Source organism: Streptomyces hygroscopicus subsp. hygroscopicus (assembly GCF_001553455.1).
Classification (GTDB): Bacteria; Actinomycetota; Actinomycetes; order Streptomycetales; family Streptomycetaceae; genus Streptomyces; species Streptomyces hygroscopicus.
In genome coordinates, this window is the sequence record NZ_BBOX01000030.1 from 1 (window position 1) to 57,671 (window position 57,671).

Sequence of the window (57,671 nt, forward strand, 5' to 3'; positions counted from 1 at the left end):
CCGCGCCGGCCCCGGCAGCCCCCGTGCCCGCCCCGGCACCAGCCGCGGTCGCCGCGCGCAGCGTTCGCTCGTCGAAGGGCCGCACCGTGGTGGCGTACAGGACGGTCACATCCAGCCCCTCGACGGCCGCCAGAACGTTGTCGAGCATCGGCCCGACCGCGATCACCACACCGTCGCGCCCCTCCCGTACGGTCAGGAAACGGCCGGGGGCGATGTCGCGCGGAGCGGAGTTGGCGTGCGCCGACAGCCGTACGTACACCGAGTCGTCACCGGCCGCGGCCGCGTCCCGCAGGAGGGTCTCGGCCTCGTCGGGATGGCCGGGCACATGGACGGTCCAGCCATCGAGCGTGTCCAGCAGGGCAACATCGCCGGGAGCCATATGGGTGTAGCCGCCGGCCGGCCAGTCGTACGATCCGGCCGCGCTCACCAGTACCCCGCCCATGCCCTGATGTCCGAAGTCCAGCTTGACCTGCTCAAAGGGCCGCTCGATCAGAAAACTGGCGAAGGTGTGCAGAATCGGCCGCATCCCGGTCAGCGCCAGTCCACCGCCGACGCCGACCAGCAACTGCTCGCGGATGCCGACGTTGATCACCCGGTCGGGATGCGCCCGGGCGGCGTCCGCGAAGCCGTCCTTACCGATCTCCGCCAGCACGACGGCCAGCCGGGGATCCTCGTCGAGGAGACGGGAGACGATGGCGGCGAAGCGCTCACGCATGGTGTCCATGAAGACAGTTCCTCTCACCCTGAAACGAATCAGACCTTGGCCTCGACCTGGGCCACAACGGCATGCGGCCGCCCCGGGTGGGGCGTCGTGCAGCCCTCGTACAGCGCCTGATGATCACGCCCGTCCACGGTCGCCGTGGACCACCCGGCGGCCTCGAAGCGCGCGGCGATACCGCCGGGTCGGCCGTGGGTGGCGGAGGCGTTGTCGACGACGACCGTATGCAGCCGCTCCAGCCCGATGGCTCCGGCGTAGGCGATCGCCTCGTGGTTGCTCCCCTCGTCCAGCTCGGCGTCGCCGATGAGGACCCACACCGCCACCTCGGAGAGCCCCTGCGCCCGCAGCCCGAGCGCACTCCCCACGGCCAGCGGCAGCCCATGCCCGAGCGAGCCGCTGCTGATCTCGGCACCCGGCACGAGCACCCGGTCCGGATGGTGCCCCAGCGGCGAGTCGTACGCCCCGAACCCCGGCAGCAGCGACTCGGGGAAGAACCCCTTGGCGGCCAGCACGGCGTAGTACGCCATCGGCCCGTGCCCCTTGGACAGCAGGAACCGATCCCGCTCCGGGGCGTCCACGACCTCTGGCGAGACCCGCAGCACCCGGTCGTAGAGCACCCAGAGCACGTCGAGCGTCGAGGTCGCGGCCGGCCCGTGCTTCTCGTCCCCGGTCATCAGGCTCATCAGCCGCGGAAGATCGCCGTACCCGTATGCGGTGTGAACGTCGGTGAAGGTCATACGGCCGAGCGTGCAACTTAAACCCAAGTTCAGATCAAGCCCCCCCGAACCATCTCACCGCGTTGCACCCGCCCCACCCCACCACACCTCAACCGAAGTAACGTTCAGTATCAGTGCGACCGCGAAACGTAAATCCCGCAGCTCACTCCGCCGGAGTCTCGATCTTCCCCCAGGGGCGGCAGCGACCACCCCCTGAAGTGCGGTATTGTTCTTCATGCGCGGTCGGCGAGGGAAAGCCCGAGTCGAACGAGCACCGGGACGTGGCGCAGCTTGGTAGCGCACTTGACTGGGGGTCAAGGGGTCGCAGGTTCAAATCCTGTCGTCCCGACCAGCATCATCGCAGGTCGGAGGCCGTTTCCGCGGGTAGCGGAGGCGGCCTTAACCATTTCCGGGCTGGGAGCAGGTGGGAGCCCTCTGGGAGCCCTCGTGCTCCCAACTCGCCCACGTGTCAACGGTGCCCGATTCGTCCGTCACTCGATCCGGTAGACCTCCGGCGCCGTACCGCGCCCCTGTGTGTCGTCGTCAACCGTAGGCCCCTGGGGCCACCCCATCGATTCGGATGCTCTCTACATCGAGAGGCATAAGGAGCCCTTGTCGGCTCTTGAGCACCTTTCGTGGTGGGAGCACGGTGTCGTGCTCCCCATGCGACAGGGGGCGGGCGGACCGGCGAGGATCTCTCCGGCCAGTTTTCGCAGACAGCTCGCGCGCGGGTGTCCTGGCCGCAGTGGAGGGCTTGTGTCAAGACGCGGCAAAGCCTGTCCCTGCCGAATACTTCATCCGCGCAGGTCATGCTGCATGTTGGTATTCGTGGAGGATGCCGCCGAGGTGGTCGTGGCGGTGTATGTCCAGGCGGCTCAACTTGTCCGGATCGTTGATCGGTGTGGGCAGTGGGTGCAGCGGTCGGGCGTTGGCGATGCCCTGGTGGGGGCGGTGGGCGTTGTAGAACTGCCCGTACTTGTGCAGGGCGTGCAGGAGGTGGCGCTGGTTCCAGATCAAGGTCCGGTCCAGGAGCTCACGTCTGCAGGTCTGTACCCACCGTTCGATGAGCGAGTTCATTCTCGGCATCTGGATGCCGCTGAGAACGACTGTGATCCCCGTGTCCGCGAGGACGCCATCGAACAGGGCGGGGAACTTCCGGTCCCTATCTCGGATCATGAATCGTGCCCGGAAGTCGACGTCTTCGAGGTCCATGACCAGGTTCTTCGCCGCTTGTGTTACCCAGGCGGTGGTCGGGTGTGCGGTGGCGCCCAGGATCCGGATGCGGCGACTACTGTGTTCGATCACCACGAGTATGTACATTCGCGCGCCGGACAAGGTGACCGTCGCAAAGAAGTCGCAGGCCAGGAGGGCGTCGGCTTGCGAGCGCAGGAAGTCGGCCCACGTGCTGGAGCTCCGGTCGGGCGCCGGATCGATGCCGGCATCCTTCAGGATCTTCCAGACGGTCGACGCGGCCACCTTCACACCCAGCACGAGCAGCTCACCGTGCAGACGCCTGTACCCCCACTGCGGATTCTCCCTCGCCAGACGCAGCACCAGAATCCGGATAGAGCGCACCGCACGAGGTCGACCAGGTCGCTTGGGCCGCGATAACGCGGCATGGTGGCGTGCGACAAGGTCGCGATGCCAGCGCAGCACCGTGTCAGGACGCACGAGCAGTCGCACACGCCGCAGGGTGGGTAGCGGAAGCCGGTGCAGCAGCGCCGCCAGGAACGCCCGGTCGCTTGTGCTGAACCGGACCTTTCTCTTGCCGAGTTGGCGTTCCAGGACCGCGATCTGATGGCGCAGGGCGAGAATGTCTGCATCTTTGTCCTGGTCGCTCATCGGCAGCAGACGCAGCACCGCGAACGCATTCGTCACACCAAGGTAGGCCAGTCGTAGCAGCACGATCGATCATCATGACGCATGGACAACGGCTACGCGAGAGCGCTGGTTCGAGCGACCGCAGCCGACGACTGTGAGGTCCGGTGCAGGCCTCCGACCAGGGAGGATGAATTCTCGGCAAGCACAGTGCCGGGCGTGATGGGGAGGACCTTTGCCCAGCGGCGGCGGGGGATTAGCGAGGACAGAGAGGCGAACCACAGGCGGTCCGCGGGTCCGTACCGTACTCGCCCTTGTAGTTGGCGTCGTAGCACGGCGTTTTCATGGCGCAGGACGACAGCAGCGCCTGAGCGGCACCAGCAACCTGGTGGGTCCGCAGCAGCTCTGCGCGAGGTCGATCTAGATGAGGAGGACGTGACGGCCCGGACGGTGTACGAGCTGTTTCGCAGCGCGAAGAAGGGCACGAAGGGCGAGCCCGGGATCAAGGCGGGCCGGGGAGCGCACTGCTCGGGCCCACCGCTCGGCGAACCACGCCTGCTGGCGAGGGGCCGACGCCCTGGCCCGCTTCACGTTTTCGACGGCGTGTGTTGGCCCCACTGGAACGGTTTCGCCTGGCCCCACTTTTGGGCCGTGTGGGTGATGGGTCGGGGCGGTGCTGGAGAGGAACGGTATGAAGTGGCGCCGCCCCCTCGATCGGGTGACGTTTCGCGGGTGTCCTGGGGTGGAGGCGATCAAGTACGGACGGTGGCCTGCGGAGGCCGGTAGCGTGTGATGCACGGAGCTCGCCCGGCTGCTTCCCCTGACAGGAATGCGGACGGGCGGGCGCCTTGCTGGCGTCCGCCCGCTGAGGGTATAGGGCCAGGCGGCTTCCTGTCGGTGCCGGAAAGTATGTCACCCAGGTGCGACTGGCCTGCCCCTGGACACCCCCACATCACCCCAACGAGCCGAAATCAGTAACGCCGCCTCAGATGGTCGGGGTGTCGTCAACAATCGGCCTGTGAATTTCAATGACCGGCTTCCACCCCGCGGAGAACTCGATGAAGTCTGCACGGGTGGGGTAGGTGTCGAACGCGCGACGGTCACGTTTGGGGTTGTCGGTCCCCTTTCGCCCCCGGGGAATCTGCTCCTCGAAGATGTCGACCTTCACGTCGGGAACCTCCTTGAGGCCCTGGCGCCAGATTTGTACGGTGTCGGCGCCGAAGGCCTGCCGGGCCGCGGCGTAAAGGGCCGTGAGGGCGCCCTTGTCCCCACCAGGGACGAAAAGTGCCAGGTCCAGCACGACACCGGCGGACTGGAGGACCTCGATGGTCACCGAGCCGTTCTCGTCAGCCAAGTAGACTCCGGCGTCATTCTCGTCGTCGGGAAGGCAGGAGACCTCTTCCTGGAATACGGTTCTCGCCGTGATCGAGCCGCCCTCGAAATCCTCACCGGACTTGGTCAGAAAAGCAGGAACATAGCAGTCGGGAAGCTTGAGTTGTGCCGTGTCGGCGGAAATGAACAGCCTGTCCTTCACGCTGAGCTTCGTCACCTCTTCCAGCGAGAGGCGGCGAGCGGTTATCTTCTCCGTATTCACGAATTCCCTTCCAGGTTGCACTGTCCCTCCGATCAAGGACGCTATCACGAAACCCTGAGGTCAACTGCCCAGTAATGCATGGGTAGATGGCTTCCGATGACCTGTGCGGGAGGATACCGAAGCGAGTGCCACTCGGTCCGCCAGGTAGTGTCCCTCGTCATGCTGTTGGGGATCAACTGGACGTTGCATTTCGGTACGTTGGGTAGCGTAGAGGGACCAAAAGAGAGTTTGCGACAGATATCACCCATATCACCTTCGGGCAGGTGCTGGCGAGGTAAGGCGATCCATTCGTCGTGCATCTCGAAGAGCGCAGCGGAAACCAACCGGATGGTCCCACAGCGCAACAACGGAGACCCCACCGGCAACAACATCGGGATGGAGTGCGCAAACCGGAAGTCGCATACCGCCGCGCCCTCTTCGGTCAGAACTTCAGCGTAGTCGGCTGACGCCCGGTTGCTGACGTCTCGTCTTGTTGGGTGGGGTTCGGTACATGGCAGGCCCGGATGTCCGCGATTACGGAGTTCTCTACGCTCTGTAACCTTGGATTGCCTGGGAATGCCGACGCATCATCTGCGACCTCCCCTGCCTCTGCACAGCTCAGACCGCATCCGGAAGTGTCCGGGAGCGATCTTCCGGATCTGCTGGAACGTTCCGCACAGGTCCCGGACCCGCGGGATCCGCGGTAGTACGGCACCCTCTCGTGACGCTCATGGCACTGACGGCCTGCGTCTACGCCGCAGGGGCCTGCCACCCGCACCGCAGCGCGCCTCCGAGCCAAGCTGGCGCCGCTTCCTCCGGTCACGGGCCCACACGCTGCTCGTTTGCGCGGAGAGTTGCCGCGACGCTGGGGGTCAAGGGGTCGCAGGTTCAAATCCTGTCGTCCCGACGGTGTGACCAGCGGGTTTGCCAGTGATGGCAGGCCCGCTGCTTGCGTTCGTGTGACACGTGATGGTGGCGACGTGATGACACCCGGTGAATGCTGGGGCGGTGCCGTGACGGCGCCCCTGGCCAGGGGCGCCGAGACGGGGAGAGACCCGCGGTGAGCGCAGAGCTTTCTGAGCCTTCAGGCTGCGCGCTTTTCTGATTGCCCGCCAGGATTGGCGGTGGCGTGCTTGCGGTCGGCGCGTTCCAGGGCGGTGCCGATGGCGGCGGCGTGGGGGAGCAGGTGGCCGTAGAGGTTGACGGTGGTGGCCAGTGTCGAGTGGCGCAGCGTCTTGGAGACCACGGCCAGCGGTACCCGCGAGCTGATCATGATGGTGGCGGCGGTGTGCCGCAGGTCGTGCACGCCGATCCGCGGCAGGCCGAGCTCGGCTGCGCGCCGCCGCAGCTCGACCAGTACGCCCTGCGGGCGCAGCGGCGAGCCGTCGAGGCGGCAGAAGACCAGCCCCGCCGAGATCATCGAGTCCATGCCCGGCATGGGCCCCATCCTGGGCGCCGAGTTCGTCGCCATCGTCGGCGACCTGTCCGGCTACCGCGACGCCGGCCGCCTTGCCTCGCACGCCGGCCTGGCCCCGGTGCCCCGCGACTCCGGCCGACGCACCGGCAACCACCACCGGCCCAAACGCTACAACCGGCGCCTGCGCTGGCTGTTCTACATGTCCGCGCAGTCCGCGATGATGCGGCCGGGCCCGTCGCGGGACTACTACCTCAAGAAACGTGCCGAGGGGCTGATCCACACGCAGGCGCTCCTCGCACTTGCCCGCCGCCGGGTCGACGTGCTCTGGGCGATGCTGCGTGACAGGAGGCTGTTCACCTCCCTCCCGCCGGTCACACAAGCGGCTTGACACGATCATTGAGATTCTCCCTGGCAGGCGCAGGGCCAGGGAGCGTATCGATCGGATGGTGCGTGGGCGTCCGCGTCGCCTGGGTACGCAGGATGCGGCATGGCGCCGCTTGAGCAGGTCGCGATGCCGGCGCAACACCGTGTCGGGGCGGACCAGCGGCAGAAGGTGCCGCAGTCCTCCTTTGGGGAGGTGGTGGAGCAGGCCGGCGAGGCTGGCACGGTCGCTGTCGGTGAGGGTCGGCTTGCCGACCTGACGATGTAGGACCAGCAGTTGGTGCCGGAGTACGAGGATCTCGATGTCCTTGTCTCTGTCGCTCATCGGCAGGAGGCGTAGGAACGCCAGGGCGTTGGTCGCGGCGAGGTGGGCCAGGCGCAGCAGCACGACAGACCATGATGCCGCGCCGGGTCCCTGCGCAGGTGACGACACTTGGGCGAATGCCGAGGAGAACCGAAGATCCGTGATCAGGCTCCCAACCTGCGTGGATGATTCATCGGCACCCGCAGTGTCGTGGCCCTCTGAGCTCCGAATTACGCGGAACGCAGGCAGGCCGCACCCTTGCTTTCCGGTTTCGGGAAGGGTTCTGACGGTCGTGCCACCGAAGTCGCCGAAGCCTCCCGTGACTCCCGGCTCACGGCAGATTCCCTGATCGCCGCCCACTCCTGTAATCAACTCCGTTTGTTTCATTGACATTTCACTCAGAAGTCGTACCTTGGGAGCGCTCCCATGGTGCCTTTTAACTGGAAGGAGTTCCCCCCACATGCGCAAACAGAGCCCATTAACCGGGCGTTCCCGGTCGGCCCTCCGCCGGCCTCTCCAGGCGCTCGCCATGCTGTTCGCCGTGGTTGTCGGCGCACTGACCTGGTCGGCCCCCGCCCAGGCTCACGGCTCCGTCGTCGGCCCCGCCTCCCGCGCGTACCACTGCTGGGAAAGGTGGGGTAACGACCACATGAACCCGGCCATGCAGACCGAAGACCCCATGTGTTGGCAGGCCTTCCAGGCCAACCCCGACACCATGTGGAACTGGATGAGCGCGCTCCGCGACGGCCTCGGTGGCCAGTTCCAGTCGCAGACCCCCAACGGGACGCTCTGCAGCAACAACCTCTCGAGGAACGCCAGTCTGAACAAGCCCGGGCAGTGGAAGACGACCACCGTCGGCAACAACTTCTCGGTCCACGTGCACGACCAGGCGTCCCACGGTGCCGACTACTTCACGGCCTACGTGAGCAAGCAGGGCTTCGACCCCACGACCCAGACCCTGGGCTGGGGCAACCTCGACTTCATCACGAAGACCGGCCGCTTCGGCCCGGCGACGGACTACACGTTCAACGTCAGCACCTCCGGCTACACCGGACACCACATCCTGTTCGTGATCTGGCAGGCCTCGCACACCGACCAGGCCTACATGTGGTGCAGCGACGTGAACTTCGGCTGAGCAGGGAAGCACCGCACCGGGCACCGGTCTCTGCCGGGCGCCGGTAACCCGCCGCCCGGCCGGCCGAGCTCCGTCGGGGCAGGGGACCCGTTTGGTCACCCTGCCCCGGCGGGGCTCCCTTCGCTCCTCGCGGCATGGCGCCGCTTGGGCAGGTCGCGATGCCGGCGCAACACCGTGTCGGGGCGGACCAGCGGCAGAAGGTGCCGCAGTCCCCCTTTGGGGAGGTGGTGGAGCAGGCCGGCGAGGATGGCACGGTCGCTGTCGGTGAGGGTCGGCTTGCCGACCTGACGATGTAGGACCAGCAGTTGGTGCCGGAGTACGAGGATCTCGATGTCCGTCGAGGAGAACCGAAGACTCGTGATCAGGCTCCCGACTTGCGTGGATGATTCATCGGTACCCGCACGACGACCGCCAGTCCGGGTGCATCCCTCTGACCAGGGCGGATGACGTTCTCGGCAAGCGCAGCGCTGATGGCAGCTGCGCGAGAGCGCCAGCTCCAGCGACCGCGGCCAGATTTCGGGAAACCCGATGCACCCGCCCCCACCAGGACGGATGAGATTTCCGGCAAGGGCAATGCTGCCACCAGGAACTGATCGCCGAACTGGGCCTGCGCCTGGGCGAGCCGTGGAACCTCACCGGCCTCGCCCAGGGCTGCCGGCACACCGGACGCTGGGACAGCCTGGTCACCGTCAAACCCCTCGACCTGACCGGCGGAAGTGGGCTCTCCGGCCAACGCGACGGCGCTGCGCTGACACCGCGGGCCCGCCCGCCGCCGGCCGGCCCGGGGCGTCAACGAGGCTGCGGCCAGGTCACCTGCGCAGGCACTCGATCTGGTAGTCGCCGGTCTCCTCGTCGATCGTGACGCCGTGTGTCTCGCTGCGGAAGCCGGGGAAGTGACGGTCGAAGCTCTCCAGGGCCGTGAGGTACCGCAGGAGGGGGCCGACGGTGTCACCGGTGGATTCCCCGGGCATGAGGACCGGGATGCCGGGTGAGGTGACGGTGACCATGGCGGCCGCCACCCGGTTCGCGGCGTCGGCGATCCGGATCCGCTCCGTGCCGCCACGCACCAGACGCTGATAGCAGTGCTGCGGAGGCCGGACCGGCTCCGGGAGCTGCTGGAAGGCTGTGTCCAGCAGCTCCACCAGACGGGCCGAACGCAGTCGGCCGTACATCTGCCGGCACAGCTCGCGCAGGGTCAGCCCCGCGTAGCGGCGCGGATGCGCGGCTACGGCGGCGGGCAGCACCCGGTCGAGAGGGGCGTCGGCGTCGTACAGGGCCTTGAAGTCCATCAGGGCGTCCAGCAGCGTGCCCCACTTGCCCTTGGTGATGCCCATGGAGAACAGGATCAGCGTGGTGTAGCTGTCGGTTTTCTCGACGACGATGTTCCGCGTGGCCAGGTACGTCGTCAGAACGCGGGCCGGGATGCCCTCCTCGGCCATGTCGCCGGCGGCGGTGATGCCGGGGCAGGTCAGGGTGACCTTGACGGGGTCCAGCATGCAGTGCCCCTCGGTGAGCCCGGGGAAGCCGTGCCAGGCGGCACCGGGCTCCAGCAGCCAGCAGGAGTGCGTGGTGCGCGCAGCAGTTCCGGCGGGGCCTCGTCGAAGGGCGGCGCGCGCCGGTGGCCGGGTCGGTGACGGAGTCCGGCTGCCAGACGCCGAAGAACCAGCCCGGCCGGTCCCCGGCGCTCTCCACCCGCTTGCGCAGGCGGACCATTTCCTGACGGAAGCGGATCGCCTCCGTCACCGCCTCGTCGATGAGCCATTCGCCCTGGGGGCCGTCCATCATCGCGGTGGCCACGTCCAGCGAGGCGATCATCGGGTACAGGGGCGAGGTGGTGCCGTGCATCATCAGGGCCTCGTTGAAGCGGTCGTGCTCCACCGGTGCCCGCGGTGCGGGTCGCACGTGCACCATCGCGGACTGCGACAGCGCCGCGATCAGCTTGTGCGTCGACTGGGTCGCGAACACCGTGGGCCGCTCCGGCCCGGGGAAGGTCCGCTCGTCCACCGCCATGCCGTACCGGCCGGTGTACAGCGGGTGGAATCGGGCGTAGGCGAACCAGGCTTCGTCGAAGTGCACTCGCGGTGTACTGCCCGCGAGCGCTCGCGCGGTCGCGACGGCGTCGTAACTGAGCCCGTCATAGGTGGAGTTGGTGAACACCGCGTACTGAGGCAGCGGCGACACCGCGGCCTCGGCCAGCGGATGCACCGCGAGCCGGGCCGCGATCGCCTCCGGCGCCAGCTCGGCCGGTGGCAGCGGGCCGGCCAGGCCGTAGCCGTTGCGGGTGGGAACCAGGTAGACGGGGCGGGCCCCGGAGACGACCAGCCCCTGCAGCACCGACTTGTGGAGTTGCGGTCCACCAGCGCCAGCTCGTCGCGGGTGACGCTGAAGTGGCCGATCAGGCGGTTGCAGGTGGAGTCGCCGTGCAGTACGAAGTAGGTGGAGTCGGTCCGAAGACGCGGGCGGCGTTGCGCTCGGCCTCGCCGATCGGTCCAGTGTGCTCGAACAGCGAACCCGGTTCCTCGACCGAGATCGACAGGTCGCTGCGCAGTAGCCGCTCGCCGAAGTAGTCGTGGAAGGCCCGCCCCGCCGCTGACTTCGGGAAGGCGACACCGCCGGAGTGCGCCGGGGTGTGCCAGGAGTACTCGTGGGCGTCGTCGAAGCGGCGCAACGCCCGGAAGAACGGCGGCAGCACGTCCTCCCGGTAGGCCCGGGCGGCACTGGTGATGCGGCCGCGATGAATCCCGGAGTGTCCTCCAGCGGCCACACGTATCCGACGACCGTCTCCGACACCCACAGCGGCAGATCGCGGACCCCTCCTCAGTCATGATCAGGAAGACCGGCAGGTCCCGGAAACGCCGGCCGATCCGGCGGAGGACGACGGGCCCGCCGTCCTCCACGCCGCCGCCGGGCAGATCCCAGGCGACCAGTGCCGCCGCCAGCCCCGCCTCGGTACGCAGCACCGCGTCCGCGTCCTGCGCGTCGACGGCCCAGCGCACCTCGAAGCCGCCGGCCTCGACGGCATCCCGGATCTTCCGCAGCTGCTCCGCCCTGGCGCCCTCGGCGCGCGGGTGCTCCGGTACCGCCATCAGAACCCTGCTGTCGGCCATGGCTGTCCTCCCCTCCCCGGGTGGCCGCCCGGCCACGAGGTCCGCGCAGCCGATTTCGAGTGGGCGGTCAAGCACAGCAAGGGCGGCTTCCCCTGGGCCCTGACTCAGGCGAAGAATACGGGGAAGAAGACGCTCGTCCCGGACGAGACCACGGCGACATGACCACGGCGACATCCATCACCTATGCGAACCCCGACGGCACGCTCACCTCCGAGCTCACCGCCGGTCCGGCCCGCATCCAGCAGGACGGCCGGTGGGTGGACGTGCATGCCAGGCTGACGACAGCAGCGGACGGCAGAGTGAAGGCGAAAGCGCACCCGAATGGCCTGGAGCTCAGTGGCGGGGGCGGCACACCCGCGAAGTCGTTGAAGGCCGCAGATGAGGCCACGGCCCGCGACCTGGTCACTCTGGGGAAGGGCACCGAGCAGGTCACCCTGCAGTGGAAGGGCGGCCTGCCCAAACCCGACCTGGATGGCACCCGCGCCACCTACAGGGATGCGCTTCCCGGCGCCGATATCGTCGTCGAGGCCACCCGCACCGGCTTCGAGCAGTACGTGAAGCTGGACCATCGCCCCACCGACGCCTACAGCTACACGATGCCGCTGAAAGCCAAGGGCTTGAAAGCCGCCGCGCGGACGGACGGCTCCGTTCTCTTCACCGACGCGAAGACGGGCGCCGAGCGGGCCGTGATGCCCGCTCCGGTGATGTGGGACGCGTCCGTGGACAAGGCATCGGGCAAGCATGAGAACCGGCACCCGGTGAACATCAAGGTGGTCGACAGGGGCAACGGCGAAGTCGACCTTGTTGTCACCCCCGACAGGGCGTGGCTGGCCGACCCGGCGACCCAGTACCCGGTCACCGTCGACCCGTCGACGGCAAACCTGACAAACGTCTTCGATACCTACGTTCAGCAGGGTGAGACCGGGGATCTATCCACCGACGTCGAGCTGGACTTCGGGAACCCCGGCACCACCAACAGCGATGGCACGCCGCGTACCGCCAGGTCGTTCATCACCTGGAACACCGCGGCGTTCAAGGACGCACTGGTCACGAACGCGGACGTCAGCCTGTGGAACTTCCACTCCGGCAACGACGACTGCAAGGCGTACGAGTGGACCATCTGGGACACCACCGCCTCGCGGTGGACGAAACAGCCGACATGGCAACAGCAGTACCACTCGTCCACCCAGACCAAGGGCAATCCTGCCTGCACCACCGCCCCGGACGGCTGGATCAGCGCGGACGTCACCACTCTGGTGCAGAGTTGGTCCTCTGCTCTGGACGGCAAGGGCCACATGGGGCTGCGCGCGGCCACGGACGACGTCAAGGCATGGAAGCGCGTCAACTCCGCTAACGCCACGTCCAACCCGCCGAAGCTGAACGTCACCTGGAACTACCGTCCTGGGGACGGCATCGCGCAGCAGGCCGGCCCGCCCTTCAAGTCCTACGCTGGGTTGTGGGCCGTGAACACCACCACCCCCACTCTGCGGGACAAGTTCTCGGATGCGGACGGCGACACCGTCAATGGCACCTTCCAGGTCTACGACGCGGCGACGAACAAGCCCATCACCACTCCGGCCGGAGAGGGCTTGATCGTCTCCGAGTTTGTCAAGCCCGGTGAGTGGGCGAGCGTGAAGGTGCCGGCCGGGCAACTGGTCAACGGCAAGACGTACAAATTCCGCACGAACGCCTACGACGGCACTCACTACAACCTGAACTTCTCTCCGTGGCGGGAGTTCGTCGTGGACACTACAGCCCCCGGTGTGCCGAAGAGCGTCGTGTCGGAAACGTACCCGGAGAACCTGCCGGGCGGTGCCGTGGGGGAGCAGGGTCGGTTCGACGTCGATACCGGCGTCGATGACGCCCGCGAGGTGGAGTACCGGATCGGGCCGGCCGACACCGACGACGGTGGTAACAGCGGTAACACCAGCACTGATGGATGGCAGCGCACCCCGACGACCAACAACGGATTCGCCGCCAAGGCCTCGTTCTACGCTGCCCCTGCCGACGACGGCAACGGGCACGCCCACCTGGTGGACATCCGGTAGGCGTGCCCCTCTTTCCCCTCGCCTACGTCAATGGAGGACACGATGAGCGACATTCTGCCCGCCTGGACCGCCATCACCGACTGGCTGGCGGTGCACGCGCCCGCCTCGCACGCCACCTTACGGCCGGGCGCTGCCGTGGCCGAGGTTCGTTCCACCGAGGACGAGCTGGGGCTGAGCCTGCCCCCCGACCTGGCCACGCTGCTGATGGTGTGCGACGGAACGGTCGATGCTTCAGCCCATGACCGCGACCCTGACGAGTACGACCCGGGCCTGTTCCTCGCCCAGCATCATCTGCTACCGCTTGAGGAGATCGCGCATGTCCGGGGCCGGGGAGGGAACACCGACCCGTTCTGGGGCGCATGGATTCCGTTCGCCGTCACCGACTACTCCCTGCCCCCGTGGGGCGGCCTGGCAATCGACGTCGAAGGCCGCCTCGCCACCTTCAACCAGGACGGCGGTGAGCCGCCGTCAACGCCGCTCACCTCCCCTGGGTACGGATCCCTCAGCGAGTTCCTGGACACTGTTGCTGAAGCCCTCACTCAAGGCACCGGCCCGTTGATGGCCGAGGCCACACCCGGGTTTCACCGGGGCGCACTGGTATGGGGGCCGTTGCCGGGCGAGGGCGCTCCATGGACCTCGGCGCACCCGAAGGACGGCTCCACAGCCTGAGGGCAGCGCGATACGGCCATGAGACAGACCGGGGAGCAAATAGCGAGCGGTTGTCAGTCATCCCTGTCCAGCGATGACGCGCAGCACGTGCAGCGGGCCCCTGGCACAGATCATTCATGGTAGGACCGATGTGCCGTTGGTACACACGCAATTGATTGGGAGACGGCATCGAAGCTGTCGGCGAAGTAGCCGCCGCGGTCGCGGCTGATGACCTGACCGACTTGGTATGCTTGCCGAAGTCTATGAGGTAGTTGTGTGCCTGCGGCGTGTGCGGTGGAGAGGTTGGTCCTGTGCTGGGTGTGGCTCCGGGCGTGTACTGCACATATGCGACGCCCGGTCATGATGCCAGATCCCAGGCACCTTGGGACGCAGAGGCCGAGAAGGGTGGACTCCTTTACTCGTCTGATTGCGCGTCAGCGTGACCTGGGAGAACGGACCGGAGCATGCCGCTCAGCCTCGACGCGACTGGGGGGCAAGGGAGCGCAGCTTCAAATCCTGTCGTCCCGACCAGCGTTTTCGTAGGTCGGAGGCCCTTTTCCAGAGATGGGGAAGCGGCCTTCTTCGTGTTGTGCGGCGTGGTGGTCGCATGCACGCCCTGGGGTGTGGAGGCGCCGGGTGAACTGGCGGCCGGGGCGGTGAAGTAGGGCAGCGTGAGGTGTGCACGTACGCCTTCGTCTCCAGCCAAGTCGTGAGGTAGTCGGCGACGGTCTGGTTGGGGTCGGCGTTGAACCCGCTCGCCCTCGAGGATCCGCCGCAGCGCGGCCTGGGCGGCGTTTTGGGTGGGGAGGCCGCCGCGGCCGATGGTGGTGCGGTGGTGGTCGGGGGCGGGGAGGTCGACGGCGAAGGTCCAGCTGCCGTGCTCACTGTCGTTGGTCAGTCGTGGGCAGTGGGTTCCGATCTGGTGGCGGTGTGTGTCGCGGCATCCGCAGCGCCGGTAGATTCGGCCACAGTGGGTGACGGAGCGCATGGAGATCGCCTCCTGGGTTTGGTGCGATGTGTCGACGATCCCAGTCTCCGTCGACGGGCTCACCATGCGATCACCTCAGGCTCCATAGCCCTCTGAGCTGGGTGTTCTCCTTGTTGTGGCCACACGTGCCGAGAGCTGCTGCTCAGGGCGCGAAGGCGAAAATAGTGTGCCAAGCACCCGGAAATTGCGTCCCCCGAGGTGACCTGCGGTTTCGGGCCCGTAGGGCAGAGGCCCGGGCCGAAGCCGCGCTCGAAGCGGTCGACCGGCAGCACACCGCCCTGCCAGAGGAGAGGATGATTACCCAGGGCTGATCATCAACCTGGCGAGAAGGTGATGGGCCTCAACGAGCAGCTCGCCGAGATCGGCAGGCTCATTGCGGTCCGGTTTCGCGAGCACGACCTCGCCGACGTGACGCGGCGACGAACGACTCTTATGGCTGAGGTGCAACATGCGCGCCGGAAACTCTGCGCTACCAATCTGGACGTATCCTCCGCTCCCCCCAAGCCCAACGTCTTTGAGGGCGTCTGCGGCACTGCCTGTCTCTTCGAGCCTCCGCGGATCGCGGACCGCGCGCACGCGAGTGCCCACGCGCCGTTGGACCCGGCGAGCATGTGGCTGACTGTGACCCGTGGTGCAGCGTGGCGCAGGGCTGATGCGGGTGCTGGGCGAGGGGCGCACGGAGGTCCCGTGCGGGGGCTGTTCATGGGCGGGCGATCCTGCCGCCATCTCTACGTCCTTTGGAGACAGCGGATGGCGCTTGCCGCCGGCCGAAGGAAGGTCGACGGCAAAAGCCCAGGTACCGTGCCTCGACCCGTCCTGGAGCCGGGGCGGCTGGCACCCTACTGCCGGCCATCCGGGCGACGGCACCCGCCACGCCGGCACACGCGGCCGCGTTCACGGTTCACCTCCGGTGGGGGAGTGCGTGATCCCACCGTGGAGTGCGTGACCCCACCGTGGAGGCGCCCGCGGTAAAAGGTGGCTGATCACGTGTAGCAAGGCGGCTGCCACCAACCAAGGCTCATCGAGGAAACTGACCGGCGGCGCCCCCTGGCGGGTGCGTGTGGCAGCGTCAGGCTTCGTCGCGCTGTTCGTGCTGGGCCGTCGGCGGGCGGGCTCGAAGGAGTGGGGTCCTATCTGGTGAGCTGGGGTAGTTGCTCGGTAACAGGTGCAGTAGCCCGCGTCAGGCGCATTGGACTCGGGCCTCACCGCGAACAGGGTCTGAGGAGCCGGTAGTAGGTGGCCCCAGAGAAGGCCGGTCAGGAGGCCGCCGACCTGATCGCAACCGCTCGTCCACCCCGTGTCTGCGATGTTCCGCAGTCGGCTGCTCATGGCAAACAGTTCCGACCGCGTGAAGTCCTACCCCGTGGCTGTGGCCTCGGCTGTCCGGGTCCCAGAGCTTTCCAGCCAGGCCACATCCTTATGCAGCCACGCCGGCTCGGCGCGACCCGCAGCACAAGGGGTTCGTCCCGCAGCCGAAGCGGTGGAGTGTCGAGCAGACCTACGGGATCCTGATACTGCACCGGCGCCTGGTCCGCGACTACGAACACCGCCCTTCCTCCTCGTCCTCCCGCGTCTACTGGGCCATGACCCATGTGATGGTCCGGCGCCTCACCGGCGCGAACGTCCCCACCTGGCGCGAAGCGGCGGTGGCCGCGTGAATGTCCAGCCTCTCCTTCAGGCACTGGACATCCAGGAGGAAGCCGCCCGGGCTCAGGCCGACGACCTGCGAAGGCAGATCGAGGGCCTGCAGACCCGGCTGCGGGAGGCCGAGACACACCTCGAGCACCTCGCGATCACACGCAAGACCGTCACCAGCCTCGCCGACCGGATCCCCGCCTCCCCGCCGGAACTACCCGAGCATCCGGACTACGCCCGCATCCTCACCGTTTTCAACGAGGCTACGGGACCACTGCGGGCCAAGGACGTCTGCCAGTCTCTCGGCCACGAACTCCTGCCCAAGAACGTCGAGGGCATCCGAGCCAAGCTCAAGCGTCTGGTCAAACTCGGCGTCCTCACTGAAGCCGACATGGGCAGCTTCGCCAGGAAGCAATAGTCACCGCCACGACCAGCATCCCTGACGCAACCCTCGCCCAGAAACGGACATCACCTCACGAACCGACCACTCAGGCGGACATCTGGGACGAGACCGCGTCCCCCTCGGGCATACCCGTGCAAACCGAGGGCAGCCAAGCCCCCGTCCAGACCGACACAACCTACGACGGCGCCGGGCGGGCCACCAAGACGGTCACCAAGAACTACGGTGTCACCCGCTGGACCACCGAGAGCACCTACACCGGCGACACCGTCACCACCAGCGCCCCCGCCGGCGGTCAGGGTGTCGCCGAGGTCACCGATGTCCGCGGGCAGACCACCGAGCGCCGCGAATACGCCAGCCCCAAGCCGACCGGCTCCGAATTCGCCACCACCGGCTTCACCTACACCCCCGGCGGTCTGCAGAAGACCATCACCGGTCCGGACAAGGCCACCTGGTCCTACTCCTATGACCTGGCCGGACGGCAGGTCGAGGCAGACGACCCGGACAAGGGCAAGACCACCACCAGTTACAACGCCCTCGACGAGGTCACCAGCAGCACCAACGCCGAGAAACAGACCCTCGTCTACGACTATGACGAACTTGGCCGCAAGACGGGCATGTGGAGTGGCACCAAGACGGATGCCAACAAGCTCGCCGCCTGGACCTTCGACACTCTGGCCAAGGGGCAGCAGGACACCGCTGTCCGCTATGACGGAGGCCTGGCGGGCAAGGCGTACACGCGGAAAGTGACCGAGTACGACAGCCTCTACCAGGTCAAGAGCAGCGAGCTCACGCTTCCCGACGAGGATCCGCTCGTCAAGGCGGGAGTGCCCAAGACCCTGGCCTTCACCACCGGCTACCGCCTCGACGGCACCATCAGCCAGAGTCGTGAACCGGCTGTAGGCGGACTCGCCGCCGAGACAGTCTCCTACACCTACAACGCCACCGGCCAGCAGCTCACCTCCCTGGGCACCACCGGATACCTCCAAGGCGCCGCGTTCTCCCCGCAGGGTGATCTGCGTCAACTGACCGTGGGCATGTCCGGGACCAGTTCGGCGAAGAAGGGCTACCTCAACTACGACTACGAGCCCGGCACCCGCCGCCTGACCCGCTCCTACGTCACCGACGACGTCCACGGCTACATGCCGCAGGAGCTGAAGTTCACCCAGGACGACGCGGGCAACGTCACCTCCATCTTCGACAGTACGACACTCGGAGGCACGGGCAAGGCCGACTACCAGTGCTTCGCATACGACGGCTACCGCCGCATGACCGAGGCCTGGACCCCGGCCACCGCCAACTGCGCCACCACCGGCCGCACCACCGCCAACCTCGCCGGCGCCGCCCCCTACTGGGCCAGCTACCGCTACAACACCGCAGGCCAGCGCGGTGAACAGACCGAACACACCACAGCCGGCGACACCAAAACCACGTACACCTACGGCACGGAGACCGGCCAGCCCCACCCGCTCACCAAAACCGAGACCAACGGCGGCACACCCCGCACCTACACCTACGACAAGACCGGCAACACCACCGGTCGTCCCGGCACCCAGGCCACTCAGACCCTGACCTGGAATTCCGAAGGCAAGCTCGCCACCACCGCCGAACCCGCCGCCGGCAGCAAACCCGCCACCGCCACCGGCTACCTCTACGACGCCGACGGCGAACTCCTCATCCGCCGCGCCACCACCACCGACGGCGACACCGTCCTCTACCTCGGCGCCACCGAAGTACGCCTCACCGTCAAGGGCGGGACCAAGACCCTGTCCGGCACCCGCTACTACACGGCCAACGGCCAGACCATCGCCGTCCGCACCGCCAGCACCGCCAGCACCGCGACCACCGGCACCAAACTGTCCTTCCTGGCCGCGGACCACCACGGCACCTCCAGCATCGCCCTGGACGCCACCACCTACGCCATCACCAAGCGCTCGGTGGAGGTGCAGGTGATCTCGTTCCTCGGGGGTGAGGATGATCCGGCCGAAGCCGTGGGAGATCAGTGACGAGCTGTGGGCGGTGATCGAACCGCTCCTGCCCAGGCACGAACGCCGCTATCGGTATCCGGGACGTAAGCGGATTGACGACCGCAAGACGTTGCAGGGCATCTTGTTCGTGCTCTACACGGGGATCCAGTGGGAGTTCCTGCCGCAGGAGCTGGGATTCGGTTCAGGGCCGACGTGCTGGCGGCGGCTGGCCGAATGGCAGGCAGCCGGAGTGTGGGGTGACCTTCAGCAGGTGCTCTTGGACCGGTTGCGGGCAGCGGAGCGTCTGGACTTCTCCCGTGCCGCGATCGATTCGTCTCATGTGCAGGCCAAGCGGGGGCGAAGCCGCCCAAAAGTCGGTCCGAGTCCGGTTGACCGCGCGGCCGGGCTCGAAGCACCATGTGCTGACCGACGGGAACGGTATCCCGCTGCGGGTGTCGCTGACCGGCGCCCACCGCAACGACGTCACCCAGCTCCTGCCCCTGGTCGATGGTCTGCCACCGGTGCGGGGCAAGCGGGGGCGGCCCCGGCGCAAACCGCGAGCGGTGTATGCCGATCGCGGGTAGGACCGCGACATCTACCGCCGACGGCTCCGTGAACGGCGCATCACTCCACGGATCGCGCGTCGCGGACAGGCCCACGGGCCGGGGCTGGGCCGCGTCCGCTGGGTCGCCGAATCCGCCATCGCCCATCTCCACGGCCCACGTCGCTTACGTATGCGCCGGGAGTCCCGGGACGACATGCACGACGCATTCCTCCAACTTGCCCACTGCATGATCCTCGCCCGCAAACTCCCAGCTTTCTGAAAGCACTCCTTACCCCGGTCCACGAGACTCGGATCTGCAAGTCCGCACCTTTTAGCGCGCACGTGGGCGGAGTCGAGAACCGCATGCGAGAAGTCGACCAGGCATACCAGGCATCCTCGTCCAGGAGCGGTCGGGACGCGCAGATCGGCGCAGGCCGGTGCGCACGCCTCGGCGTGGCGCTGTGTGTCACGCACGCGCGCCCCTTCCGGACCGATTCGTTCAGTCGAAGGACGGGGGGCGCTCCCCCGACCAGGGAGCGGTCTGTTCGAGTTGTGAGGCCAGCCGGATCAGCACGTCCTCCCGTCCGTAGGCGGCGACGAGCTGCACACCGATCGGCAGCCCGTCGTCGCTGCGGTACAGCGGCAGGGAGATGGCGGGCTGGCCGGTGACATTGAACGGCACCGTGAAGGCGATGCCCTCGCTCACGGCGGCCACCAGTTCCTCGGGGCTCTGCGCCGTGGGCGCGAGTGCGCCCAGCACCGCAGGCGGCGCGGGCAGCGTCGGCGTGAGCAGCACATCGACCTCCTCGTCCCAGAGTCCTGCCACGCCGCGCGCCCACCGCTGCCACGCCTGGGTGCCGGAGAGCCACTGCGCGGCCGTGACCGAGCGGCCCACCCTGGCCAGCATCTCGTTCATCGGTTCGAGGTCCGCCGGTTCGAGGCGCTCGCCGACGCGCTCCGACCACTGGTCAAGTTCCCAGGCCAGGACCGCCGCGAACAGCGGCACCAGCGCCTCGAAGAGGGCCGGGTCGTCCAGGCAGGGGGCGCTCGTCGGCTCGACGCGATGGCCGAGCGAGTCGAGCAGGCGGGCTGCGTGCTCGACCGCCGCCACACAGTCCTTGTGGGCCGGGTTTGTCGCACCCGGCGGGGTCGTACGGAAACCGATCCGCAGGACGCCGGGATCGGCGCCGACCTCCTCGCGGTAGGGCCGCAAGGCGGGTGGGGCGGTGTACGGGTCGCCGGACGCGGGCCCCGCCGTCGCGTCCAGCACGGCCGCGGTGTCACGGACGGACCTGGTCAGCACGTGTTCGTGCGTCACCGGCCCCCAGTACTCGCCGTATGCGGGGCCCAGTGTGGTACGCGCCCGCGAGGGCTTGAGACCGACGACTCCGCAGGCGCTGGCCGGCATCCGGATTGAGCCCGCCATGTCGTTGCCGTGTGCCACCGGGACCATGCCCGCGGCCACCGCGGCCGCCGATCCACCGCTCGAGCCCCCGGGGGAGCGGGTCAGGTCCCAGGGGTTCCTGGTCGCCCCGTGCGCGAGCGGTTCCGTGGTGATGCTGGTGGCCAGTTCGGGAAGGTTCGTCTTTCCGCAGAACACGAATCCGGCCGAGCGGAAACGGGCCGCGAGGACGGAGTCCTCAGGAGCGCGCCAGTCCCGGTCTCGCAGCGCGCGCATCCCACCGTAGGCGGGATCGCCCGCGGTGAGACAGAGAAAATCCTTGAGCAGCATGGGCACCCCGCGGAAAGGGCCGTCCGGCAGCCCGGCCGCACCCGCCGCGGCGAGAGCTTTCTCGAACAGCGGCGTGACCACGGCGTTGAGTCTGCGGTCGAGCCGCTCGATCCGCCCGATCGCCGCCTCCACGAGTTCCGTCGGCGACAGCACCTTGCGGCGGACCAGGTCGGCCTGCGCCGTCGCGTCCAGCCATGCGAGTTCTTCCTCGGGTATCGAACTTCCCGTCATTCCTACCCCTTCAGAAAGTGGTTGTGCTGTGTGTACCAGCGATGGCGCTGCACACGTCAAGGACTGTCATCAACCGCCGGCCGCGACCGGTGTGCCTCCGCGCGGCCGTCGGAGAGGGCCCTTTGACGGGCAATTTCGTCGTCGGCCGGTCTGCGTGCGACGTATGCCGGTCCGGTACGAGTCGGGTGGAGTGAGCCGAGCTGTTCACCCGCCGATGCCCGTGGGCGCCAGTTCATACAGTGCCGTACCGCCGTGTGCGCCGTTGGCGATGTTCACCACGCCCGTGCTGGTCTCCAGGCGGGTGCCGCGCGCCAGTACACCGGCGAAGCCGCGCTCCATGGTGAACACACCCCAGACTGTCCGCCAGGGCTGCAGGCGGCCGCCCTCGTCCGGGAACAGTTCGGTGACGGGCCGGATCCGGCGCTGCAGCACGTACGGGTTGCCGAGTGCGGCGTCGAGGTGCGCGGCCCAGTCCTCCTTGGTCGTGTTCGAACCCAGCACTATGCCGCTGCCACCGTGCAGCACCGTGGGCTTCAGCACGAGATCGCGCCGGTGGGTAGTGGCGTATTCGAGCAGTTCCACTGCTTCTCCGCGCTCCAGTGTCACCCTGCCGGGCCGGACGGTCCGCGCCCAGGGCAGGACGCGGTCCAGAAACCCGGGTCGGCGAGCTGCAACACCCGGCCGGTTCGGTCAGTTCGAAAGCTGCGCTGATGGCAACCGCGTGGCGGACAACCATGAGTAAACGACGTCGGCTTGGGCCGTGCGGCCGAGCCCGAGGTGAAGGTGACGTCTCCGGCCGTCACGGCCTGGCCCCTCAGACGGCCCGGGTGGACCTCGGCGTCGCTCGACCAGCGTGCCGGCGCGTCGACATGGGCCGAGTTCGCGCGATGGCTCTGCACCAGCGTCAGATCGGCCGCCCCGGCCGCACCGGTGTGGGACATCCCCGCTGCACGGGGGAAGCATCCGCCGTCGTGGGCGCGAAAGGGCTCCTGACGATCGGGGTCGGCACGACGGGCTGCGCCGGTGACACCCGCCGACCGGTCCGCACCTCCGCGGCGGCCCGCGCCCGCACCACCTTCTCGGTGATGAGGTTCGGCGCGCGGAGTTCCTCACCGGGGTCTCACCGGCCTCAATTGTTCGCCAGGCCGGGTCGGGGGGAGATGGTCACGTGGCGTTTCCTCTCGTGTTGCTGTATCGAGGCGCGAAAGATGCGGGGAAGAACACACCGGGGTTCGGCCGGGACGCGGTTTTGCCTCTGACGTCTCGGTGTGAGTGGGAGCGGTCGAGCGGCGTCCGGCGTACCGTGTGCGCGGCATCGAGGTCACGGCCGGAAAGGTGCCCGAACTGCGACTCAGGGAAGGGGACGTCGATCCCGGGAGTCGCGGGGTCTCCAGCTCGCGGAGAAGACGGACCCACGTCGCCACCCACGCGGGGACGTCACCCAGCAGGACGGTGGGGCAACCGCAGGACGTCTCTCATCGCCGACACTGCGCTGCCGCAGGTCAAGACCCCGGGGGGACGGGCCGGCCTTCGAGGGCGCGGCCACGGAGGCCGGCAGGCGGAACCCCGGCACATCGGTGATGGCGGAGTGCGCCGCGACAGCCCCAGTGTCCCGGGGCGACTGCGGCCTGCCGAAACGGTCGGCGACGAACCGCGGGAACTTTTCGGTCAAGGCACCGTGGAGGCCATCCGGAGCAGCACACGGATACCGCATGTCGGTGTTCCGGAGGATGTCGGCGCCCGCCGAGCAGGCTCGGCGGCGCCCACCGTGGTCCCGACCTGCGCGGCGACCTGCGCGAGAAACCCCATCAGGCCCTTGAGGCGAAACATCGACGCAGTCGACGCACAGGGGGCATCGAAAGCCTCGGTGTGCGAGGCCGACGGTCGTGTACGCGGCGATAACGCATGACGTCGTGGCCACGGTTGTCTCCGCCACCATCGGCTTCCTTTCGTCTCGTCACATCAGGTTCGACGTCCGCCCTCAAGCGTCGCGTCGCTCCGTCACATCCACGAGTCAAGAAAATGCCAACATGCGCAAGGATCCCGCCGTGGTCGGTCGTCGCGAACTCACCGCTTCCCACCACTGGGGAAGGAGCCGCTCAGCGCCTGTTGTGGGATTGAACGCGCGGTATTCATCTCGAAGGCGCAGGACAAAGGTTTGGTGTGGGTGGGGGAAACAGACCCCGTGCTGATACGGAGAGTGGGCGGTTCAGAGTCAGCGCGATGAGCACTTGTCAAGGTCGGGAGGGCTTGGGCGAGGAGTCCCGGAATCCGGGCCGGGGGTGGGGCGCTCGGCCGGCCCGCCCGGAACCTGCTCGACACCTGGCCCGTGGTGCCGGATCGATCCGGCACCACGGGCCAGGTGTATCCATTCGCGCACGCGCTTCGTGGTCTGAGGCGTCGGTCCGCCGGTCCTGGTCGATTGCCTCAGCGGGGCTGCGCGGGGCGGCCGCGGACGTCGTCTCCAGGGCGTTGTGCGGGGCCGCGATGGGGCGGGCGGGCGCGGTGGCGCTCCGCCAGGCGATGTATCCGTTGGGACGCACCAGGGTTGCTCCGTCGTGCGGCGGCGGATGCCTCCGGGACGACGGGGTGGGCGTCGCTGCCGATGAGGACGAACTCGACTCCGACGCCGGTGCGGTGGCCGGCCGCGGTGGCGGCGCGTGACCATCGCGGGTCGGCCGACCGGAGCACCCAGCTACGCCCGAAGAGATCCAGCAGCGATCTCTCGCCCCCGGCGGAGCCGGTGTCGCCGTAGGCGCGGATGGGCAAGTGGGGTGCGCGGGTGCCGGGTTGCCCGGTGCGCAGCAGACGAGACACAGCTGTGCGCGATGCCGTACGCGACGCCTTCGGATCGCTGTGGTGGGCGTTCGCCGAGCGCTCAGGCGCGGACGCCGTCGGGTCAAGACGCTGCCCGGACCGGGCGTGCCCACCAGCGTGCTCGCGCCCTCGACATCGACGGGATCGCGGCGCAGGGGGCGTCGACGGGACCGACGCCCCCTGCGCCGGGGCAGCGCGTACGTTGGAACTCCGGGGCGCCGGCCCCCTCAGCCCGGTGTGTCCTGGCATCCGGCCGCGGCCGGCGCTTTGGGGCGCAGGAGGGCGACCAGCGTCATGACGGCGAGCGCCACCACGAACCACGAATAGTCCCGTGTCGCGGCCGCCAGACCGCCCCCGTGCACGACGAGGACCCCGGCGATGACGGCGGGCAGGCTCATGCCCAGGTAGCAGACCACGTAGACCGCCGACAGAACACCGGCACGCTCGTGCTCCGCGACCAGGGGCACGACGGTACGCATCCCTCCCTGGAAACCGGCCCCGAAACCGACGCCCGCGACGGCGGTGCTGCTGAAGAATCCGACGGTCGAGGACTGGTCGACGGCGACCAGCGTGCCTGTCCCGGCCACCACGAGCATCGCGATGCCGACCAGCATCACCGTGCGGGGTGCCATGCGGCCGAGCACAACGGTCGCCAGCGATCCGACCACGGCGAGCAGGAAGAACCCGAGCGCGCCCAGCACCACCGAGGAGGAGCCGGACAGCTGCCTCGCCAGTGCCGGACCGAGCGATCCGTAGAAACCCGCGAGCGCCCACACGGCGAACAGGATCGGCGCCGCCGCGAGCACCGGGCCGCGCAGGCCGGCGGGCACCGTGAACTCGGGTACGACCGCGGCGCGCGCACCGGGCCTGCGGGACACGGTCTCCGGCATCAGGGCCACCGCGACACCTTGCAGGAGGAAGACGCCGACGAGCAGGAGATAGACCAGGTGGGTGGGCGCCGGCGCATACTGGACCAGCAGCCCGGACAGCAGCGCTCCGGTGCCGGTACCGATTCCCGGCGCGGCCGCGTTGGCCACCGTGCCGCGGCCACGGTCGACGTCGACCATCGCCGCACCGAGCGCGCCGAGCGCCCCACCGGTGGAAACACCTTGCAGTACCCGGCCGGCCAGCAGGGCTCCGACCCCGTCCGCGGTGGTGAGCACCACCATCGCGGCCGTCTGCACCGCGAGCGCGGCCAGCAGCACCGGCCGACGGCCGACGTGGTCGGACAGCCGTCCGAGCACCAGCAGCGCGAGCAGTACGGCGATCGCGTACACGCCGAAGACGACGGTGGTGGTGATCGGCGAGAAGTCCCACATGCGGGCGTAGGCCGCGTACAGCGGGGTCGGTGCGCTGGAGGCGGCCAGGAAGGACACGACGATCGAGGCCAGCAGCACGAGGCTGCCGACGCCGGGACGCCGCGCGGGGACGACGGTCTCGCCGCGCCGCGACGGGCTCTGGGTGGAGGGACGGGCAGGATTCACAGTCAACCTCGATGGGGCGGGGCCGGGCACACCGCGTCGCGGGCGGCGATGTCTTTGGGAGCGGCCGGTACGCGTCCACGGCATCCACGGCGTCCGTGCCGTGCGGCGGCCGGCCGCAGGGGCGTCTTCGTTGAGTCGCGAGCCGTACGGTTCGCCGCGGGGGGCGGTCACCGCGCGGCGTTGTCCGGGCAGGCGGCCACGCCATCCGCGACGTCGGACACCGGCTCGGACACTGGTTGTGGAGTGGATCCCGCCCGGCGAGCAAGCCGCCGACACCGCCGGCTTCGCTGAAGACGACCATGGCGAGGATCTGCAGCGCCGGCGCGGTCAGCGGCACCGGTTTGCGGCCGAGGTGGTCGGAGGTTCTGCCGAGCAGGAGTAGCGCGGCCGGCACGGCGACGGTATACGTGCCGAAGACGATGGTGGTGGTCAGCGAGGAGAAAAGCCATGCGCCCGCGTAACTGGCGTACAGCGGTGTCGGTGCGGCCGCGGAGGCCAGGAACGACACGATCATCGAGGCCAGCAGCGCGAGGGCGGGCAGGCCGGGACGCCCAGCGGTTTTCATGACGGCCTCACGTCAGTCGCCGACGGGCTCGTGGGCCCGGGAGCGGGCCCACGAGCGGCGGCTACCGGGATGCGTCGGGGTACGCGGCGGTCGCGCGGATTTCGACGAGGAGTCCCGGACTGGCGAGGCCGCTGACCCCGATGATCGTCCAGGTCGGGTAGGGCGGTGCGACGAGGCGCTGCTTGGCCTCGATGAAGCCGGGCAGGTGCCGGCGGATGTCGACGTGGTAGCTGGTGACGTCGACGAGGGCGGACAGGTCGAGGTTCTCCAGTCGGAGGATCTCCTCGATTTTCCGGAGGGCGATCTCGGTCTGCTCTTCGATGGTGTCCGGGATGGTGCCGTCGGCGCGGCGACCGATCGTTCCGGCGATGAACAGGAGGCCGTGTGCGCGGACCGCAGCGGAATAGCCGAAGCCCGCGAAGGCGCTGGTGGTCTGCCCGAAGACGGCGTTGCCCTCGGGGACCTCGACGGTGTGGATGGTCATGGCGGTGCTTCCTTTTCTTTGTTGACGAAAGGCAATCTTTGTTGACGAAAGGTGTGGAGTCCGCGGAGTCAGTTGCCCCAGCGGGACGAGCGGCAGGCGTGCTCCATCCGGGTCCGGCCGAAGGTCTGGCGTTCGCGGAGGAATTCGCCGGGGATCGCGTACCGGGGTGCGTTCTTCGGGTTCTTCGCGGCCTGCGCGACGATCGCGTCGGTGAGTGAGCGGATCATGTCCAGCCGTGGATAGGCGGTGTGCACGGCGTCGGCCTGCTCGTCGGTGAGGGCGTCGAGGTGGCCGGCGCCCATTGCGCCGCCGAAGTCGAGGGCGAGGCCTTCGCGGAGGAGCACGCACAGCGTGCCGCGGCGTTCCGCGATGCCCGGGGAGGTGTGCAGGGCGATGGCCTGCCAGACCTGGTCGGCGTCGGCTGCGGGCACTCCGCGGTCGATGAGGAACGCGGCGGCCCGGTCGGCGCCTTCGACCTCGAACCGCTGGCTGTGCGGGCCGTCCGACGCCACGCCGAGGTCGTGCATCGCGCACGCGGCGAACAACAGGTCGTCGTGGTAGTCGTGGCCGGCGGCCAGGCCGAGGCGGCCGGCCACCAGCCGGGCGAACAGGTAGCTGCGGATGCTGTGGTTGAACACGGACGGCGTTTCCACCGGCCGGATGAGGTTCACGACGGCGTCGGCAAGCGGTGTGCCGGGCAGCGTGATCAGGTCGGCGGTCGCCTCGCGGGTAGGTCCGGTCATGTCTTCAGCCTGGCCGCGACCGCCCTGACCTGGCGAGAGGCAAAATTCCCTCACTTCGATAGAATCCTGCCATGACAGTGCATCGAGTCGCGGTCCTGGCGCTGGACGGGGTCACCCCGCTGGACCTGGCGATCCCGACGCAGATCTTCACCACCCGGCCGGAAACCCCCTACGAGATGACCGTATGCGCGCTGGACGCGAAGGTGGCCACCACCGCGGGCTTCGCCCTGATCGCCGGTGGGGATCTGGAGCAGGTGCGCGGCGCCGACACCGTGATCGTGCCGGGATTCGAACCGATACTGCCGCTGCCGGACGCCGTGCTCGGCACGCTGGCCGAGGCCCGCGACCGGGGCAAGCGTGTGGTGTCGATCTGCACGGGCCCTTCGCACTGGCCGCGGCGGGCGTGCTGGACGGGCTGCACGCCACGACCCACTGGAAACACATCGACGAGTTCGAGCGGGACTTCCCGGCCGTCGAGGTCGACCGCGACGTGCTCTACGTCGACGAGGGCGACGTGCTCACCTCGGCCGGGGTGTGCTGCGGCATCGACCTGTGTCTGCACCTCGTACGCCGCGACCTGGGAGCGGTGGTGGCCAACGAGATCGCCCGCGGTCTGGTGGCCGCCCCACACCGGGACGGCGGGCAGGCCCAGTACGTGCCGGCTCCCGTCGCGACGGCCGGTGAGGCGTCGCTGTCCGGTACCCGGGAATGGGCCCTGCACCGGCTCGGCGAGCCACTCACGCTGCGCGTGCTCGCCCGGCACGCGGGCCTTTCGCAGCGGACCTTCATGCGCCGGTTCACCGAGGAGACGGGCACGACCCCGTTGCAGTGGTTGCAGGGCGCCCGCCTCAGCAGGGCACGGGAACTGCTGGAAACCACGGACCACTCGGTGGACCGGGTGGCGCGGGAGTGCGGACTGGGCACGGCAGCCAACCTGCGGCTGCACTTTCGGCGGGCACTGGGCACCACCCCCACCGCCTACCGCCGCACCTTCGGGCGCTCGACGTCGCACAGTCCGGCCTGTTCACCAGCAGGCCAGCGCTCGCACTGAAAATCGCACCGCCCGACCAGTTGTGAGAGCGGCCTTCACTTCTTCAGGTGAGGCGCTCCGGCGGAGCTGAGGCGGGTCAGTGCGTTTCCGGTGGCCTGGACCGGGTGGTGGCGCGGGAGGACTCCCCGGTGCGGGAACCGTGGATTGCCGCGACGCTCGCGTTCGTCTCAGGCGGTGCCAGTCTGGTCGACCTGCCGCAGCGCTTCGGACAGTTCGCCAGGGTCAACACACCGGGGGCGGGTGGGGCGTGGGGTGCTGAGCCACGTGGCGGAGACGGAGCCGTGCAGGCCGCTCGGCATCAGCAGCCACGAGCCGGTGGTCAGGGAGCGGGTGCCCTGAGCGGTGCACCGGTGGGCGGTGCCGGCGGGGACGTGGACGATGAGCTCGTGGCGGACGTAGTCGGCCAGGACGTGTCCGGGTCATCGATCGGCGGGGGCAAGGGGTGCAGCGGTCTGGCGTTGGCGATGCCCTGGTGTGGTCGGTGTCTGTTGTGGAACTGGACAGGTTGGTTGCGCATGCATGCATTGAGAAAGCTTTCTTGATGAACTAATCTCGAAGAGTGTTCGATCCCATCGAGGTACCGCCACCACCCGGCCCCGTCGTTGAGTTCGCTCAGCACGTCGGACGGCTGCACTCGCTGCTGGACAGGGTCGTCGTGTCGGCCGCGGGCAGCTGCCACTTGTCGCGCGCAGAGTTCGACGTCCTCGTCGCACTCGCGGCGCAGTCCGACGGCCTTCGCCCGCGGCAGCTTTCGGAAGGTCTGCTGCTGACCACGGGCGGCCTGAGCAATATTCTCCGTCGACTGCAGCGTGAGGGTTACATCGAACGGCAATGTGAGCCCTCGGACCGGCGAGGCCGCATGATCCGCATCACTGCTACGGGAATGGCGTTGGCGCGGGAAGCGACTTTTCGTGTCAATGCGAGTATTGAGCGACTGCTCGCCCCTGTTGACCGCATGCACCTGGACCAGGCCAACGCGCACCTTCATCTGATGCTGAGCGATCTCGGCGAGGACGGGCCAGTCCACCGGCTGCAAGGAAAGGTTTGCCCTGCTCAGCAGGGCAAGCAGTGAAGGAAAACAGAGTGCCTGTTTATCAAAAGCGTACGTACCATCTGGCATCGGAGTCCGCCGTACCTGACTACCTGGAACGGTGGGAGGCTCATATAGCGACGCTGGCCGAGTTCAACGTCGTGACACACGGGTTCTCCCGGGTGCCTGGAAACCCGAAGGCCGTCGTCGCCCTGGTCAGCTTCCAGGACGGAGACGATCCCCGCACGGTTATCCGCGACTACATGGAAAGTGAAGGCTTCCGGCGCGACATGGCGGGCTTCGACATGTCGCAGATCGAACGGGTGGACACACTCCTCCTCGATCCCGTGGACACGGTTGAGGAGTTGTCCACAGTAGGCGGCGAGAGCCACAGCCGTCCGGCGCCCGGCGGGAGTGCACGGCTCGCAGGCAAGGTCGCGCTCATTACCGGAGGTGCCCGTGGCCAGGGCGAGGCCGAAGCACGTCGGTTCGCCCGCGAGGGCGCGATCGTCTACCTGTGCGATCTTCTCGCCGAGCAGGGCGAGAAGGTCGCGGAGGAGATCCGCATGGCTGGGGGCAAGGCTCACTTCAAAGTGCTCGATGTCACCGACCCCGCGCAATGGAACCGGGTGATCAGTGAGGTCGAAGCGGAGACGGGCCGCCTCGACATCCTCATCAACAACGCCGGGACCAATGTCCGCCATTCACTCACCGCCACTTCGCGCGAGGCGTGGGACACCATCCTCGACGTCAATCTGACGGGACAGTTCCTCGGTATGCAGGCCTGCGCGCCGTTGATGGAGCGGACGGGCGGCGGAAGCATCATCAATATCGGGTCCACGGCAGGAATCATGGGTCATCCTGTCGCCGCATACTCCTCCTCCAAGTGGGGAGTGCGAGGGATGACCAAGTCCGCGGCCATCGATCTCGCCGCGAAGGGGATTCGGGTCAACGCCATGCATCCGGGCGTGGTCGACACCCCGATGATGGATTCGGGAAGCACCCTATTCAAGAGTCTGGTGAGCATGACTGCCCTCGGCCGCGCGGCAGACGCGGATGAGATGGCTTCGGCCGCACTTTTCCTCGCAAGCGATGACTCCAGCTTCGTGACCGGAATCGACTTGCCGGTCGACGGAGGTTTCAGCGAACTCGCCGCCTACGGTGAGATCTGGAACAGAATCAACAGCTGACCCCCGCTGTTTCCTCACCTCGATCTTCCATGAGGGCCCGTCATCTTCCCGTCGGGCCCTTACGCTTGTTCGAGCCGGAAATTCTGTGAATGGGCAGACCGATTGTACGACTGCCGCACCGGGTAGACGCCGGGTTCACAGCTCCGGCCGTCGTGGTGCCGCTTGAAGGACGGAGTGCAGCTGGTCAGCCGGGTGCGGCAGTGCTTCGAGCCAGCCAAGGGCGTCTGTGAAGACGCCAGTCCCGTGCCGGTGCTGTTGCGAGGCGCAGGCGGCCTCCCCGTCTCAACACTGCCCGTCGTTGCGTGCGCTCGAGCCTCGGGCTTTCACCAGGTAGGGCGTCCGGTAGAGGTTTTCCCGTAACTGGTAGGGGGGTTGGTGTTGGCTGGGCATGGGTGGGGTGATCTCACCTTGACTCTGTCGGGGATCTTGGTGTCGGCGGAGTCAACTGTCCAGGAACCAGCCGCCTGAGGGTCCGCCGCAGCGTGACGCCGCACCGGTGGGCTCGCATTGCGCACCTGACGACGCCCCGAGCGGACCTTCCCTTCCTTTCTAGGTAAAACCGCACCCGGAGAAAAGGGACCCTTGCATCGTCTCGTTGACGCAAAAAAGCAGCAAGATAACCGCGATCATTCCATCGCCGAGTGTAATGACGTCTTGGGGCAACTGCAGCGGAACAGACTTGCAGTGCGACGAGTACCCTTTCGCCTCTGCCGAAGAGGGATCCAACAAGGCGACGACCGATACTCCGTCCGCCTGATCGAGAGTACCGACAACGAAGCAGGCGGGCGGCGACTCAACTCGATGTACACTCTCAATCGGATCCTCGACGGTGATCCGTTCTACGTGAAGATCACTAACTAAGAGAAGGGCTCGCCCTATGGGGCTCGTCGCCGAGTACAGCGTCGACGCCACTCCAGGAAGTCGATTCACCGAAATTTATGACGCAGACGCTTACCTCGACGATGCAGCTGCCATGGACGCTGCACGACATCAGGTGGTAGCCGGCAATGGCTACCACCTGTATCTACACAGCCTCCAAGCCGATATCCCCGTCCGGATCACTATTCGGATTTGGGATGCACCACCACCATGTCCTCCGTCCGACGCCGAAGGAAGCACCACCGTCACCATCGAATCCGCAACCGGGAACCTTGTAATAAATCAGCTCACCTACGGTCCTGCAGGTGCCATGGACCTCCCCCGTGCTGGATTCTACGAAGGGTTTTCCTGGTGGACGGGTCGACAAGCCATGCGCGACTACTACGACACCGTCCTCAGTCAACTAGCTGATTCCGGTCGGAGCGCCCGACTCCCGAATAACTGGCGACATACGCAAAACACTGAGCGCTACTTCCTCGACCTGATGTGGGTACGTGAGCCACAGTCGCTCGACGACGATCTGTGAAAGGCGTTCGTCCTCCACGTCCTAGTAGAACTCCGTTAGGTCTGTGTGTCGACCTTGTTCAGGGGCATGGTGAGTAGGTGGACGCACATGAAGTGAACCGTGTACGGGCGATGCTGGCGTTATACGTGGCTGATGTGTTCGCCTCGGCACCACGCAAGAACCAGCGGGCAAGAGCGACTGCTATCTGCGGGGACTGATGACGGACGGGGCGGTCAAATCCATCCAGGCCATGGCTTCGCGGCTGCCGGACGGCAATGAGCAGAACCTGCAGCAGTTCGTGAACCAGTCCACGTGGGATCCGGTGCCGGTGCGCCGGCGGATCGCGGAGCGGATGGTGCCGCAGATCGCCCCGGACGCCTGGGCGGTCGATGATGTGTCATTCCCCAAGGACGGCAGGATGTCGGTCGGCGTCGCCCACCAGTACTGCGGTGCGCTGGGCAAGCAGGCCAACTGCCAGGGGCCGTCAGCGTGCACGCGGTGTTCGACACGGCCTCGTGCCCGCTGAACTGGCAGCTGTACCTGCCCCGGGCGGACCCACTTCGAAGGCCGCTCCTGGAACGGTTGGTACCACCACGCCACCCTCGTCACCGCCGCCCACGCCTTCCTCACCGAGCAGCACTGGCCCCAAAAGCCGACATACCGCACTCTGATGAGCGTGCTGTGCTGGAACGCTGGACGCGGCGGGCGAACTCCGCCCAGCCTCTGGCGTTACGGGCTCACAACCACCCCCGCTGGCGCGGGGCCGACGTGCGGGGCCCGGTTTCCCTGATTGTCCGTCAGGAACCACCCCCGCTGGCGCGGGGCCGACCAGGAATACGAATCCCTCCCGACCGGTATCGAGGAACCACCCCCGCTGGCGCGGGGCCGACGCCTCGGCCAGCAGGGCGCGGGTGGACCAGGACGAACCACCCCCGCTGGCGCGGGGCCGACACTTGCTGACCTGGGACTCTACTCCCGGTCAACGCCGTTTTCCTTCAGTTGGAGGTTGGCGTGAGCAGCGCCAGCGGGCCGTCTAGCGCGGTCGTGAGGACAGGTCTCGTGGTCATGTTGGAGATGATCTCAGAGGTGAGGTCTAGCGCGAAGTGCATTGCGTGGGAGGCCGGAGCAGCGGGGTGACCAGGTCGCTCCCATGCCGGCAATCGATGGCTCTGTCCCTGCCGAATACCTCATCCGGGACCGGGACAGGTGTGGACCCCCGATCCGGTGCGAAGACCTGACGCACAGGGCTTGACCCGCTCCGTCCGCTGCCTGCAGGGTGCTGGTTATGCGCATAAGTAATGCGCATAACCAGCACCCTCGATGAGAAGGACGCAAGCGTGGAGCAGTCGCGGAAGCGGGCGAAGCGAGGCCGTAACACCGGCTCCGCGGGCCGCACCTCCCGGCCCCGGCAGGCCGAGGTGGCGCAGCTCGCCGGGGTCTCCCAGGCCACCGTCTCGCTCGTGCTGTCGGCGCGTACGGACGGCAAGGCCGCGACGATCTCCAAGGAGACGCGGCAGCGCGTCCTCGACGCCGCCCGCAGCCTCGGGTACGCGCACGACCCGGCGGCGCGGCGGCTGGCCGCCGTGCGCAACAACCTCCTCGGCGTCTTCAGCTTCACCGCGACGTTCCCGACGGATGTGCAGCACTCGTACTACCCGTTCCTCGTCGGTGTGGAGCAGGAGGCGGCGGCCCGCGGCTTCGACCTGGTGCTCTTCACCGGATCGAGCAGCGGCGGAGCGGGCGCGGCGGGGCCGGACGCGCTGAGCCGGGTGCGCCTGGCCGACGGCTGCCTCTTCCTCGGCCGCCACGTGCCGCGTGCGGAGCTGAAGCGGCTGGTGGCCGACGGCTTCCCGGTGGTCCATCTGGGCCGGCGCGACGAGCTGGAGGGGCTGGCCTGGGTCGGCGCCGACTACCTCAGCGCCAGCCGCGCCGTCGTGGCGCACCTGGCGGCACTGGGCCACCGGCGCATCGTCCTGGTGCGCGAGGACGACGACGCCCCGGCGTCCGCGGACCGCGAGCGCGGCTTCCTGGAGGGGCTCGAGGAGACCGGTGCCGAGACCGGCCCGGCGGCGGTGCTGCGCTGCGCCGACCCGGTGCACGAGGTGACGGCGGAGCGGGTGCGCGCGCTGGTCGCGGACGGGGTGACGGCGTTCGTCGCGGAGGAGACGGACACCGGTGCGGCCTGGCGGGCGCTGGACGCGGCCGTCCGGGAGGCGGGGCTCGACTGCCCCGGGGACGTCTCGCTGGCCCTGCTCGGCAGTCCGCCGCCGGACCTGGCCGGGGGGCTCGTGCCCACGGGGTTCGACGTGCCCCGGCACCAGCTCGGCGCCGCCGCCGTACGGCTCCTCGCCGCCCTGGTCGCCGGTGAGCAGGTGCACGAGCCGTTGGTGGCCTGCGAGTTCCGGACCGGCGCGACGGCGGGGCCACCCGGCCGTCGGCCATGACACCCCCGGACCTCGGGTCCCCCGGACCTCGGGTCCCCCGGACCTCGGGTCCCCCGGACCTCGGGTCCCCCGGACCTCGGGCCCCCCGGACCTCGGGCCCTCCGGGCCCCCGGCCGGCCCGGCCAACACCCCCCTGACACCCAAGGCACCACCCTCACCCCCGAGGAGCACCGTGAGAGCAGAACCGGACATCCTGATCGTCGGTGGCGGCCTCGGCGGCGTCGCCGCCGCGCTCGCCGCCTGCCGGGCCGGCCGGCGCGTCGTGATGACCGAGGAGACCGACTGGATCGGCGGCCAGCTCACCGCGCAGGCAGTGCCGCCGGACGAGCACCCCTGGGTGGAGCAGTTCGGCACGACGGCGACCTACCGCGCCCTGCGCGAGGGCATCCGCGCGTACTACCGCCAGTGGTACCCGCTGCGCGCCGAGGCGCGGGGGCTCGCGGAGCTGAACCCGGGGGCCGGCCGGGTCAGCAAGCTGTGCCACGAACCGCGGGTGGCGCTGGCCGTGCTGGAGGGCATGCTCGCCCCGTTCCGGGCCGCCGGTCTGCTGACCGTCCTGACCGAGCACCGCGCCCTGTCGGCCGAGACGGACGGCGATGTGATCCGCGCGGTGACCGTGCGCGACCTGCGCGGCGGTGAGCCGACCACGTTCACCGCCCGGTATGTCATCGACGCCACCGAGACCGGTGAACTGCTGGCGCTCGCCGGAGTGGAGCACGCGGCCGGGGCCGAGGCGCAGGACGAGTTCGGTGAGCCGCACGCCCCCGCCGAGGCGCGGCCGGACAATCAGCAGGGCATCACGGTGTGTTTCGCGCTCTCGCACCATGAAGGCGAGGACCACACCGTGGAGCGGCCCGAGACGTACGACTTCTGGCGTTCCTACCGGCCCGGCTTCTGGCCGGGGCCGCTGCTCGGCTTCGAGGCGCCCGACCCGCGCACCCTGGAGCCCGTGCCCCGCACCTTCGTGCCCAACCCGGACCTCGACCCGCTGGCGGTCAGCGCCGACCAGAGCGCCGACGCCGGGGACAAGGAGCTGTGGGGGTTCCGCCGGATCCTCGCCCGCGGGCTGCACCGGCCGGGCGCCTTCGGCTCGGACATCACCCTCGTCAACTGGCCGCTGAACGACTACTGGCTCAAGCCGTACATCGGCCAGGAGGCCGAAGCCCTGCGCGAGGCCCGTCAGTTGTCGCTGTCGGTGCTGTACTGGCTCCAGACGGAGGCGCCGCGTGCGGACGGCGGCACCGGGTTCCCGGGCCTGCGTATCCGCCCGGACGTCACCGGCACCGCGGACGGCCTGGCCAAGGCGGCCTATGTGCGCGAGTCGCGGCGCATCAAGGCGGTGACGACCGTGATCGAGCAGGATGTCGCGATCGACGTCGTCGGGGTGTACGGCAGGACCCGCTACCGCGACTCGGTCGGGGTCGGCGGCTACCGCATCGACCTGCACCCCTCGACGGGCGGGGACACCTACATCGACATCGGCTCCGTGCCGTTCGAGATCCCGCTCGGCGCGCTGGTGCCGCGCAGGGTGCGCAACCTGCTGCCCGCCGGGAAGAACATCGGCACCACGCACATCACCAACGGCTGCTACCGGCTGCACCCGGTCGAGTGGAACGTCGGAGAGGTCGCCGGCGCCCTCGCCGCCCACTGCCTGGACGAGGGGGTCGAACCGCACCAGGTGCAGGCCGAGGACAAGCGGTTCGAGGAGTTCGGCCGCCTCCTGGACCGCTGGGGCGTGCAGCGCCGCTGGCCCGATGTCCGCGGCTACTGACCCGGCCCGCCGCGTCACCGGCCCCCGCCTCACCGGCCCCCGCGTCACCGCCCACTTTCCCTGGTAGCCCCCCACGTCTTCGACCCACCCATGTCAACGCACAAGGAGGTGCCCGCCATGACTCCAGACCGTCGCATCCGCGTCGGTATCGACGTGGGCGGCACGTTCACCGACGCCGTGGCGGTCGACGCCGCCACGCTGACCCTGGTGGGCCAGGTGAAGGTGCCCACCAGCCACCACCACGAGGACGGCGTCGCCCACGGTATCGTCCAGGCGCTGCGGCGGCTCCTGGACGAGTCCGGGCGCACCGCGTCCGACGTGGTCTTCCTGGCCCACGGCACGACGCAGGCCACCAACGCCCTGCTGGAGGGCGACGTCGCCAAGGTCGGCCTGATCGGGATCGGCGCCGGCCCCGGCGCGGTGGTCACCCGGCGGCTCGCTTCCTTCGGCAAGCTCGAACTCACCCCCGGCAAGCGGCTCCCGCTGGCCTACGCCCATGTGGCCGACCCCTTCGACGAGGCCGCGGTGCTGGCGGCCGTGGAGCGGGTGCGCGCGGACGGGGCCGATGTCCTCGTCGCCACCGAGCCGTTCGGCGTGGACCGGCCCGAGGGCGAGCGGGCCGTCCTCGACGCCGCGCGGAGGACCGGCCTGCCGCTGGCCGCCGCCCACGAGATCACCTCGATGTACGGACTGCACAAGCGGACGCGGACGGCGGTGGTCAACGCCGCGATCCTGCCCCGGATGCTCACCACGGCCGACCTGGTGGACGCGTCCATCACGAAGGCCGGTGTGACGGCCCCGCTGATGGTGATGCGCTGCGACGGCGGCGTCATGTCCCTGGACGAGATGCGCCGCCGCCCCCTTCTGACGGTCCTGTCGGGCCCGGCGGCGGGCGTCGCCGGGGCGCTGATGCGGGAGCGGATCAGCGAGGGCCTGTTCCTGGAGACGGGCGGCACCTCCACCGACATCAGCGTCGTACGGCGGGGCAGGGTCGCCGTGCGCCAGGCCACGATCCTCGGCAGGCCCTCGTACCTGAACGCGCTCGACGTCCGCACCGTCGGCGTCGGCGGCGGTTCCATGGTGCGTGTCTCCGGCGGCCGGGTGGTCGGCGTCGGCCCGCGCAGCGCCCACATCGCGGGCCTGCCCTACGCCTGCTTCGCCTCGCCCGGCGACCTGCGCGACGCCCGGGTGGCCACGGTCCGGCCGATGGCCGGCGACCCCGGCGACTACCTGGTCCTGGACGCCGCAGGCGGCCGCTTCGCGGTCACCATGACCTGTGCGGCCAACGCCCTCGGGCGGGTCAGCGAGGGGGACTTCGCACGCGCCGACCAGGAGGTGGCGCGGGCCGCCCTCGCCCCGGTGGCCGCCGCGCTCGGCACGGACGTGGCCGGTGCGGCACGGGCGGTGCTCGACGCGGGCACCGAACAGGTCGGGACGGTGGTGGAGGCGATGATCCGCGACTACCGCCTGGACCGCGACACCGCACTCCTCGTGGGCGGCGGCGGGGGAGCGGCGGCGGTGACGCCGCACCTGGCCGCCTCCCTCGGGCTCGAAGGACGCATCGCCCGGCACAGCGAGGTCATCAGCCCCATCGGGGTGGCGCTGGCGCTGGTGCGCGAACAGGTCGAGCGCATCGTGCCCGGCGCCACCCAGGAACAGATCCTCGCGGTACGCGCCGAGGCCGAACAGGCCGTCGTCGCACAGGGCGCCGCCGCCGACGGCGTCGAGGTGGAGGTGACCGTCGACCCGCAGACCAACACCGTCCGGGCGGTCGCCACGGGCGCCACCGAACTGCGCACCCAGGACCGCTCCCACCGCGCCGACGCCGATGAGCGGCTGCGCGCCGCCGCCACCAGCCTCAAGACGGCGGAGGCACAGGTGCGGGTGCTGGCGGGGACGGGCGCGTACACGGTGTACGGCACCGAGGTACGGCGCCGGCTGCGGGCCGACCGCCACCCGGTGCGCGTGGTCGACGCGGACGGCGTGGTGCGGCTCGGCGCGCCGGACGCCCGGGTGGCGACCATGACCGTCGCGGAGTCCGGCGAGGCACTGGCCGCACTGGTGCGTGACACCACCTCCTACGGCGACGGAGGGGTGCGGGCCCCCGCGGTACGGCTCCTGGTCGGCGGCCGGATCGCGGACCTCTCCGGCGTCCTCGACCCCGAGGCGCTGCTGGCGCTGGCCCGCACCGAACTGCGCCCGCGCGGATCCGGGGAGCCGGTCGTCGCCGTCGTGGAGTCCCGGACATGAACGACGACCACGACCTGGACCTCGCGGTACGCCTCCTCGCGGGCACCCCCACGCACGAGGGCCGCGACCCCGCGCTGCTCGGCCAATGGGCCCGTACCGCCTCGGAGTTCGGCCGCCGGATGACCGTGCGGCACCAGACCGTCCGGGTGGTCGAGCGGGACGGCGGACTGGAGGCCGGGCTGTTCGCCCGCTACCGGTCCCGGCCGCCGGTCGTCGAGGTGTACGCCGACACCGTGGCACGCGCCGAGCGGCTGGTCGCCGAGCGCGGCTGGCGCCACTGGTTCCCGGAAGGGTCGGTGCGCGCCGCCGCCCTCGCCCACGAGCAGGCGCACGCCTGGCTCCACCACGCCCCGGTGCGCGCGGAGTTCAAGCGCGCGCTCGGCCACACGGCACTGCGGCTCGGGCGGCGCCGCCTGTACGCGTACGTCGCGGGCGCGGACGAGATCGCCGCGCACGCCTACGCCCAGACCGCGTGCGGCCTGGGCCGCAGCCCTCTGCTGCTCACGGAGGCGCTGGCCGCCGCCGTGTCCTTCGAAAGCGAGAACTGACCGATGGGTGTCGTCATCCTGCTCGTCATGGCGGTGGGAGTCGCCGCCATGCTCACCCGCAAACTGCCCACGGCGTTCGCCCTGGTGCTGCTCGCCGTGGTGATCGCGTTCCTGGCGGGCGCTCCGCTCACCGGCAAGGAGAGCGTGCTCGACACGGTGCTCCAGGAGGGGGCGTCCGCGCTCGCCGCCACGATGATCGCGATCCTGCTGGGCTCATGGCTCGGCAAGCTCCTGGAGGAGACCGGGATCGCGGGCACCCTGGTCCGCAAGATCGTCGAATTCGGCGGCGACCGGCCGGTGTTCGTCGCCCTCGGCGTGCTCGCCGTGTCCGCGCTGGTCGGCACCGTGACCGGATCGGCGCCCGCGGCGATGCTCGCCGGTCTGATCGGCATCCCCGCGATGATCGCGGTGGGTATCCCCAAGGTGACCGCCGCGGGCACGGTCCTGATGGGGATAGCCGTCGGCGTGCCCTTCGAACTGCCGGTGTGGCAGTTCTTCTCCACCGCCCTGGACCTGCCCATCGGCACGGTGCGCGGCTTCATGGTGAAGCTGTTCCCGTTCGCCCTGGTGGCCGCCGTCGCCTATGTGCTGGTGGAGTCCCGGCGCCGCGGCGTCGAGCACACCTGGCCCCTGAAGGCGGCGCGGACACGGCCCTCGCGCGCCGACCGCCGCCGGCGGCTCGGCGACGCCCCCTGGTACGCCCTGCTCACCCCGGCGGTGCCCCTCGTCCTCGCCCTCGGCCTGGACGTGGCCATCATCCCCTCGCTGCTGGGCGGCGTGCTGTACGCGCTGGTGACGACGACCCGGCCGCGGGAGATGAACCGCCGCCTGCTGCGCACCCTCTACGGCGGGTTCGAGGTGGCCGCCCCGCCCATCGCCCTCTTCGTGGCCATCGGTATCCTGCTCGCCGCGGTCAAGCTGCCCGGCGCGGTCGACGCCCTGCAGCCCCTCGTCAAGGCCGTCAGCCCGCAGAACACCGTCCTGTTCATCCTCGTCTTCACCCTGCTGGTGCCGCTGTGCCTGTTCCGGGGCCCGCTGAACGTCTTCGGCCTCGGCGCCGGCATCGCGGGCGTCCTCGTCGCCACCGGCATCTACCCGGCCGTCGCCGTCCTCGGCATGACCGCCTCGTACAACCAGGTCTTCGGCGTGTCCGACCCGACCAGCACCCAGACCGTGTGGAGCGCCCAGTACGCGGGCGTCTCCCCGCACCAGGTGATGGTGCGCACCCTGCCGTACGTGTGGGCCGTGGCCTTCGGCGGTCTGTGCGTCACCGCCTTCACCGAGCTGTGACCGGAGCCGGCCCGATCCGCGTTCCGGACATCCGCGCGGACCACCGCGCCCCGTAGCCACCGAACCCGCAGTGCCCGACCCGCAGTATCCGACCCGCAGTATCCGACCCGAGGGAGCCGATCATGCCCGAGCCGCAGTCCGGCCTCGACCGCCGTATGTTCCTGCGCGCCACCGCCCTCTCCGGCGCGGCGCTCACCGTCGGCGGGCTGGTCACGCCGTCCGCCTCCGCCGCGCCCGGCGGATTCCCGGACTACGCCTACGTCCGCACGCTGCTCACCCCGTCGCAGCTGAAGTACAACCCGACCGGCGAGATCATCTTCCCCACGGTCCGCGGGGTGTACGACAAGCTGGCGCGTCCCCTGGGCCGGTACTACCTCTACTACGCGCCGCACGACGCGCCGGGCGGCATCTGCCTGGCCTACGGCGACTCCCTGGAAGGCCCGTTCACCGAGTACCCGGACAACCCCATCGTGGCGAACAGATGGGACCCGCACTACTCGGTCAGCCACGTCTCCTCGCCGCACGTGCTGTGGAGGGAGGACCTCAAGGAGTTCTGGCTGTACTTCCACGGCGAGAACACCACCACCCGCCTCGCCCGCTCGAAGGACGGGATCCACTTCACCTACGACAAGGTGGTTCTGAACACGTCCATGATGCCCGCCGGCACCACCGAGACGTCCTACGCCCGGGTGTTCCGGCACGACCTTCCCGCCCGCGGCGCCCACTACGTGATGCTGTTCATGCTCAACAACACCACCAACCACCGGGACATCGGCTGGGGCTGGTCCGCGGACGGTCGCGACTGGACCTTCGCCCAGACGCCGCTGGTGCGCCACTCGGACGTCGGCGCGGTCAACGTCGGCGGGCCGCACCTGCTGACCCGCGGCGGCTCCGCGTTCGTCGTCTACAACAAGGACAAGGAGAGCGGCGGCGACCTCATGATCACCGAGGTGGGCAAGGACTTCTCGCTCCGCAAGCACCTCGGCGTCTTCTACGACTCCCGCTCGTCGGCGCCCGAGAACGGCCGGGCCGCGGCCCCCTCCTTCGGCACGGACCACGGCGTCCCGTACATGATCTACGAAGCGGGCGAACGCCTCGCCGGATCCATCGCGGTGGCCCGGGGATAGCCCCGGTCCCCGCCCGAACCGGGTACGCACCACACGACCGTCCGTCCTCCTGGGGAGAGCAGTCCCGCATGGCACTCTTCGACCTTCCACGCGAACAGCTGCACCGTTACCGCAGCGCCTCCGCCGAACCGGACGACTTCGACGCGTTCTGGTCCGCCACCCTGGCGGAGGCCCGGCGGTACGACCTCGACGCCCGCTTCGAGCCCGTCGACACGGGCCTCAGCACCGTGCGGGTGTACGACGCCACGTTCGCCGGCTTCGGCGGTCACCCGGTGAAGGGCTGGCTGACGCTGCCCGCGGAGATCGCCGAGCCGGTGCCCCTCGTCGTGGAGTTCGTGGGGTACGGAGGCGGGCGGGGCCTGCCCCACGAGCACCTGCTCTGGGCGTCCACCGGCCGGGCGCACTTCGTGATGGACACCCGCGGTCAGGGCAGTGGCTGGGGCGGGGGCGGGGACACCCCGGACCCGGTGGGCGCCGCCCCCGCCTACCCGGGATTCATGACCCGCGGGATCGACGCGCCCGAGAACCACTACTACCGGCGGGTGTTCACCGATGCCGTGCGGGCGGTGGAGGCCGCCCGCACGCATCCGCTCACCGACGCCTCCCGTACCGCGGTCATCGGTGAGAGCCAGGGCGGAGGCATCTCGATAGCGGTGGCAGGACTGGTCCCCGACCTGCTGGCGGTCGCCCCGGACGTGCCGTTCCTGTGCGACTTCCCGCGCGCCGTCACCCTGACGGACTCGGGCCCGTACCGGGAGATCGGCCTGTTCCTCCGCACGCATCGCGGCCGCACCGGAGAAGCGCTGCGCACGCTCTCCTACTTCGACGGCGTCCACTTCGCCGCTCGTGGCCGGGCACCCGCGCTCTTCTCCACCGCGCTCGAGGACCAGACGTGCCCGCCCTCCACGGTGTTCGCGGCCTTCAACGCCTGGGACCACGAGGACAGGTCCATCGAGGTGTACGACTTCAACGCCCACGAGGGCGGCGGGCCGTACCAGGCGGCGGCGAAGCTGAGGTGGCTCAGGCCCCGGATGTGACGCCGGCAGCACCCCGCGAAAGCCGGTGAACGGTCGGCGTCACACCCGTTGACGCGCGGACCGGAATCGCCGAAGAATCTGCGGGCCCCTTCAGACAACGTTGTCGAGCACTCGGAGGTATCGCCCCGTGTCGCACTCGTCCCCGCCCCTCCGCCGCCGCCGCTTCCTGCACCTCGCCGGGCTCACGGGCGCGCTGGCCGCCCTGCCTCCGCTCACCGGAGCCGCGAGCGCCCACGCCGCGCACGGCGGCACGGATACGCCGCCCGATGCCGTCGCGGCCACCTACCTGCGGGTGCTCCTGGACCACACCCGGTGGTCCGAAACGCAGTGGGACGAGGCCAAGGGCCACTACAGCGCCAAGGACTTCGGGTTCGCCGTGGTCCTCGGCCACGCGGTGCTGCTCACCCACGGCACCTACGACGCGGCGCGTGCGGGCACCGACCGGGAGACCCTGAAGCGGCGCACGCTCGCCACCATCCGCCACTTCGCCGCGTCGAACCGGCTCACCGGCGGCGACGAGTGGGGCCGCAGGCTCTTCTTCGACACCACCTTCCAGTCGTACGTCGTCCTCGCCGCCCGGCTGCTGTGGCAGGACCTCGACACCGCCACGCGGCACAACGTCGAGACCATCGTCCGCGAACAGGCCGCCTACACCACGTCGTTGGGCAGCGGCGACGACCCCGCCTCGGGCGACTGGACGCCGAACGGCCTGAACGGCGGATACGTCGGCGACACCAAACTGGAGGAGATGGGCCTGTACGCGCAGACCCTCGCACCCGCGCTCGCCTGGGCCCACGACGACCACCGCGCCGCCGACTGGGCCACGTGGTACGGCATCTGGTCGCGCAACGAGGCGGGGCTGCCGCCCGCCGACCTCGCCAATCCCGTCCGCGTGGACGGCGTCGCCGTCTCCGAGAACACCGCCCGCAACCTGTACGACACCTTCATCGTCGAGAACCACGGCTCCTTCGGCCCGCACTACCAGGAGGAGCTGTGGCGCACCTCGGGCCGCAACGCCGCGCACTTCCTGGCCGCCGGACGCCCCCTCCCGCAGGTTCTCGCGCGGCAGCCGAACGCCCAGCCGCTGTGGCACACGCTGCTGGGTGTCATGAGCGACGCGGGCGAACCGCTGATGCCGATGGTCGACGACCGCGAGCACCTCTACGGCAGGGACGTCATCCCGCTCGCCTTCCTCTCCCAGGTGATGCGCGACCGGGCCGCGGCGCGTGCGGAGCGGGAACTGGCGTCGCGGCTGGAGGCGTACCAGCAGTACCCGCCCGAGCACCGGATGGCCAAGTTCTCGGGGGAGCCGAAGTACGAGCCGGAGGCACGCGCCGAGATCGCGATCAGCTACCTGCTGCACGTGTGGGCGGCGGCGAACGGGCGGCCCGTCGAGCCGCTGTCGCGCGAGGAACTCTTCGCGCGGGCCTCCGGTGTCACGGACTTCGGGACCGGACCAGGACTGGTGTCGCACCAGTCGCGGGCCGCGTGGGCCGGTGCCGTGACGAAACCCGGGTTCGTGAAGTTCGCCTGGCAGCCGGCCCACGACGACTGGCTGTTCCGGCTCGGCGGCGCGACCCCGATGTTCCTGCCCGCCACCGCCGCGAAGGTCCAGGGCCGTACCGTGCGCGTCTACGAGTCCCTGCGCGACGGCTTCGACGGCAGCGCGACGCTCCTGCGCCTCGATGGCGGCTGGGCCGGGTTCGCGACGCTCCCGAGGGGCTCGATCGTCTACGCGAGCAGCGGCACCGCTGACGCGGAGGGCCGGCTCGAGGTGCACAACCTGACGATGCCCGGCATGCCGGGGCTCGACGGCGCGCGCACCTACCGCTTCGAGGAGGGCGAGGCGACCGTCCGCGCCCGCGACACCTCCGCCGGCACACCCGCCGGACGGGTCGACGACCTCGGCTTCACCCCCACGACGGTGCGCCACGTCCGCATGCTCGGCGTGCGGCCCGACCCGGCGTACGGGTACTCCCTGTACGCCTTTGAGGTGCGCGACGGCGCCCAGGGCGCGGACCTCGCCCGCGGCGGGTCCGCCACCGCCTCGTCGGCCGACGCCGGGAAGGGCGCGCCGCTCGCGGTCGACGGCGACGCGGCCACCCGCTGGGCGGTGTCGAGGGCCGACCGTCCGCGCGCCGACAGCTGGCTGGCCGTCGACCTCGGCGCCGAGCGCCGGATCGACCGGGTCACCCTGCGCTGGGAATCGGCGGCCGGCCGCGGCTACCGCATCCAGGGTTCCGTGGACGGCCGGGACTGGCGGGACCTCGCGACCGGGCCGAGGCCGGCGGTGAGCAGCCGCGGCGGCTGGCTCGACGTCGAGGGACGCGCCGGGCTCGTGGTGCGTGACGGCCGGAACCCGATCGGCGTCTACGACGACACGATCGTCCTCGGCGACGGCCCGGCGGCACCCCTCCTCGTCGAGGGCTTCCCCGGCACATCGGCCGGGGAGCTGCGCGCGATCGCCCGGAGGGCCACGCCCTCGGCGGAGGCCACCGAGGTGCGCACGACGCTGACGGACGGACACCTGACCCTGTTCAACCTCTCCGGCGAGCCCATCAGGACGCGGATCGCGATCCCGCGCACCGGCACGGACACCGTGGTCTTCGAGGGCACACAGACACTGACCGCCGACGGCACGGCCTTCGAAGCCGCGCTGCCCGCCGCCACGGCGGTCGTGCTGCCCCCGCGCTTCACGCTCACCCCCGTCACCAGCCGACGCCTGCCGTCGGGTCTGCGGGTCCAGGTGGTCGACGGCGCGACCGTACGCCTGTCCGGGGCCTCCTGCACCCTGCGCGTCCGGGCGCAGGGGCGCAGCGAGGTCGCCGCCGTCAGGGCGGGCCGGACGCTCACCGTCGTCCTGGCCGGCGCGGCCGCCCACCCGCACGACGACCTGGCCCTCGGCAGGACCGTCTTCCCCACGAGCCCGCTGCCGGAGGGCATGTCCGACCCCGCGGCGGCGGTGGACGGCGACACCCGCACGGCGTGGCGGCCGGGTCCGCACGGCCGCATGGTCGTGGACCTCGGCGCGGCCCGCCCGGTCCGCCTGGTGGAGACCGAATGGACGGCGGACGCGGCGCCGGGCGCGAAGGTCGGCTTCAGCACGGACGGCATCACCTACCGGGACGCCGGGACCCTCACCGGCCGGGGCCGCGTGCGCCGGCTGACCGCCTCCGGGACGGCCCGCTACGTCAGCCTCGAGGTCGACGGGCCGGTGCCCGCGGCGGCGCCACGCCTGCGGCGCCTGACGGTGCGCTGACCGCTCCGCGCCCGCCGACCCAGCCGACCCCGCCGACCCCACCGACCCCACCGACCCCGCCGGGCCGGGTCGGTGCCGGGAGCGCGGTCAGGCCCGTCCGGCGCGTCCGGCGCGGCTGGGGCGACCGCCTCGCCCGCTGGTGGTGAAACGGGACAGCGGCAGGCCGAAGGCGCGGGGGGTGGCCGTACCCGTTCCCGTCCGGGTACGGCCACACGATCGCGAAGTCCGACGGGAGTACCAGGGGGCCGAAGCCGCCCTCGCCCACCGGCGTCACGACTGTTGACGTACCCGGGCCGTAGCCGGTAACTGTTTACCAGCCACTTTCAAACCGGTTTAGAAAACGGCCGAGCCGAAGCCGTGACCGAATCAGCACCCGGAAGACCTCGTCAACCGAACGCACGCCCCCACGGCAAGCGTTGTCAGGATCTGGGCGCGCCCAAAGGAGTCCGCATGACGGAAAACGGAGTCGTACCCCTGCCCGATCGACGTCGCGTCCTGCTCGGGGGCCTCGGGATCACCGCCGGTGTCGCCGGGCTGACGCTGTCGGTGCCAGCTCTCGCACGGGCTGCGGAGGCCGCTGGGAGCCGAGCGGTCACGGATGACATTCAGCTCATCATCGAACGCCTGCGGCAGCGGTTTCTTGCCCAGGGCGACCAGGTGAGGGTCGCCAATGGCATCTTCCTCGCCCGTACGTCCGAGGCCCTGGCCTATGCCGAGTCCCTGCACGCCGACGGCTCGTGGCCCGATGTGGACTACGACGACACCACCAGTTCCGCCAACGGCCGGGTCTGGTCGCCCTATCACGCGCTGTACCGCATGATCGCGATGGCTCACGCCTACCGTGACCCGGATGCCGCGGGCTACGGCAAACCGGAGCTGATCGAGGCCCTGAACCGTGCGCTTCTCTACTGGGACAGTGTCAAACCGACCAGCACGAACTGGTGGGAAGTCGAGATCGGCAAGTCGATGGCCATGGGCCGGGTGTCGATCTTCGTCGGCGACGAACTCAGCACCGAGGCGCGGGAGGTGACCTACGCCCACAACACCGGCCGCCTGGACCCGGTCGGGGCGAACGGCTCCTGGAGGACCGAGAATTACCTCTATGAGGCCATCGCGAAGCACGCGACCGCCGACATCGAGCGGGGTTACGCCACCATGTCGCAGACGGTCGCCGTCGACAGCAGCGGTAAGGTCACCGAGGCCGTGCAGGTGGACGCGTCCTTCTGGGCACATGGGGCGCAGCTCTACAGCGAGGGCTACGGCATGGCCCTGTTCACCATCGTCGCGGCCTGGGCCGATGTCGCACGCGGCACCAGCTTCGCCTTCTCGCCCGAGGACATCGACGCCATCGCCTTCTACATCCTCGACGGGACCCGCTGGCTGATCCGCGGGGAGATCGGGATGATGTATCTCGGGTACCGTCCCCCCAACACCATCGACGGCGTGACGAGTTACGCGGCCGACTTCCTCGAGCCGCTCGACCGGATGGTGCGGGCCGATGAGAGAAACGCGGCGGCGTATCAGCGGCTTGCCGACAATATCCGCGGGAAGATCCGGGGGAACGGCGTCACCGGGCACAAGTACTTCTGGCGCTCGGAGTTCTCCTCACATCTGCGGGACGCGTACGCAATCTTCACCAGGGTCAATTCCCCTCGGATGAAGGGCAGCGAGTACCGCTCCACCTTCCGGCCCGAAGTCGGCAACGAGATCGACTGGAATGCGGCGGGAGCCACCTCGATCCAGGTCACGAACCGGGAATACGACGACCTCGTACCCGCCTTCGACTGGTTCCACTACCCGGGTGTCACCGCGCCTTACACCAAGGTGACGACGCAGTCGAGTCCCGCCAACCGCGGCAGCTTCACCGGCGGCGTCTCCGACGGGCGTTACGGGGCAAGCGTCTTCACCCTCGACCGGTTCTCGACGACGGGGCGCAAGAGCTACTTCTCCTTCGACGACGAGATGGTCGCGCTCGGCGCCGGGATCAGTTCCACCTCGCAGCACGCCGTCCATACGACCGTCAATCAGGGAGCGGCCCGGCCCAACGCCTCCGTCGGCGGCAAGGCCGTACGCCCGGGGACCGATTCAGCCGCCACCGGCGCCTCATGGGCGTACAACGACGAGATCGGCTATGTCTTCCCGGAGGGCGGGCCGTTGAAGGTCTCGAACAAGGAGCAGACCGGGAGCTGGCTCGACCGTGATCCGGTGAAGCGGAATGCCTTTACCCTCTTCTTCGACCACGGCACCACCCCGGATGGAGCCACCTACGCCTACATCCTCCTTCCCGGCGCGACACCCGAAAAGGTCCGCTCCTATGCGGCCAGGCCGGTCGTCAAGATCCTGCGCAACGACGAGCAGATCCAAGCGGTCCGCCACCCGCGGCTGCGGCTGACGATGGCGGCCTTCCATGCCGCGGGCTCCCTCGACCTGGGATCAGGCCGCACGCTGCGGGTCGATCAGCCCGCCATCATCATGCTCGACGAGGGCGGCAGGTCCGCCGTGGTGAGCGTCGCCAACCCCGACCAGCCCGGCCTGACGGTCTCCGTCACCCTTGCCGCCCCCGGCCGCACCCGTCGTGCCGGCTTCCCGCTGGGCGCCGGCCCGAACCTCGGCAAGACGGTGACGCAGCCGCTCAGGTGACGCGAAGCGCAGACATCAACGGGCTTGCGGCCGACGGCTTCTCTCCGTCGGCCGCAAGCCCGTTCAGGTCAGAGGGTCAGTCCGCGGTCCGCTCCAGGGCGGCTACGCCGATCGCGCTGTCCGCCATCCCGTAGAACACGTAGACGGTCCCCGCGATGCGCTCGATCGCGGTCGGGAAGACAACGTTGCCAAGCGTTCCTGTCGTCTCCTCGCGGGTCTCCGGAGACAGCCACGGCTCCTGCGAGCGCGCCAGCACCCGCGCCGGATCGTCCGGGTCCAGCAGCATGCCCCCGGCCCGGTAGACGGCGCCATGGCTGAGCTCGAAGCCCCTCGCGACCGGCCCGGTCACACCGTGGTGGATGAGCAGCCAGCCCTCGGGCACCCGCAGCGGCGGCGGACCCGCACCGATCTTCGCCGTCTCGAACGGCATCGTGGGAGCGGCCACTGGAGCGGAGTGCCGCAGCGAGGTCAGCGCCGAAAGATCGCGGCGGGCCGCCTCGGCGTCCACGTACGCGATCCAGATCGACGGGCGGCCGTCGGCCACCCCGGCCGGGGCCGGGGCGCCCTCGCCCGGGCGCAGCCAGTCCAGGTCCCACATCGGCCGGTGCAGCATCGCAAAGCTCGCACGGCCGTCGGGGCCGGGCACGATCTCGGGGAAGAAGACGAGGTCTTTATTGGGGAAGAAGTTCAAGTCGGTGGACAGGTGCGGCTGATACGTGAAATGCAGTGGGCCCAGACGGCGCCAGCTGATCGTGTCCGTGGAGACGGCCAACGCGGGCCGCGGGCCGAGCGGACCGTAGGCGACGTACGTCATGACGTGCACGCCCAGGTCGGGGATGAAGGTGATGCGGGGGTCCTCCACGCCGGCGTTGTGTGCACCCCGCTCGAAGCCTTCGTCCGGGGACAGCACCACGCCCTGGCGCTCGACGCCGACCGGTACGCCGTCTTCGATCACGACACGGGCGCGGCCGATCCGGGAGACATTGCCTGCCGCGACCATGCGGGGGAAGAGATAGAGCTCGCCGTCGGGTCCCCAGGCGGTGGCCGGATTGAGGACGCCCTCGGCCTCCAGGGGGTCGGTGGGGTCGGCGTTCATGAGCACGCCGACCCGGTTCAGTGCGTACGGGAGCGCGCTGTCGGTGTTGAGCCGGGTCATACCTAGCCTTTGATCGCGGAGCCGAGGTTGGCGGAAGTGAAGTGGCGCTGGAAGAGCAGGAAGAGGACGACGGCCGGCACCGCCAGCACGCAGGCACCGGCGAGCACAGCGCCCATGGGATTGGCCTGGAAGGTGGAATTGGCCTGCGAGAAGTTCGCCAGGCTGACCGCGAGGGGCTGCATCTCCTGGTCCTTGGTCACCAGGAACGGCCAGAGGAACTCGTTCCACGGGCCGATGAAGGTCACCAGCATGGCTGTGAGAATCGCCGGGCGCACCAGTGGCACCGCCACGGAGCGCAGGATGCGCAGCTCACTCGCTCCGTCCATGCGCGCCGCGTCGAAGATCTCGCGCGGGATCTGGAGGAAGTACTGGCGGAAGATGAGCACGGCGACGGAGTTGATGGCGAACGGCAGGATCATTCCGGCGTAGCTGTCGGCGAGGCCGAAGTACCGCACCACCATCACGTACAGCGGGATCATCAGCAGCTGGAACGGGATCGCCTGGACCAGCAGGACGAGCGCGAACACCAGGCCGCGGCCGCGGAAGCGCAGGATCGCCAGGGCGTAGCCGGCCAGCAGGCCGAAGACCAGCGTGCAGGCCACCACCCCGACCGTCATGATCAGCGAGTTGGCCAGGGCGCCCAGCAGGCTGAACGAGTCGTCGATACCCGCGAGGTTGTCCAGGGTCAGGTTGCCCGGCTTGGGCAGCAGGCCGCCGAGGCCGGTGTCGCGCTTCTTCTGCAGCGCCCCGATGAGCATGTAGTAGAACGGCAGCAGCGCGGCGATGGCGCCGAGGCCGAGCGCGGCGTAGCGCAGGATGCGCAGGGTGCGGGCCATATCAGTCCCTCTCCATGACGCGCCGGGCGACGGTCGCGATGATGAGCACGCCGGTGACGAGGATCAGTCCGATGGCGGCCGCGGCATCCGGCTCGCCCTGCTCGATGCCCCGCTGGTACACCAGCAGCGCGGGGGTGAGCGAGGCGCCGCTCGGGCCGCCGCCGGTGAGCAGGAACGGCTCGGTGAAGATCTGCCCGGCGGTGATGATCGACAGCAGGATGACGAGCGAGGTGACGGGCCGGACGGCCGGCAGGGTGACGGCCCGGAACGCCTGCCGGCGCCCGGCTCCGTCGGTCAGTGCCGCCTCGTGCAGCTCCTTGGGCACGTTCTGCAGCGCGGCGAGGTAGAGCAGGACGTAGAACCCGAGCTGTTTCCAGGTGACGTAGACGGCGATGAGCGGCATCACCAGGTGCTTGTTCGCCAGCCAGGACGGGTCCGGGGCCCAGGGGCCGAGGACCTTGTTGACGGCACCGGAGCCGTTGAACAGAAACAGCCAGACCGCCAGCGTGGCGACCGAGGCCGTCACGTACGGCACGTAGTACGCCATCCGGAAGAAGCCGCGCCAGTGGGTCGCGGCGTTCAGTGCCGACGCCAGCACGAGCGCCAGCACCACGGTCAGCGGAATGTTGATCGCCATGAACAACCCGAGGTTGGCGAAGGCGCGCTGGGTCTTCTCCTCCCCGAGGACCTCGGTGAAGTTGTCGAACCCGACGAACGGGTGCGGTACGGAGACGCCGGGCGCGGTGAAGAAGTAGTCGTGGAAGGCCATCCATACGCCGACCCCGAACGGGATGATGAACACGACCAGGACGTAGGCGGTGTACGGCGCGGTCAGGACGAGCCCGAGCGGGCTGTTGCCGAGCCAGCGCTCGAGCCGCGGGGCGCCGGGCCGGCGCCCCGGGATACGGCGTTCGGGTGCGGCTGCCGGCGGTGCGTGCCGGGTCGATGGCCGGGGACGCCGGCCGCGGGGCGGATCACCTGCGGCCCGGGTCCCATCGCGGCTGCTGCGGAGTGATGTCATGGTGTGCCTCGTCAGTCGGCGATCTGGTCGTCGATCTGCTGCGCGGCCTTGTCAAAGGTCGACTTCACATCGCCCTTCCCGGGCAGCACCGCGTCTTCCCAGGCTGTGCGGAACGTCTTCCACACCTCGGTCGAACCGGCGATGTTCGGCACGTCCACCGCCCGCGGCACCGCGTCGGCGAAGGGCTGGTAGAAGGGGTTGTCCTTGAGATAGCCGCCCGCGACGGCGGCCACGTCACTGCGGGTGGGGAACTGCCCCGTCTTCTCCAGCAGTGCCGCGTCGTTCTTCGCGCTCATCGAGAACTTGGTGAATTCCCAGGCGGTCCGCTTGTGCTTGCACGAGGTGAACAGGCCGACGTTCTTGGAGTCCGCGAACGTCGATGTCCTGTCTGCCGGTATTCCCGCGGCCGTGGGCAGCGGCACCACGCCGTACGTCACCTTGCCGTCGAACTGTCCCTTGCCCCACGGCCCGGCGATGCTCATGGCGGCCACCCCGTCGGCGAACGGGCCCGCCCACATGTCGCCGCTGTACGCCTCCGGGGACGAGTAGCCGCCTGCGTACATCTGCTGCCAGAAAGCCAGGGTCTGCCGTCCGGCCTGGGAAGTGAAGGTGGCCTTCTTGTCCCTCACCAGTTGCGTGCCGCCGGAGTTGGCCAGGTACAGCGGATAGAAGTCGAACAGCGCATTGGTGTAGTCACTGGTCGCCGGCGGGTACAAGGCGAACTTCGCCGCCTTGCTGCTCTTGATCTTCTTCGCCGCGGCCAGTACATCGTCGTACGTGTTCAGCTCCGGATTCTCGGCGTCCAGGCCGGCCTTTTTGAAGACGTCCTTGTTGTAATAGAGCATGAACGGGTTGGTTTTCCACGGCACTTGATACAGCTTGCCATCCGGGGAACGGAAGCCGTCCACGGCACCGCCGGAGCGCTTCTTGATGAAGGACTCGGCATCGCCGAAGGTGTCCGAGAGATTCACCAGGCCGCCCTGCTTCTGGAATGCGGCGACCGCTGCCGGAGCGGTGTTGTAGAGGAGGCACGGGGTGTTGCCCGCGGTGATCGCGGCCCCGACGACATCTTCGGTGGACTTGCCCGACGGCACCGCCTTGGCGGTGACCTTCTCCTTGGTGTGCTCGGCGTTCCAGGCGGCCACGGTGGCCTTGGCCCAGGCCTGCTCCTGCTCATTCGTCGAGTACCAGATGTCGATCGGTCCCGAGGTCGGCTTGCCGCCGCCGGCGTCGCCCGAACCGCAGGCGGACAATGGCAGGACAAGCGCCGCGGCGGCGGCCAGCACCGTAACGCGCGGAGAACGCCTCATTGTGCCCAACTCCCTTCCATGCGGGTGATTGAGGGTCCGAAGCGACTCCCCTCTCGTCGCCGCCGGCCCGCCCCGCCAGAATGATCACCGCGGGGTTACGAGCGTCATCAAACCGGTTTAATATCTAAGCGTCAAGGACGGGTGCGAAACGTTTCGGTAACCTGGGTGGCGCAGTTCTGCCACCCAGCAGCCGTACGTCCCGAATCAGTGGAAGGCGAGGCGGTATGGTGCGGGGCCAGGACAAAGCGGGTGGATCGGCGGGCGGTTCCCGCCAGGCGATGCCTCCGCCGTCACGCCGGGGCGGGGGCGGTCGGCCGACGATCGGTGATGTCGCCGCGCTGGCCCAGGTCTCCAAGGCGACGGTCTCCTTCGTCATCAACGACCGCCCCGGGGTCAGCCCGCAGGCGCGCCAGCGGGTCCTGGACGCGATCGACCAGCTGGGCTGGCAGCCCAACGCCGGCGCCCGGGCGCTCTCCACCAAGCGGTCCCAGACCCTCGGCCTGGTGATGCGCCGACCGCCGGAACTGCTGAGTACCGACCCGTTCTTCCCGCAGTTCGTCGCAGGCATCGAGACCGGCCTCGCGCCGCTCGGCTACGCGCTCGTGCTGCAAGTCGTCCCCGACGAGGAAACCGAACGGCAGGCGTATGAGCGGCTGGCCCGTGACGGCCGGGTCGACGGCGTGTTCCTCACCGATCTGCGCACCGACGACCCGCGGCCGGCACTCGTGACGGAGCTGGGCATCGACGCACTGATCGTCGGACCACCGCAGCACGGCGGCCAGGTGCCGGCCCTCGGGGTCGACGACGGCAGCGGGGTGCGGCGTGCGGTCAGCCATCTGCGCTCACTCGGCCACCGGTGGATCGGACACGTCTGCGGCGCCGCGGGGTTCGTGCACACCGAGGCCCGGTGCGACGCCTGGCGCGGTGCGCTGGCGGATGCCGGCCTGCCCGAGATCCCACCCGTGGCGGCGGACTTCACCGGCGCGGCCGGCGCCCGGGCCACGCATCAGCTGCTGGACCTCGACCGTCCACCGACCGCCATCGTGTACGCCAACGACCTGATGGCCATCGCCGGGATCACCGCCGCGACCAGCCGCGGGCTGCGGGTCCCCGAGGACCTGTCGGTGGTGGGCTTCGACGACATCCCGCTGGCCGACTGCATCGCGCCACCGCTGACGACGGTGCGCCAGGACGTGCTGACCTGGGGACGCGCCGCCGCGCAGGCGCTGGTTTCGCTCACCGAGGGAGGAGAGTTCCAGGCTGCCGAACTCCCGCCGGTGGAATTCGTGGTGCGGGCGAGCACCGCACCGCCGCGGAGTTGAGTGTGGAGCCGTGAGCGGAGGCGCGCGGCAGGCTCTCGGCTTCGGCCGACCGGTCCCGTCGACGTACGCACGACGAGCGAGGCGGCCAGGACGGTCGCATCGACCGCCTCGCTGCCATCGATGACGTCCAGAAGATGACGTCCAGAAGCAGCCGGGCGGCCACCTCGCCCGGCAGGCCCGGCGCGGTCTCCCCGCGCGCCCGGGCCCACACGCTGCTCGCCCGGGACTTCATGCACGTGGACACCGTCTGCCTCGGGCGTCTCCACGTCTGCTCCGCCATGGAAATCAAGACTCGGCGCGTCCACGGTGTGGGCGTCACCGCCCGCCCGACGGGCGCATGGAGCGCGGCGACAGGGCCGGGTGCTTCCGGTTCCTGATCCGGGACCGGGGACAGCTGTCCGGCGGGAGTGGCGAGCGTTCCGGCTCCGGACGACGCCGCCTGGTACGGCTCACCGCGCACGAGGGGGTGGGGTCGGTGGCTACGGGCGGTTGGCTCGGTGCGGGACAGTGCCACTCGGACAAGGGGCGGGCGAACCTCTTGCTGATCTCTCGGCTGTGTGCCTCGTCTTCTTCACCGGTGCGGCCACGATGCGCAACGTGCCTCACAGTGTGCACTCACGCGGGTGAATATTGCCCACCTCGTGCATGTGCTGAGTATGTCCGACCTCTCTAGCCTCTTCAGGAACCAGTGCGGGGCAAGGCCGCTCCGGCCTGACGCCCAGCTCCCCACCCCAACACTCGTTTCTTCCCGGCACGCGGATGGCGATGACGCAGGTCGTCGAGACTGGATTTCCCTGGAGGCGGAATGAACGCGGAATCGTATGACTACATCGTCGTCGGGGCCGGCTCGGCCGGCTGCGCGGTTGCGGCCCGCCTGTCCGAGGATCCGAACGTCACGGTCGCGCTGATTGAAGCAGGGCCGCCCGCCCGAGGCCGCCTCTTCGAGATCCCCGCGCTTTTCTCGCAGCAGCTCAAGACCGCATTCGACTGGGACTTCGAGACGGAACCCGAGCCCCGGCTCGGAGGGCGCCGAGCCTACCTGCCCCGCGGCCGGGTGATCGGCGGCACCAGCTCGATGAACACGATGCTCTACGTTCGCGGTCACCGCCATGACTACGACACCTGGGAGCGGCTCGGCAACCCGGGCTGGGGCTATGACGATGTCCTGCCGTTCTTCAAGAAGTCCGAGGACAACGAGCGCGGAGCCGACGACTTCCACGGTGTCGGTGGCCCCCTCGCGGTCAGCGACCCCATTTCGGTTCATCCTCTTCTGACGGCATGGGTCGAGGCGGCTCAGGACGCGGGGCACAAACACAACCCGGACTTCAACGGATCCGAGCAGGAGGGCGTTGGCTACCACCAGGTCACGCAGCGAAACGGCCTGCGCTGCAGCAGCGCCGCAGCGTTCCTGGAGCCGGCCGCGGGTCGCGCAAACCTCACCGTTCTGCCCTCGACGACCGCTCTGCGCATCTGTTTCGATGGCAGCCAGGCGGTCGGCCTGGAAGTCGATCACCTGGGAACCGTCCGGACCATCCGTGTCAACCGTGAAATCGTGCTGTCCCTGGGCGCCTACAACTCGCCCCACCTGCTACTCCAGTCCGGCGTCGGGCCGGCCGACGAACTCTCCGCAGGGGGAATCACCCCCCTGCACGACCTGCCTGATGTCGGCAGGAACATGCAGGATCACACCGGGTGCTTCCTCAGCTTCTTCAGCCGAACCGAGCCGGTTCTGGGACCGGACACCTCGCGGGAAGAACAGCTCCTGCGCCGGCACGGTACCGGCCCGATGGCCTGGAACGAGGTCGGCGGCTTCTTCAGCTCCGGCGACGATGTCCCCGCCCCTGACATCCAAGTTCATGCAGCACTGGGCATCGTCCGTGACGAAGGTCTTGCCGCGCCACTGGAGCCTGGAATGTCATTCGGTCCTTACGTCGCACGGCCCGCGAGCCGTGGCTCGGTGCGGCTGCGGCATTCCCACCCCTACGCCAAGCCGCGCATCTTTCACAATTACCTCGACGACGCCGACGACCGCCGGCGGCTGCGAGAGGGCGTCCGTCTGTGCATGCGCATCGCCCGTGAACCGAGGCTGACAGCCATGCTGGAATCGGACCTGCGGGCGGCCGCCGACGCCGGACTCGCCCCGGTGTCGGACAGCGACCAGGACATCGACGACTTTATTCGCACTCAATCGTTCTCCTTCTACCACCCGTCCGGCACCTGCATGATGGGCAAGGTCGTCGACCATGAACTTCGTGTGTACGGGCTCGGGAACGTCCGCGTGGCAGACACATCGATCATGCCGACACTCGTCACCGGAAACACAAATGCTCCAGCCATCATGATCGGAGAAAAGGCCGCCTCATTCATTCGGGCGTCGACCGGCTGAAAGCATTTATGGAACCCCCTCATAAGCCTTGAGAGGGGGCTGACCCATGGGTAATCTGGTCCGCCGGTTTCGACACACTGCTCAGCGCACACAACGCATGTGAGGGAGTTCTGTTTCATGTCCAGCCCGGTCCGAAAGGACTACACACCTCCGGAGCTCCGGCCCGATGCCCTCGTCTCCGTAGGTGCCGCCGCAGAGATCAGCACTGATGTCCTGATCATCGGCTCCGGCATGGGCGGTTCCGCTCTGGCCTGGGCGCTGAAGGACTCCGGCCTTGAGGTACTCGTCGTGGAACGGGGCAATTTCCTTCCACGTGAGCCCGAGAACTCCCAGCCGGCCGAGATGTACATCCGGGGCCGGTACAAGAACGCCGGTTATTGGTACGACGGCAGCTCCGGAAAGCCGTTCGCGCCGGGTGTGTACTACTGGGTGGGTGGAAACACCCGTTTCTACGGCGCCATGCTGCCCCGGTTCCGACGCAGCGATTTCACCGAGGTGGAACACCAGGAGGGCGTCTCGCGCGCCTGGCCGTTCAGCTACGACGACCTGGAGCCCTTCTACACCACCTTGGAGGGTTTGCTCCAGGTGCACGGGCAGACCGGCGAGGACCCGACCGAGCCGCCGCACTCCAAGCCGTACCCCTATCCCGCACTCGACCATGAACCGGAGATCGAGCGGTTCGCCCGATCGCTACGCGGCCAGGGCCTGCATCCGTTCCACACGCCCAACGCCCTGAACGTGGAGACACAGGCCGACCGTGCCGCGGTGACAACGGCCGACGGCTGTCCGGACGAGACCGGTATGAAGTCCGACGCCGAGAACAGAATCCTGCTCCCCGCGCTGCGCGACGGCGTGAAGATCCTCACCGGTGCGCAGGTCACCCGCCTGATCACCTCTCGGGACGGCCACAAGGTCATAGCCGCCGAGGCACGGCACGCGGGCCGTACCGTCCGTATCCACGCCAAGACCTTCGCCGTGGCCGGCGGTGCCGTCAACTCGGCCGCGCTGCTGCTGCGCTCGGCCGACGACCGGCATCCGCGCGGTCTCGGCAACTCGACCGGGCTGCTGGGCCGCAACTACATGGTCCACAACAGCACGTTCTTCGTCGGTGTCAATCCGCTGCGGACCAACCCCACGAAGTGGCAGAAGACCCTCGGCATCAAC

Annotated in this window: 37 protein-coding genes, 1 tRNA gene and 9 pseudogenes (1 of these 47 running past the window's edge); 28 read left to right on the plus strand and 19 right to left on the minus strand. The window is 69.2% G+C overall.

From position 1 onward, the window contains the following. Both AXW62_RS04430 and AXW62_RS04435 read right to left on the minus strand, forming a co-directional pair. Positions 1-724, minus strand: a 724-nt coding sequence (locus AXW62_RS04430; protein ID WP_060943324.1) for a transketolase family protein, incomplete at its 3' end; no start/stop codon positions are given. Positions 725-753: 29 nt separating this feature from the next. After that, positions 754-1,455: a thiamine pyrophosphate-binding protein gene (locus AXW62_RS04435; protein ID WP_060943325.1), complete on the minus strand. Its 702-nt coding sequence runs from the start codon at positions 1,453-1,455 to the stop codon at positions 754-756. A 254-nt stretch (positions 1,456-1,709) separates the two neighbouring features. On the opposite strand from AXW62_RS04435, the gene AXW62_RS04440 reads away from it, so the two are divergent. After that, a tRNA-Pro gene (locus AXW62_RS04440) sits at positions 1,710-1,786 on the plus strand. Positions 1,787-2,241: 455 nt separating this feature from the next. Here the strand turns inward: AXW62_RS04440 and AXW62_RS04445 are convergent. The 3 genes from AXW62_RS04445 to AXW62_RS40415 form a co-directional block, all read right to left on the minus strand. Then, positions 2,242-3,339, minus strand: a complete 1,098-nt coding sequence (locus tag AXW62_RS04445; RefSeq protein WP_060943326.1) for an integrase core domain-containing protein — start codon at positions 3,337-3,339, stop codon at positions 2,242-2,244. A gap of 898 nt (positions 3,340-4,237) precedes the next feature. Beyond that, a complete protein-coding gene (locus tag AXW62_RS04450; protein ID WP_030840306.1) occupies positions 4,238-4,846 on the minus strand; it encodes a hypothetical protein in 609 nt (202 codons plus the stop codon). Between the two features lie 1,063 nt (positions 4,847-5,909). Beyond that, on the minus strand, positions 5,910-6,296 hold the full coding sequence (locus AXW62_RS40415; protein ID WP_079115471.1) for a tyrosine-type recombinase/integrase: 387 nt from the start codon (positions 6,294-6,296) through the stop codon (positions 5,910-5,912). Here AXW62_RS40415 and AXW62_RS04460 point away from each other — a divergent pair. After that, positions 6,235-6,630: pseudogene (locus AXW62_RS04460) on the plus strand (transposase); the annotation flags it as partial. The gene AXW62_RS40415 and the pseudogene AXW62_RS04460 overlap by 62 nt on opposite strands. Before the next feature lie 24 nt (positions 6,631-6,654). On the opposite strand, the pseudogene AXW62_RS45435 reads toward AXW62_RS04460, so the two are convergent. Then, positions 6,655-7,011: pseudogene (locus AXW62_RS45435) on the minus strand (integrase); the annotation flags it as partial. Positions 7,012-7,387: 376 nt separating this feature from the next. Here AXW62_RS45435 and AXW62_RS04465 point away from each other — a divergent pair. Further along, positions 7,388-8,062, plus strand: coding sequence for a lytic polysaccharide monooxygenase auxiliary activity family 9 protein (locus tag AXW62_RS04465; protein WP_174556349.1), 675 nt, complete (start codon positions 7,388-7,390; stop codon positions 8,060-8,062). A gap of 809 nt (positions 8,063-8,871) precedes the next feature. On the opposite strand, the gene AXW62_RS47520 is transcribed toward AXW62_RS04465, so the two are convergent. From AXW62_RS47520 to AXW62_RS47535, 4 genes and pseudogenes are all read right to left on the minus strand, one after another. Continuing rightward, a complete protein-coding gene (locus AXW62_RS47520; protein WP_494485896.1) occupies positions 8,872-9,615 on the minus strand; it encodes an Orn/Lys/Arg family decarboxylase in 744 nt (247 codons plus the stop codon). 127 nt (positions 9,616-9,742) lie between these two features. Continuing rightward, positions 9,743-10,396: pseudogene (locus AXW62_RS47525) on the minus strand (arginine decarboxylase); the annotation flags it as partial. Positions 10,397-10,457: 61 nt separating this feature from the next. Next, positions 10,458-10,826 carry a hypothetical protein gene (locus AXW62_RS47530; RefSeq protein ID WP_252368496.1) on the minus strand — a complete coding sequence of 123 codons (369 nt, stop codon included), beginning with the start codon at positions 10,824-10,826 and terminating at the stop codon, positions 10,458-10,460. Between the two features lie 61 nt (positions 10,827-10,887). Then, positions 10,888-11,343, minus strand: a pseudogene (locus AXW62_RS47535) (Orn/Lys/Arg decarboxylase N-terminal domain-containing protein); the annotation flags it as partial. Here AXW62_RS47535 and AXW62_RS43755 point away from each other — a divergent pair. The 6 genes and pseudogenes from AXW62_RS43755 (at position 11,328) to AXW62_RS04495 (ending at position 19,679) form a co-directional block, all read left to right on the plus strand. Continuing rightward, positions 11,328-13,217, plus strand: coding sequence for a DNRLRE domain-containing protein (locus AXW62_RS43755; RefSeq protein WP_060943329.1), 1,890 nt, complete (start codon positions 11,328-11,330; stop codon positions 13,215-13,217). The pseudogene AXW62_RS47535 and the gene AXW62_RS43755 sit on opposite strands and share 16 nt — an antisense overlap. A 30-nt stretch (positions 13,218-13,247) precedes the next feature. Next, a complete protein-coding gene (locus tag AXW62_RS04480) occupies positions 13,248-13,886 on the plus strand; it encodes an SMI1/KNR4 family protein (RefSeq protein WP_159060810.1) in 639 nt (212 codons plus the stop codon). 2,409 nt (positions 13,887-16,295) lie between these two features. Next, a pseudogene (locus AXW62_RS40430) lies at positions 16,296-16,511 on the plus strand (transposase family protein); the annotation flags it as partial. Beyond that, positions 16,508-16,906, plus strand: coding sequence for a hypothetical protein (locus AXW62_RS04485; RefSeq protein WP_060943331.1), 399 nt, complete (start codon positions 16,508-16,510; stop codon positions 16,904-16,906). The pseudogene AXW62_RS40430 and the gene AXW62_RS04485, both read left to right, overlap by 4 nt. 65 nt (positions 16,907-16,971) lie before the next feature. Continuing rightward, positions 16,972-18,822 (plus strand): annotated as a pseudogene (locus AXW62_RS04490) (RHS repeat domain-containing protein); the annotation flags it as partial. Between the two features lie 40 nt (positions 18,823-18,862). Next, positions 18,863-19,679 (plus strand): annotated as a pseudogene (locus AXW62_RS04495) (IS5 family transposase). A 219-nt stretch (positions 19,680-19,898) separates the two neighbouring features. Here AXW62_RS04495 and AXW62_RS04500 read toward each other — a convergent pair. The 5 genes from AXW62_RS04500 to AXW62_RS04520 form a co-directional block, all read right to left on the minus strand. After that, positions 19,899-21,362, minus strand: coding sequence for an amidase (locus AXW62_RS04500; protein ID WP_060943332.1), 1,464 nt, complete (start codon positions 21,360-21,362; stop codon positions 19,899-19,901). Between the two features lie 204 nt (positions 21,363-21,566). Beyond that, positions 21,567-21,944, minus strand: a complete 378-nt coding sequence (locus tag AXW62_RS04505) for an ATP-grasp domain-containing protein (protein ID WP_060943333.1) — start codon at positions 21,942-21,944, stop codon at positions 21,567-21,569. A gap of 2,462 nt (positions 21,945-24,406) precedes the next feature. Then, positions 24,407-25,663 carry an MFS transporter gene (locus tag AXW62_RS04510; RefSeq protein WP_252368497.1) on the minus strand — a complete coding sequence of 419 codons (1,257 nt, stop codon included), beginning with the start codon at positions 25,661-25,663 and terminating at the stop codon, positions 24,407-24,409. Positions 25,664-26,289: 626 nt separating this feature from the next. Beyond that, the gene (locus AXW62_RS04515) at positions 26,290-26,712 is read right to left on the minus strand and encodes a RidA family protein (RefSeq protein ID WP_060943334.1); all 423 of its coding nucleotides are present in this window, start codon (positions 26,710-26,712) and stop codon (positions 26,290-26,292) included. A 68-nt stretch (positions 26,713-26,780) separates the two neighbouring features. Beyond that, entirely contained in the window at positions 26,781-27,455 is a 675-nt protein-coding gene (locus tag AXW62_RS04520; RefSeq protein ID WP_030840286.1) for an HD domain-containing protein, read from the minus strand. 71 nt (positions 27,456-27,526) lie between these two features. On the opposite strand from AXW62_RS04520, the pseudogene AXW62_RS04525 reads away from it, so the two are divergent. The 15 genes and pseudogenes from AXW62_RS04525 (at position 27,527) to AXW62_RS04585 (ending at position 48,476) form a co-directional block, all read left to right on the plus strand. Further along, positions 27,527-28,506: pseudogene (locus AXW62_RS04525) on the plus strand (GlxA family transcriptional regulator). A gap of 559 nt (positions 28,507-29,065) precedes the next feature. Beyond that, the gene (locus tag AXW62_RS04530) at positions 29,066-29,578 is read left to right on the plus strand and encodes a MarR family winged helix-turn-helix transcriptional regulator (protein ID WP_060943335.1); all 513 of its coding nucleotides are present in this window, start codon (positions 29,066-29,068) and stop codon (positions 29,576-29,578) included. An 11-nt stretch (positions 29,579-29,589) separates the two neighbouring features. Continuing rightward, positions 29,590-30,726, plus strand: coding sequence for an SDR family NAD(P)-dependent oxidoreductase (locus tag AXW62_RS04535; RefSeq protein ID WP_252368498.1), 1,137 nt, complete (start codon positions 29,590-29,592; stop codon positions 30,724-30,726). 646 nt (positions 30,727-31,372) lie between these two features. Further along, positions 31,373-31,483, plus strand: coding sequence for a NucA/NucB deoxyribonuclease domain-containing protein (locus tag AXW62_RS47400; RefSeq protein ID WP_422398428.1), 111 nt, complete (start codon positions 31,373-31,375; stop codon positions 31,481-31,483). 120 nt (positions 31,484-31,603) lie between these two features. Continuing rightward, a complete protein-coding gene (locus tag AXW62_RS40445; RefSeq protein WP_079106028.1) occupies positions 31,604-32,131 on the plus strand; it encodes a hypothetical protein in 528 nt (175 codons plus the stop codon). A gap of 77 nt (positions 32,132-32,208) precedes the next feature. Continuing rightward, a pseudogene (locus AXW62_RS04540) lies at positions 32,209-32,651 on the plus strand (IS701 family transposase); the annotation flags it as partial. Between the two features lie 877 nt (positions 32,652-33,528). Continuing rightward, positions 33,529-34,554 (plus strand): LacI family DNA-binding transcriptional regulator, encoded by a 1,026-nt coding sequence (locus AXW62_RS04545; protein ID WP_060943365.1) that lies wholly within the window; start codon positions 33,529-33,531, stop codon positions 34,552-34,554. Positions 34,555-34,726: 172 nt separating this feature from the next. Beyond that, positions 34,727-36,325 (plus strand): FAD-dependent oxidoreductase, encoded by a 1,599-nt coding sequence (locus AXW62_RS04550; RefSeq protein WP_060943336.1) that lies wholly within the window; start codon positions 34,727-34,729, stop codon positions 36,323-36,325. A gap of 117 nt (positions 36,326-36,442) precedes the next feature. Next, positions 36,443-38,575, plus strand: a complete 2,133-nt coding sequence (locus tag AXW62_RS04555) for a hydantoinase/oxoprolinase family protein (RefSeq protein WP_107406224.1) — start codon at positions 36,443-36,445, stop codon at positions 38,573-38,575. Continuing rightward, positions 38,572-39,123, plus strand: coding sequence for a hypothetical protein (locus AXW62_RS04560; RefSeq protein ID WP_060943338.1), 552 nt, complete (start codon positions 38,572-38,574; stop codon positions 39,121-39,123). Before AXW62_RS04555 ends, AXW62_RS04560 begins: the two co-directional genes overlap by 4 nt. 3 nt (positions 39,124-39,126) lie before the next feature. Next, the gene (locus AXW62_RS04565) at positions 39,127-40,413 is read left to right on the plus strand and encodes a TRAP transporter large permease subunit (RefSeq protein WP_060943339.1); all 1,287 of its coding nucleotides are present in this window, start codon (positions 39,127-39,129) and stop codon (positions 40,411-40,413) included. 122 nt (positions 40,414-40,535) lie between these two features. Further along, positions 40,536-41,540: a glycoside hydrolase family protein gene (locus tag AXW62_RS04570; protein WP_060943340.1), complete on the plus strand. Its 1,005-nt coding sequence runs from the start codon at positions 40,536-40,538 to the stop codon at positions 41,538-41,540. A gap of 68 nt (positions 41,541-41,608) precedes the next feature. After that, positions 41,609-42,577 (plus strand): acetylxylan esterase, encoded by a 969-nt coding sequence (locus AXW62_RS04575; protein ID WP_060943341.1) that lies wholly within the window; start codon positions 41,609-41,611, stop codon positions 42,575-42,577. A gap of 127 nt (positions 42,578-42,704) precedes the next feature. Then, on the plus strand, positions 42,705-45,836 hold the full coding sequence (locus AXW62_RS04580) for a discoidin domain-containing protein (protein WP_060943342.1): 3,132 nt from the start codon (positions 42,705-42,707) through the stop codon (positions 45,834-45,836). A gap of 450 nt (positions 45,837-46,286) precedes the next feature. Beyond that, on the plus strand, positions 46,287-48,476 hold the full coding sequence (locus tag AXW62_RS04585) for a polysaccharide lyase family 8 super-sandwich domain-containing protein (protein ID WP_060943343.1): 2,190 nt from the start codon (positions 46,287-46,289) through the stop codon (positions 48,474-48,476). A gap of 76 nt (positions 48,477-48,552) precedes the next feature. On the opposite strand, the gene AXW62_RS04590 is transcribed toward AXW62_RS04585, so the two are convergent. Genes AXW62_RS04590 through AXW62_RS04605 form a run of 4 tightly spaced genes read right to left on the minus strand, consistent with a single transcriptional unit; the run spans position 48,553 to position 52,775 of the window. Continuing rightward, the gene (locus AXW62_RS04590; protein ID WP_060943344.1) at positions 48,553-49,632 is read right to left on the minus strand and encodes a glycoside hydrolase family 130 protein; all 1,080 of its coding nucleotides are present in this window, start codon (positions 49,630-49,632) and stop codon (positions 48,553-48,555) included. Positions 49,633-49,634: 2 nt separating this feature from the next. Beyond that, positions 49,635-50,468 (minus strand): carbohydrate ABC transporter permease, encoded by an 834-nt coding sequence (locus AXW62_RS04595; protein WP_060943345.1) that lies wholly within the window; start codon positions 50,466-50,468, stop codon positions 49,635-49,637. A 1-nt stretch (position 50,469) separates the two neighbouring features. Next, on the minus strand, positions 50,470-51,489 hold the full coding sequence (locus tag AXW62_RS04600) for a carbohydrate ABC transporter permease (RefSeq protein WP_060943346.1): 1,020 nt from the start codon (positions 51,487-51,489) through the stop codon (positions 50,470-50,472). An 11-nt stretch (positions 51,490-51,500) separates the two neighbouring features. Continuing rightward, complete coding sequence (locus tag AXW62_RS04605) at positions 51,501-52,775, minus strand: extracellular solute-binding protein (protein ID WP_244503026.1); 1,275 nt, start codon at positions 52,773-52,775, stop codon at positions 51,501-51,503. A gap of 302 nt (positions 52,776-53,077) precedes the next feature. Between AXW62_RS04605 and AXW62_RS04610 the strand changes: the two genes are divergently transcribed. The 4 genes from AXW62_RS04610 to AXW62_RS04620 all read left to right on the plus strand — a co-directional run. Beyond that, positions 53,078-54,121, plus strand: a complete 1,044-nt coding sequence (locus AXW62_RS04610; protein ID WP_063817520.1) for a LacI family DNA-binding transcriptional regulator — start codon at positions 53,078-53,080, stop codon at positions 54,119-54,121. Between the two features lie 134 nt (positions 54,122-54,255). Next, positions 54,256-54,498: a hypothetical protein gene (locus AXW62_RS45460; protein WP_252368499.1), complete on the plus strand. Its 243-nt coding sequence runs from the start codon at positions 54,256-54,258 to the stop codon at positions 54,496-54,498. 428 nt (positions 54,499-54,926) lie between these two features. Then, a complete protein-coding gene (locus AXW62_RS04615; RefSeq protein WP_060943348.1) occupies positions 54,927-56,507 on the plus strand; it encodes a GMC family oxidoreductase in 1,581 nt (526 codons plus the stop codon). A gap of 117 nt (positions 56,508-56,624) precedes the next feature. After that, on the plus strand, positions 56,625-57,671 hold the 5' portion of the coding sequence (locus AXW62_RS04620; RefSeq protein ID WP_060943349.1) for a GMC oxidoreductase. The gene runs 537 nt beyond the window's last position; only the first 1,047 of its 1,584 coding nucleotides appear in the window; its start codon is at positions 56,625-56,627; the stop codon falls past the right edge of the window.

Bases quoted from the DNA above. Each gene is read 5' to 3' on its own strand.
- AXW62_RS04570 (WP_060943340.1), top strand. From the start codon at position 40,536: ATGCCCGAGCCGCAGTCCGGCCTCGACCGCCGTATGTTCCTGCGCGCC.
- AXW62_RS04590 (WP_060943344.1), bottom strand. From the start codon at position 49,632: ATGACCCGGCTCAACACCGACAGCGCGCTCCCGTACGCACTGAACCGG.
- AXW62_RS04465 (WP_174556349.1), top strand. From the start codon at position 7,388: ATGCGCAAACAGAGCCCATTAACCGGGCGTTCCCGGTCGGCCCTCCGC.
- AXW62_RS04565 (WP_060943339.1), top strand. From the start codon at position 39,127: ATGGGTGTCGTCATCCTGCTCGTCATGGCGGTGGGAGTCGCCGCCATG.
- AXW62_RS04575 (WP_060943341.1), top strand. From the start codon at position 41,609: ATGGCACTCTTCGACCTTCCACGCGAACAGCTGCACCGTTACCGCAGC.
- AXW62_RS04585 (WP_060943343.1), top strand. From the start codon at position 46,287: ATGACGGAAAACGGAGTCGTACCCCTGCCCGATCGACGTCGCGTCCTG.
- AXW62_RS04520 (WP_030840286.1), bottom strand. From the start codon at position 27,455: ATGACCGGACCTACCCGCGAGGCGACCGCCGACCTGATCACGCTGCCC.
- AXW62_RS47400 (WP_422398428.1), top strand. From the start codon at position 31,373: ATGACGTCTTGGGGCAACTGCAGCGGAACAGACTTGCAGTGCGACGAG.
- AXW62_RS04560 (WP_060943338.1), top strand. From the start codon at position 38,572: ATGAACGACGACCACGACCTGGACCTCGCGGTACGCCTCCTCGCGGGC.
- AXW62_RS04500 (WP_060943332.1), bottom strand. From the start codon at position 21,362: ATGACGGGAAGTTCGATACCCGAGGAAGAACTCGCATGGCTGGACGCG.
- AXW62_RS04435 (WP_060943325.1), bottom strand. From the start codon at position 1,455: ATGACCTTCACCGACGTTCACACCGCATACGGGTACGGCGATCTTCCG.
- AXW62_RS04615 (WP_060943348.1), top strand. From the start codon at position 54,927: ATGAACGCGGAATCGTATGACTACATCGTCGTCGGGGCCGGCTCGGCC.
- AXW62_RS43755 (WP_060943329.1), top strand. From the start codon at position 11,328: ATGACCACGGCGACATCCATCACCTATGCGAACCCCGACGGCACGCTC.
- AXW62_RS04515 (WP_060943334.1), bottom strand. From the start codon at position 26,712: ATGACCATCCACACCGTCGAGGTCCCCGAGGGCAACGCCGTCTTCGGG.
- AXW62_RS40445 (WP_079106028.1), top strand. From the start codon at position 31,604: ATGGGGCTCGTCGCCGAGTACAGCGTCGACGCCACTCCAGGAAGTCGA.
- AXW62_RS04610 (WP_063817520.1), top strand. From the start codon at position 53,078: ATGCCTCCGCCGTCACGCCGGGGCGGGGGCGGTCGGCCGACGATCGGT.
- AXW62_RS40415 (WP_079115471.1), bottom strand. From the start codon at position 6,296: ATGGCGACGAACTCGGCGCCCAGGATGGGGCCCATGCCGGGCATGGAC.
- AXW62_RS04600 (WP_060943346.1), bottom strand. From the start codon at position 51,489: ATGACATCACTCCGCAGCAGCCGCGATGGGACCCGGGCCGCAGGTGAT.
- AXW62_RS04595 (WP_060943345.1), bottom strand. From the start codon at position 50,468: ATGGCCCGCACCCTGCGCATCCTGCGCTACGCCGCGCTCGGCCTCGGC.
- AXW62_RS04555 (WP_107406224.1), top strand. From the start codon at position 36,443: ATGACTCCAGACCGTCGCATCCGCGTCGGTATCGACGTGGGCGGCACG.
- AXW62_RS45460 (WP_252368499.1), top strand. From the start codon at position 54,256: ATGACGTCCAGAAGCAGCCGGGCGGCCACCTCGCCCGGCAGGCCCGGC.
- AXW62_RS04480 (WP_159060810.1), top strand. From the start codon at position 13,248: ATGGAGGACACGATGAGCGACATTCTGCCCGCCTGGACCGCCATCACC.